This window comes from Pseudomonas sp. SDT291_1_S447 (genome assembly GCF_054070155.1).
The window spans coordinates 1-45,731 of record NZ_JBSVXS010000040.1 but is presented as its reverse complement, the minus strand read 5'-3'; the positions used below and the strand labels follow the sequence as shown (position 1 = coordinate 45,731).

Genomic DNA, 45,731 nt, shown 5'->3' with positions numbered 1-45,731 from the left:
CGTCGACATCAATGCCGAACGTCAGACCGCTATCGCGAGCAGGATCACTCCTACAAGGTTCGGTGGTGGTTTTGGAGGATTTGTCTGTAGTTGAAGGCGCTGCTTTTTGCAGGGTTTTTCATCAATGAAAGTAGGGAAAATCTGATTTTCCCGTCACCCATTCATCACCCGTTGCCCCTCATGCAGAATCGCCCGCCCTCACACTGCAGAGAGACATCGGATGTTCGCGTCTGCCAATCAACCGCGTTTCACGTTGACCCTCGAAGGCGCCCAACATGACCTCAAAGTCCTTGAGTTCACGGGCAAGGAAGCCATCAGCCAACCCTTTCGTTTCGAGCTGGAACTGGTCAGTGAACGACCGGATCTGGATCTCGAAAGCCTGCTGCACTGTCAGGCGTTTCTGAGTTTTGATGCGGGCGGTGCCGGTATTCACGGTCAGATTTATCAGGTCGGGCAGGGCGATTCGGGGAAACGTCTGACGCGCTATCACTTAAGCCTCGTGCCACGTCTGACGTATCTGGGACACCGCATCAATCAGCGGATTTTCCAGCGTCAGAGCGTGCCGCAAATTGTTGCGCAGGTGCTTAAGGATCACGCGATCCTTCGGGATGCTTTCGAGTTTCGGTTAGGCAGCGAATACCCGGTTCGTGAGTATTGCGTGCAGTACGCTGAAAGCGACTTGGCGTTCATTCAGCGGCTATGTGCCGAGGTCGGCATTCATTATCACTTTCGGCACAGTCCCGAAGGACACCTTTTGCTGTTCGGCGATGACCAGACCGTGTTCCCGCGTCTGGCCGAGCCGACGGTTTATTTGCCGGGCAGCGGCATGTCCGCAGGCACCCCGGCAGTCCAGCGATTCAATGTGCGCGTGGAAACCCGCACCAGCGTGGTCACTCGGCGCGACTACAACTTCGAAAAGCCCCGTCTGCACCTGCAAAGTCGTGTCGACGGCGAGCAGCGCCCAGTGCTGGAGGACTATCACTTCCCTGGCCAATTCAACGATCGTGAAACCGGCAAGCACCTGGCCCAGCGGGCACTTGAGCGACATGTCGCCGATTACCGTCAGGCCGAAGGCATCAGCGACGAATCTGCACTGGTTTGCGGACATTTCCTGCAACTGAGCGAGCATCCGCGCCACGACTGGAATGACCTGTGGCTGCTGACTGCCGTCGAACACCATGGCCGCCAGCCACAAGTGCTGGAGGAATCGGTGACCAGCGATGGGGACGCTTTCCAGGGTTACCGTAATAGCTTTCTCGCCACGCCGTGGGACGTGTTTTTCCGCCCGGCGCTGGGGCCGGAAAAACCACGCATGCCCGGTTACCAACCGGCGGTTGTGACCGGGCCGAAAGACACCGAAATCCACTGCGACGAGTACGGTCGGGTCAAAGTGCAACTGGCTTGGGACCGCGACGGTGAATTGAACGAGCATTCCAGTTGTTGGTTGCGCGTTGCCAGCGGTTGGGCCCATGACCGTTACGGCAGCGTGTTGATCCCGCGAGTCGGCATGGAAGTGCTGGTCGGCTTCATCGATGCCGACGCCGACAAACCTTTGGTCGTGGGCTGCCTGCCCAACGCCGCGACACCGATCCCGCTGGATCTGCCCGCGGACAAGACCCGCAGCGTTTTCCGCAGCCAGAGCAGCCCCGGCGGTGGCGGCTACAACGAACTGCGCATCGAGGATCGCAAAGGCGCCGAGGAAATCTACCTGCGCGCCCAGCGCAACTGGACGCAGCATGTGTTGAATGATCAACAGGTGCAGGTCGACAACCAGCGCAGCATTATCGTCACCGGCACCGCCCGCCATGAGTTGAAGGCTGATGAGCAGCGCATCACTCATGGTCGGCGGCAGACCGAAGTGAGGCAGGACGACCATCTGAGCGTGAGCGGCGACCGGCATATTCGCGTGAGCAATCAGGCGATCAGCGCCAGTGGGCAATTCCACGTCAGCGCCGGTCAGCAAGTGGTCATCGATGGCGGCGCGAGTGCGACGATTCAGGCCGGCGGGCAATGGATCAACATCGGCCCCGGCGGCATTTTCAGCAGCGTGCCGGTTGTTGTAGGTGGTGCGCCGATGGCGGCGATGAGTGCCGCGCCGGTTGTACCGGGATTGCCGGAGAAACTCGCCGCCGCGCCGGCTGCCATGCTCACCGCTGCACAAATCATGAGCTTCAAGGGTGATGCGCCATTCTGCGAAGAGTGTGAGCGTTGCAAGGACGGTCTCTGTGCAGCCTGATTTTCTTCTGCCTGCCGATTGGTTGGCGCGGGAGCCGTTGAAAGTTTCCGAGCAGTTGTTCGCGGTATTCAGCAATGCCAGCGAGGCGAAGCCGCTCAAGGGCTGGCCAGACATGGCGAGTCCGATCTGGGCCGAGACGATCTATGCCGAGTGGGATGCGGTGATGCCTTACGTGGGAATTGTCGCCGCCGACAGTGAGTTTCTGCATTGGGTGGCCACCACCGAGTCGCGGGATTGGGGTTGGCTGGCGGTGTCTTCGGCGAGCCTTGAAGAGGTGGTGGCGCACTTTTGCAGCCTCACCCAAGTGCTGATGCCGGGTGGCAAAACGGTGTTTTTTCGTTTTTGGGACGGGCGCTTTCTGTTGCCGATTCTTCAGGCCGATGAGGTCGATGCGGCGCAGCTGTTCCCGCTGATCGGGCGTTGTTTGATCAATGGGCAGGCGCTGGAAATTAGCGGCAGGGCGCAGGTTTCGGGAAGGGTATTTCCGTGGTGGCAGGTACCGGAGTCGGTGCTGGCGCAGCAGGGCAATGACGTTCGAACAGCCAATGCGTTGCAGTGGTTGAGCGAGGAATATCCGGCAGTCTTCGAGGCCTTTCCCGTGGCGGTTTTGCGTTGCAAGGTGAGGCGGTTTTTTCAGGTTTCAATGTCGGAAGATTCGTCGCAATCGGCGTTGCTGGCGTTTTTGCTGGCAGAGTCGGAGTGAGTTTTCGGGGCGAAGGTCTCGGACGATTCCTTCGAGTCGCGGCGGTTTTCATGAACTGGTGGGCGATGGGTTGCAGGGATAGTCTTAAAAGGTCACCGCAGATGCGGCGACAGGGTGTAGGAGCCTTGAGACTAGAAGAGTGCATAAACGTCGTTGCCTGGTTTGCGGCAGTCTACGTGCGTCCGTAAGATCATTTGCGGCGGTTATGTGCGGGCACGCTTCGGCGTGGCCGAGTTCTCTGGTCTCGGTACTCCTACCCCGCGCATGGCTGCCACCCAAACCCGTAGGAGGGCGATGGTGGAAGCTCATTTCACTACCAGAGGTTCAAAAATGAAAACGCTAACACCCGATCCACCCTACGAAAAAATCATCCCCCATCCCGACAACCGCTTCATGGCACTTACCGGCAATTGCAGCGACATGCCGACCCTGTTCATCGACACCCACGTGCCCCTCGACATCCTTATGGACGCCGCCAACCATCGCCTGCGCGCCGTGATCCAGGTGCTGGAAAACATGTGCATGCGCGGCTCGGTCGAATGCGACTCCGTCATCCTCAGCGACTTCGCCCTGCTCTGCGTGATCCCCTTGCGCGACGGCTGTGATGTGCTTGATGTCATCGGCAGGCGCCTGCGCGAGATGCCTTCCTGATGCTTAAAAGCAACATCAAAAGATGTCAATCATCAACGATGTAAGCATCCTGAGTCCGGATAAAACGGTCGAACGCTTCTGAGTTGTACACCTGTACGCAACCATGGAATATCATTTTTTTGTCCGAGTATTCTCTGTTGGCAGAGATCTGGTCAGACGCCGCAAACATATAGTTTCTGGTTTCTTTATAGGGATCGTGTAAAACCTTGTGCGTGTCTTCATTTTCCATGACGGTGTGCATGCCTTTGCCAAAATGCGAGTAGGCGCCGGCGGACATTTCGATGTCATGCTCCAGCTCAGACTTTTGATTGAATGGCTTGAGAATGCACTCGCTCAATCCATAGTTCTTCAGCGTTTGTCTGGCTTGATCGATGTGGTTTTCGTCGGCAAGTGCTAGATATGGGCTTAGCACGACGAGTAGGAAAATGAACGGGTATCGCATGAGTTTTTGACTTCCTGTCTCTGATTTTTCGCAAGTGTAACTGCGTAAAAGCAAAAACCCTCACCCTAACCCTCTCCCAGAGGGAGAGGGGACTGATCGAGTTGTCTGGGTGAGGTACGCCGACCTGCGACTTCAGCGGCGCACTTTGCTTCGCCAGGCTTGAGTTCGCGCTGATCTTTCAGGTCGACATAAGCCGCAAGATCACCACCGTCAGTCCCCTCTCCCTCCGGGAGAGGGCTAGGGTGAGGGAAAGGCTTTTGTCCGCTCGGCTGCGAACCCCTGACTTGCCGCGCGGTAAAAGGTAAACTTTGCGCCCTTCGCAGGAGCAGCCATGAATTATCGTCACGCCTTCCATGCCGGCAATCACGCCGATGTGTTCAAACACCTGACCTTGACCCGCCTCATCGCCCTGATGTCGCGCAAGGAGCAGCCGTTTGCCTATCTCGACACGCACGCCGGCATCGGTCTGTATGACTTGCAGGGCGATCAGGCCAACCGTACCGGTGAGTACCTGGAAGGCATCGCGCGCTTGTGGGAGCAGCCGGATCTGCCGGCGCTGACCGCCGACTACATGAAGGTGCTGCACGAGATGAACCCGGACGGCCAGTTGCGCTATTACCCGGGTTCGCCGGAGCTGGCGCGGCGCCTGACGCGCCCGCAGGATCGGGTGATGCTCAACGAGAAGCACCCTGAAGACGGCGTGTTGCTCAAGGACAACATGGCCGGTGATCGTCGGGTCAAAGTTCATCTCGGCGAGGGCTGGCACGTTGCACGAGCGATGTTGCCGGTGCAGGAAAAGCGCGCGGTGATGCTGATTGATCCGCCGTTCGAGCAGCTCGACGAGATGCAGCGTTGCGCAGCGTCGTTGAAAGAGGCGATTGGCCGCATGCGCCAAACCGTCGCGGCGATCTGGTATCCGGTGAAGGATCAGCGTGCGTTGCGGCGTTTCTATCAGGATCTGGCCGGCACCGGTGCGCCGAAGTTGCTGCGCGTGGAACTGCTGGTGCACCCGCTGGATACGCCGAACAGTCTGAACGGCTCGGGCATGGCGATTGCCAATCCGCCGTGGGGGCTGGAAGAGGAATTGCGTGAGCTGCTGCCGTGGTTGTCGAAGAAGCTTGGGCAGACCCAGGGTGGCTGGCAGATGGATTGGTTGATTGCCGAGAGCTGATCAACGGCAAGATCAAAAGATCGCAGCCTGCGGCAGCTCCTACACGGTTCGGCATCGTCCACCAATGTGCGGACGATCACTGATCTCCTGTAGGAGCTGCCGCAGGCTGCGATCTTTTGCTTTCAGGATTTAATTGCCTGCCAGACTCGCTGGCATGCACACGCCGGTGCCGCCAATCCCGCAATAACCCTCAGGGTTCTTCGCCAGATACTGCTGGTGATACGTCTCGGCGAAGTACACGGTCGGCGCCTGTTCGATCTCGGTGCTGATCTCGCCCAGACCCGCCTTCGACAGTTCAGCCTGATAGGTCGCCTTGCTCTTCAGCGCTGCATCCAGATGCTCAGGCGAAGTCGCGTAGATCACCGAGCGGTACTGCGTGCCGATGTCGTTGCCTTGGCGCATGCCCTGTGTCGGGTTGTGCAGTTCCCAGAACATCGCCAGCAGCTCTTCGTAGCTGACTTTAGCCTTGTCATACACCACCAGCACCACTTCCGCGTGGCCGGTCAGGCCCGAGCAGACTTCTTCGTAAGTCGGGTTCGGCGTGAAACCGCCGGCATAACCGACGACCGTGCTGACCACGCCTTCGCGCTGCCAGAAGCGGCGCTCGGCGCCCCAGAAGCAGCCCAGACCGAAGATCGCAAAGTCGACGTCCTGGAAAAACGGGCCAAGCAGCGGGGTTTCTTCGAAGACGAAGTGCTTTTCAGGCAGGGTCATCGCGGTTTCGCGGCCGGGCAGAGCTTGTTCTTTAGTCGGGAGCACGTTTTTGTTCACCAGAATTTCCGAGCGCAGAACCATGATCGTTCCTCTCAGTCAGGATGGGATGTAAAAAGTCAGACCGCCAGTGTGCCGAATGATGTCCGATTTCGCACTATTCAAATGTGGGAGCGAGCTTGCTGGCGAAAGCGTTGTAGCATTCAACGTTTGAAGTGACTGACCCACCGTTTTCGCGAGCAAGCTCGCTCCCACAGGGGGAATTCATCCATAGGGGGAGTTTGCGGTGTTTTTAGAGGCAGAGCGGGCCGCGTGGGTAGCGTTTGAGGGCCTGGATCAGTTCAGCGCCTGGAATCGGCCGGTCGAACAGGTAACCCTGGCCGACGTCGCAACGATGACGACGCAGGAACGCCAGTTGCTCGGCGGTCTCGATACCTTCGGCCACAACCTTGAGTTTCAGGTTGTGTGCCATGGCGATCACCGCAGAGGTGATTTCCATGTCGTCCTGGTTGTCGGGGATTTCGTGGATGAAGCTGCGATCGATCTTGATGATGTCGATCGGGAATTTCTTCAAATAACTCAGCGACGAGTAACCGGTGCCGAAGTCATCCATGGCCAGGGTCAGGCCCAGACGCTTGAGCTGATCGAGCTGCAAGTGCGTGTCTTCGGTGGCTTCCAGCAGCAGGCCTTCGGTCAGTTCCAGTTCGAGCAGATTGGCCGGCAGCGCTTCTTCCTTGAGGATGTTGGCGATGGACGCGACCAGATCCGGATCGGAGAACTGTTTCGGCGACAGGTTGATCGCCACTTGCAGATTGCCCATGCCCGCAGCAGTCAGCGCTTTGCTCATGCGGCAGGCCTGACGCGCAATCCACTTGCCGATCGGAATGATCAGGCCGGTTTCTTCGGCGACGCTGATGAACTGGTCCGGGCGGATCATGCCGCGCTCCGGATGGTTCCAGCGCAACAGCGCTTCCATGCCCAGCAGACGACCGCTGCGCAGGCACAGCTTGGGCTGGTAGAACACGTCCAGCTCGTTCTGGGTCAGGGCGCGGCGCAGGTTGTTCTCGACGAAGAGTTTGTAACTGGCCTCGGCATTCAGCGCTTCGGTGAAGACTTGTACCTGATGTTTGCCGTTGGCCTTGGCCTTGTGCAGCGCCAGACCGGCGTTGCGCATCAGCGTTTGCGGGTCGCGACCGTGCAGCGGCGCGCACGCCAGGCCGACCGAGCCGGTAACGCTGATCAACTGGTTGTCGACGAACATCGGCTTGTCGAGCGTCGCCAGCAATTGGTTGGCGATCTTCTGACCGGTCGCGAGGTCGGTGTCGTCGAGCAGCACGGCAAACTCGTTACTGGCGAACCGCGCGAGGCTGCCACTTGGGCTCAGGCTGTTGCGCAGACGCCGGGCCAGACTGATCAGCAGCTTGTCGCCGGTCTGGTGACCGAGGCTGTCGTTGATCCGCTTGAAATTGTCGATGTCGACCAGCAACAGGCTGATCGGCGTGTCGCTGTCGCGGGCGAAGCGTTCGTCCAGATTGCGGATAAACGCCGGCCGGTTGCCGAGGTTGGTCAGGTTGTCGGTGTAGGCCAGACGCTCGATGCGCTGTTGCGCCAGTTTGGTCTGGGTGATGTCTTCGTAGATGCCGATGTAGTGCGTCAGCTCACGGTTATCGCCATAGACCTTGGAGATCGACAACTGGCCCCAGTACGGTTCGAGGTTTTTCCGGCGACTCTTGAATTCGCCCTGCCAGCTGTTGCTCTTGGCCAGCGCCGAAGGCGCGTCGAACAACAGTTCACTGAGGTTTTCCAGCGCCGGCAGCTCGGACAGACGCTGGCCGTGGACTTCTTCGGTGGTGTACTGGGTGATCGCGGTGAAACTCGGGTTGACGTACTCGACCACACCGTCGCAATTGACCAGCAAAAAGGCGTTGGCGCTTTGCTCTACCGCACGCTGGAACAGGTGCAGGGCGCTGGTGGCGGTGCGGCGGTTGTGGTTGTTGATAACTTGTGCGAACTGATCGGCCAACTCGCCGGCAAAAGCGATTTCATCGGACTGCCAGGCGCGGGTGACGCCGGTCTGTTCCAGACACAGCACGCCGACCACTTGGCCATCGACGCGAATACTCGCATCGAGCATGGCGTTGACGTCGCGCGGGCGCAGGGCTTCGGCCATTTCCCGGGTGCGCGGATCGCGCATCGCATTGTGTGCGTCGATGGCGCGGCTGCTGTGCAGGGCTTCCATGTAGTCAGGGAAACTGCTGATGTCGATCACGTCCGGGAGGATGTATTCCTGGGTCGCGCGGTGGTACGCGGAGATCGGCACCAGTTGCTGGCCTTCGAGATTCCACAGGCTGGCGCAGTCGATTTCATAGATATCACAGGCGCAGCGGGTGATCAGTTCGGCGGCTTCCTGCAGCGAGTTGTGCGTGCTGTAGCGCTGACGGGCGAGCAGCAGAATCAAGTCCTGCTGGGCGCGCACCCGTTCCAGGTGCTGCAACTGTTCCTGCTGGGCGCGTTGATTGAGTTCAAGGGCGATTTGCAGGCGTGAATTCTGCGTTTCGAGGTCGACGGAGGGCGGCAGCGGTACTTCATCGAAAACGTGATCGACCGCCAGCAGATAGCCGCGCAGCAGATGACGGTTGTGTTGTTTGTAGGCTTCGCCCAGTTCCAGGATGTTCAGTGCACCGGCAGCCGTGTGCAGGGTGTAACGCACCAGATAATGCGGGCTGACGGTCAACTGTTGCTGGATCGCGTCGTGCAGTTGATAGCGCGCTTCGGGTTCCATCAGGCTGGCGTAGGGTGAGCCGACCAGCGCGCAGAGTTCGACGGCCGGCTGGCCGAACTGGCGTTCGCAGTTGGGATCAAGAAACAGCATGGCCCAACTGGCTTCATTCAAGCGCTCGAAACGCAGCATGCCGAGCCGCGAGGGCACAGGCAACTGCGTCACTACCTCGGCCGCCATACGGCTGGCGGCATCGGGTTGGCTCTTCATGAAGGGAACTCGCTTGGAAATATGCTGAACGCGCCGGGCTCTCGCCCTCTTTACTGTTGCCTGCGGCAAGGTTGCATCATTGCGGCACCGACTGACAAGAGACATGAAGGCCAAGTGCTATAAGAATATGTCGGCTGCGCTGAACATTTCTCCAGCGTGCGGCAGAAAGTAATGCTGTTGAATGGAAAAAACGCCGTTCCAGAGCGCTTTGTGCCCCGAAACGACGCCCCTTCAACCGGTTATTCAACGCAAGGGAATGACGATCGATTGCAGCTGTTTGCCATCGCGATCGTGGTAATTGACCTGAATCTGCCCGGCGTCGACCACCATGTGAGCGAAATTGTCTTCGCTGACCACGGTGCTGGTCAGTTCATGCCGGTAATCGCCCGCCGCCGTGCGCACCAGCGGCTGATCCAGAATGAACGTGGACGCCTTGGCGTAAGGCAGCAGTTTGCTGTTGCACAGCGGTGAGGACACCACCGTATGGACTTCAAAGTCGGGGTCTTCGCTGTGAGTCAAGCGAGCGGTCAGCGAGCCATGCACGTCCCCGGAGATGAACACGACATTCTTGATCCGTCGGGTGCGGATGGTTTCCAGCAGACGCAGACGCTGCTCGGGAAAGACTTTCCAGGCGTCATCGCCGTGGAGTTTGCGATCGGGGTAGAACATCACGCTGGTGACCACGAACTTGACCCGCGCGGTGCTGTTGCTCAGCCATTTGAGCAAGGCTTGTTCCTGTGCCTCGTCGAGGATCCGTCGATCCTCGGCGGACAAGTTGCGACGGGTGCGACTGTCGGTGACAAACCATTCGATATCGCCATCGCTGAATTGATACCAGTAATGCTCGAGTGTTGCGTGATCTATATCTCCGTTAGTTGTCAGTGGATGTACCGGGCTGTGACTGGCCTGATACAGCTCATAAGCAGCCATGGCGTTACGATATAAATCACCGTCGGACTTGCTGGCATTGGCCGGCCAGTTATCTTCGATTTCATGATCGTCAAGAATCATGTAAGTCGAAGTGCCGGACATCAAGCGTTGAATGTTCGGTTGGGAAAATGCGGCACGGTATTTATTAAGGATGTCTTTGTATTCGCGATCCGGTGCGATCAGATTCAAATCATCCACATAAATTTGATCGCCGGTCATCAATACCGCGCTGATCGGTGGCTGTATGCCTTCGATCAGCTGATTGATGGATGCAAAGATCCGGTCGCCCAGTTGCGGCAGGGAGGCGATGCCCGCCGTCATGCGCAGGTAGCGGCAAGAGCCGACGATATAGGCTCTGGGTTGCAGGGTTTTGCTGGAGCGGGTGCGCATGCGGTAGATTTCCCGCGGCCATTGCAACGGCAATTCGGCAACGCTGTCCGGGGTATGCACCGGATTCATCGGGCTGAACCAGCCGGCCTGAAATTCATATTCTGTGTCGGCACTCAAGTTGTTGAGGGCGAACACATGTGACAGGTCGCGTAATTCGCTCAGATGCGCGAAGTTACCGTTGGACCATTGTTGTGTGCCGCAAGCGCGATAACGTACTCCGGCAAATACTCTTGAACTGTTCTGCCGGTCGCCACGCATGAAGATGCGTGCATGATGAGTTGTAACGTGGCCGATAATCGGGCCGATAGTTGGTTTTAACATGTCGAATCCATTCGAATTAACTTGAATTAACAGGGTTCTACTAAGTTTTATTAGTTGAATTGGCTGTGCCTAGGTTAGTTGCGTATCGAATAAAAAAGATCAGTGTCAAGCCGACCAGAGTTGTGGCCGATATCAGCGCAACGTGTGGGAAAAGAAGAGAAGGGTGTTTTCTTCAGGCAAAAAAAAGCCCCGCCAAACTGACGGGGTTGAGGTACGAGCGTGTGGCGCTCGAAAGGGTGCAGCAATCGGCCCTCCGTTGCCGGAGGGCCGATCGAGTTACAGCAGGATCGTGCGGATGTCCGCCAGCAGGCTGCCCAGACGCTGGGTGAAGCGTGCGGCAGCGGCGCCGTTGATCACACGGTGATCGTAGGACAGCGACAGCGGCAGCATCAGTTTCGGCTGGAAGGCTTTGCCGTCCCAGACTGGCTGGATGGTTGCCTTGGAAACACCGAGGATCGCCACTTCCGGCGCGTTGACGATCGGCGTGAAGCCGGTGCCGCCAATGTGGCCGAGGCTGGAAATGGTGAAGCAGGCGCCCTGCATGTCGTCAGCGGTGAGCTTCTTGTCGCGGGCTTTGGCGGCCAGCGCAGCGGCTTCGGCTGCCAGTTGCAGCAGGCTCTTCTGGTCGACGTTCTTGATGACCGGTACCAGCAGGCCATCCGGGGTGTCGACGGCGAAGCCGATGTTTACGTATTTCTTGCGGATGATCGCCTTGCCGCTTGGCGCCAGCGAACTGTTGAAGTCCGGCAGCTCCTTGAGCATGTGCGCGCACGACTTGAGCAGCAGCGGCAGGATGGTCAGCTTGACGCCAGCCTTCTCTGCAACGGCTTTCTGCGCCACGCGGAACGCTTCCAGCTCGGTGATGTCAGCCGAATCGAACTGAGTCACGTGCGGGATGTTCAGCCAGCTGCGGTGCAGGCTCGACGCGCCGATCTGCATCAGGCGAGTCATCGGCACTTCTTCGATTTCACCGAAACGGCTGAAATCGACGACCGGAATCGGCGGGATGCCCGCGCCACCGGTTGCGCCAGCAGCAGCGGCCGGTGCTTCCTTGGCCTTCTGCATCATCGCTTTGACGTAAACCTGCACGTCTTCTTTCAAGATACGACCGTGCGGGCCGCTGGCGCCGACAGCGTTCAGCTCGACGCCGAACTCACGGGCCAGTTGACGCACAGCTGGGCCGGCGTGAACTTTCGCGCCGGGCTTGGCCGGTGCGGCGGCTGGAGCGGCAGCAGGTGCAGGTGCTGCGGCAGCCGGAGCAGCAGCGGCAGGAGCACTTGGTGCAGCAGCGGCAGCTGGCGCCGGGGCAGCAGCAGGGGCTGCGCCTTTGACTTTCAGCTTCAGAATCAGGTCGCCGGTACCGACTTCGTCATCCAGCTTGATGGAAACGCTTTCCACCACGCCAGCGGCAGGCGATGGAATTTCCATGCTCGCCTTGTCGGATTCCAGGGTGATCAGCGACTGGTCGGCTTCGACGGTGTCGCCAGCCTTGACCAACACTTCGATGATCTTGGCTTTGCCGGCCGAACCGATGTCCGGAACGTGGATGTCCTGAACGCTGTCGGCAACCGGTGCTGCTGGCGCGGCTGCCGGAGCAGGCGCAGCGGCAGCAGCCGGTGCAGCAGCCTGGGCTGGAGCGGCAGCCGCAGGGGCCGCAGCACCCGCCACTTCCAGATCCAGAATCAGGTCGCCAGTGCCGACTTCGTCGTTGAGCTTGACGCTGATGGCTTTAACCACGCCAGCGGCAGGCGACGGGATTTCCATGCTCGCCTTGTCGGATTCCAGGGTGATCAACGATTGATCAGCTTCGACGGTATCGCCGACCTTGACCTGAATCTCGATGATCTGCGCCTTGCCCGACGAACCGATGTCCGGCACGTGCACTTGCTGAACCGAAGCGGCAGCAGGGGCGGCGGCTGGTGCAGCGGCAGCAGGAGCGGCCGCCGGTTTGGCTTCAGCTTTTGCAGCCGGCGCAGCGGCAGGAGCAGGGGCCGCTTCAGCGGCGCCCTCGACTTCCAGCTCAAGCAGTTCGTCGCCTTCTTTCAGACGGTCGCCCAGCTTCACTTTCAGGCTCTTGATGACGCCGGCTTTCGGGGCCGGCACTTCCATGCTGGCCTTGTCCGATTCCAGGGTCAGGATGCTCTGGTCGGCTTCGATACGGTCGCCGACCTTCACAAACAGTTCAATTACTTCACCTTCACCGCTGCCGATGTCAGGTACGCGAATGAGTTCGCTCACAAAATGTCTCCTCAGCAGTCCAGTGGGTTGCGTTTTTCCGGGTCGATGCCGAACTTGACGATGGCCTCAGCCACCACCTTAGGTTCGATATCACCACGGTCAGCCAGTGCTTCCAGGGCTGCCAACACCACGAAATGACGGTCAACTTCGAAGAAATGACGCAGTTTCTTGCGGCTGTCGCTGCGGCCGAAACCGTCGGTGCCGAGGACTTTGAATTCCTTGGACGGTACCCACTGACGGATCTGCTCGGCGAACAGTTTCATGTAGTCGGTAGAGGCGATGACCGGACCTTTACGGCCGTTCAGGCACTCTTCGACGTAGCTCAGCTTAGGCTTCTGGCCCGGCTTCAGACGGTTGCTGCGCTCGACAGCGAGGCCGTCGCGACGCAGTTCGTTGAAGCTGGTAACGCTCCATACGTCGGCGCCAACGTTGAACTCTTCACGCAGGATCTTCGCCGCTTCACGGACTTCACGCAGAATGGTGCCGGAGCCCATCAGCTGTACGTGGTGCGCCGCATCGCGGGTGTCTTCTTCGAGCAGGTACATGCCTTTCTTGATGCCTTCTTCGGCACCGGCCGGCATGGCTGGCTGCTGGTACGACTCGTTCATCACGGTGATGTAGTAGAAGATGTCCTGTTGCTCTTCGGTCATCTTCTTCATGCCGTCCTGAATGATCACCGCCAGCTCGTAGCCGTAGGTTGGATCGTAGGTGCGGCAGTTCGGGATGGTCGCGGCCAGCAGGTGGCTGTGACCGTCTTCGTGTTGCAGACCTTCACCGTTCAGGGTGGTCCGGCCAGCGGTGCCGCCGATCAGGAAGCCACGGGTACGGCTGTCGCCAGCGGCCCAGGCCAGGTCGCCAATACGCTGGAAGCCGAACATCGAGTAGAAGATGTAGAACGGCAGCATCGGCTGGTTGTGGCTGGAGTACGAAGTACCGGCAGCGATGAACGAGCTCATGGCGCCTGCTTCGTTGATGCCTTCTTCAAGGATCTGACCTTTCTGGTCTTCCTTGTAGAACATCACCTGGTCTTTATCGACTGGCTCGTAGAGCTGGCCGACGGACGAGTAGATGCCGAGCTGACGGAACATGCCTTCCATACCGAAGGTACGGGCTTCGTCCGGGATGATCGGAACGATGCGCGGGCCGATTTCCTTGTCCTTGACCAGTTGCGCGAGGATTCGCACGAAAGCCATGGTGGTGGAAATCTCACGGTCGCCGGAACCGTCAAGGATGGCCTTGAGGGTGTCCAGGTCCGGAGTCGGCACGCTGAAGCTTTGTGCGCGGCGCTGAGGCACGAAACCGCCCAGTGCAGTGCGACGCTCGCTGAGGTAGCGGGCTTCGGCGCTGTTTGGCTCTGGCTTGAAGAACGGCAGGTTCTCCAGCTCTTCGTCCTTGACCGGGATGTCGAAACGATCGCGGAACAACTTCAGGCTGTCGACGTCGACTTTCTTGGTGTTGTGCGCAGTGTTTTTCGCTTCGCCGGCACCGGTGCCATAACCCTTGATGGTCTTGGCCAGGATAACGGTAGGTTGTTCTTTGTGGTTGACCGCTTCGTGGTAAGCCGCATAGACCTTGTACGGGTCGTGGCCGCCACGGTTGAGTTTCCAGATCTCGTCGTCGGACAGATCAGCAACCATCGCCTTGAGTTCAGGCGTGTTGAAGAAGTGCTCGCGAACGAACGCGCCGTCTTTGGCTTTGTAGTTCTGGTACTCGCCGTCGATGACTTCGTCCATACGACGCTGCAGGATACCGTCGACGTCTTTGGCCAGCAGTGGGTCCCAGAAACGGCCCCAAATGACTTTGGTCACGTTCCACTGAGCACCGCGGAACACGCCTTCGAGTTCCTGGATGATCTTGCCGTTGCCGCGAACCGGGCCGTCGAGGCGCTGCAGGTTGCAGTTGATGACGAAGATCAGGTTGTCCAGCTTCTCGCGGCCGGCCAGGGAGATCGCGCCCAGGGATTCCGGCTCGTCGCACTCGCCGTCGCCCAGGAAGCACCAGACTTTCTGTTTGCCCGGCTGGATGAAGCCACGGTGTTCCAGGTACTTCATGAAGCGTGCCTGGTAGATCGCCTGGATCGGACCCAGACCCATGGATACGGTCGGGAACTGCCAGAAGTCAGGCATCAGCCAAGGGTGCGGGTAGGACGACAGGCCCTGACCGTCGACTTCCTGGCGGAAGTTGTTCATCTGGTCTTCGGTGATGCGGCCTTCCATGAACGCACGGGCGTAAACGCCTGGCGAGGTGTGGCCCTGGAAGTAGATCAGGTCGCCGCCGTGTTCGTCGGTCGGGGCCTGGAAGAAGTAGTTGAAGCCGATGTCATACAGGGTCGCACTGGAAGCGAAGCTGGAGATGTGACCACCCAGGTCAGAATCTTTCAGGTTCGTACGCATTACCATGGCCATCGCGTTCCAGCGTACCAGCGAGCGAATGCGGCGTTCCATGAACAGGTCGCCAGGCATGCGTGCTTCGTGGGTTACCGGGATGGTGTTGCGGTAAGGCGTGGTGATGGCGTAAGGGAGCTGCGAGCCGCTGCGGGTCGCGAGTTCGCCCATACGGGTCATCAGATAGTGAGCACGGTCTTCGCCTTCTTTGTCGAGAACCGATTCCAGGGCGTCCAGCCATTCCTGGGTTTCGACGGGATCGAGGTCTTGCATGGCTTGCTCCAGGGCGGAAAGGCTTCCAGAATCGGTTGCCTGAGTTTGCGACTGGCCTTGTGGGCAGACGATTTAAAATTCTTGGATTGCCGATAGGTTGTTCCGGCGGCGTGTAGTTTTACTACAAATCTTCCGGCATTTCAGCCTTTCGAATGTATAGACGAGTAGTAAAACTACAGAAGAATGGCTTGTGGCCTCCGGCTGCGTTGTGAGAATAATCGTTAAGGTTGGTCTTTTGCCATCCGAAAAAGGTGAAACTTTGATGTTCGCTGCCAAAGAGAAAGAAATTTCAGCTATTTCTAACTTTTGTTCGACAGTCCTCCGGGTAGCGGGTTTTCACCAATCACTACAAGCGGCCATTTACACGCCGATCAAGGATAGACCATGACCCTGCCCGTGCTTGCCGAACTGCCTGCCATTCTCCTGCCGTTGGTCACTCGATCCGAGCAGTCGTTCCGTACGGCCGTCGCCGCGCTGGAAGACGATCACGGCTTGGCGAACTGGACGCCAGAGCGCTGGGCGCAGTTTGCCCGCGTCACCGCCGCCAGCGAGTTTGTCATTGAACAGAGCGTTCGTGACCCTTTGATGTTGCTCACGCTGGTGCAGTCCGGCGAACTCGACCGGGTCTTCGCGCCGGGTGAATTGTGTGCGCAGATTGCTGCGGCAGTGAACGCCGCGCAAACCGAAGATGAACTCGGCCGCGCCTTGCGCCGCCAGCGCGCTCGCCATCAAGTGCGGATCATCTGGCGCGATCTCACCCGTCAGGCCGATCTGGTGCAGACCTGCCGCGATCTCTCGGATATGGCCGACGCGACTATCGACCAGGCTTATCAATGGTTGTACAGCCGCCATTGCGAACAATTCGGTACGCCGACCGGCCGCCGCAGCGGTGAGCCGCAGCAAATGGTCATCCTCGGCATGGGTAAGCTCGGCGCCGTCGAGCTGAACCTGTCTTCAGATATCGATCTGATCTTCGCCTACCCCGAAGGCGGCGAGACCGTCGGTGTGAAACGCGCGCTGGATAATCAGGAGTTTTTCATTCGTCTCGGCCAGCGCCTGATCAAGGCGCTGGACCCGATGACCGTCGACGGTTTCGTCTTCCGCGTCGACATGCGCCTGCGCCCGTATGGTTCCTCCGGCGCGCTGGTGCTTAGCTTCAATGCGCTGGAGCAGTATTACCAGGATCAGGGCCGCGACTGGGAACGCTACGCGATGATCAAGGCGCGGGTGGTGGCCGGCGATCAGGTTGCGGGCGCGCAGTTGCTCGACATGTTGCGACCGTTCGTTTATCGGCGTTATCTGGATTTCTCGGCGATCGAAGCGCTGCGCACCATGAAGCAGTTGATCCAGCAGGAAGTGCGGCGCAAGGGCATGGCCGAGAATATCAAGCTGGGCTCCGGTGGCATCCGTGAGGTCGAGTTCATCGCTCAGGCCTTTCAGTTGATCCACGGTGGCCGCGATCTGAGCCTGCAGCAGCGTCCTCTATTAAAGGTGTTGAGCACGCTGGAGGGGCAGGGCTACCTGCCGCCGGCGGTGATCAGCGAGTTGCGCGAGGGCTACGAATTTCTGCGTTACACCGAACACGCGATTCAGGCGATCGCCGACCGTCAGACCCAGATGCTGCCGGATGGTACGCAGGATCAGGCGCGTATTGCCTTTATGCTCGGTTTTGCCGACTGGGACGCCTTTCACGAGAAGCTGATGTTCTGGCGTGGCCGTGTGGCCTGGCACTTCGCCCAGGTGATTGCCGATCCCGACGAGGATGAAGGCGCCGAAAGTGAAGTGGTGGTCGGCGGTGAATGGCTGCCGCTGTGGGAAGAGGCGCAGGACGAAGAAGCGGCGTGCCGTCAGTTGCAGGAGGGCGGTTTTGCCGATGCGAGCAAAGCCCTGAAAGCACTGGCCGGTTTGCGCGGCAGCCCGCAATTGCGTGCGATGCAGCGTCTGGGGCGTGAGCGTCTCGATGCCTTTATTCCGCGTCTGCTTGCCCAGGCGGTGGAGCACAACAATCCCGATCTGGTGCTCGAGCGGGTACTGCCGCTGGTTGAAGCGGTCGCCCGGCGTTCGGCGTATCTGGTCTTGCTGACGGAAAATCCCGGCGCCCTGCGCCGCTTGCTGACGCTGTGCGCGGCGAGCCCGTGGATTGCCGAACAGATCACGCGCTTCCCGCTGCTGCTGGATGAATTGCTTAACGAAGGTCGTTTGTTCAAGCCGCCATTGGCGCCGGAATTGGCCGCCGAGTTGCGCGAGCGGCTGACGCGGATTCCCGAAGACGATCTCGAACAACAAATGGAAGCCCTGCGCCATTTCAAACTGGCGCACCGCTTGCGTGTCGCCGCCTCGGAAATCGCCGGCAGCCTGCCGTTGATGAAAGTCAGCGATTACCTGACCTGGCTGGCCGAGGCGATTCTCGAGCAAGTGCTGGCCCTGGCCTGGCGCCAGACCGTGGCCAAGTACGGCACGCCGCTGCGCACCGACGGCACGTTGTGTGATCCCGGCTTCATCATTGTTGGTTACGGAAAAGTCGGCGGTCTCGAACTGGGACATGGTTCGGACCTGGATCTGGTGTTTATCCACGACGGCGATCCGCAGGCGGAAACCGATGGGCCGAAGTCGATTGATGGCGCGCAGTTCTTCACGCGGCTCGGGCAACGGATCATTCACCTGCTGACGGCGCAGACCAACTCCGGTCAGCTCTACGAAGTGGATATGCGCTTGCGGCCATCGGGTGCTTCGGGGTTGCTGGTCAGCTCGCTGGGGGCGTTTGCCCGCTATCAGGAAAATGAAGCCTGGACGTGGGAGCATCAGGCTTTGGTGCGGGCGCGAGTGCTGGTTGGCAGTCAAGATGTCGGTCAGGCGTTCGAGAAGGTGCGCGCACAGGTCTTGGGTAAACCGCGCGATCTGGCGAAGCTGCAACAGGAAGTCAGCGAGATGCGCGCAAAGATGCGCGACAACCTCGGCACCAAGAGCACCGCAGCCGGGACGGCAGCAAATGCCTTCGACGCCACGGCGCCGTTCGACCTCAAGCAGGACGCCGGTGGTATCGTCGATATTGAATTTATGGTGCAATACGCGGCTCTGGCGTGGTCGCAAAGCCACCCGCCACTGCTGCGCTGGACCGATAACATCCGCATTCTGGAAGAGCTGGAGCACGAAGGGCTGATGCCTGCCGAAGATGCCAGTCTGCTGCGTGAGGCCTATAAAGCCTACCGCTCCGCCGCCCACCGGCAGGCCTTGCAGAAGGACGCCGGGGTGATATCGGGCGACCAGTTTGCCGAAGAACGGCGGCAGGTTTTGCGGATATGGCGTGAGTTGGGGCTAAGCTGAGTCGCAGATGTGTGAATGAATGCAAAACCCTGTAGGAGTGAGCCTGCTCGCGATAGCGGAGTATCAGACGACAACAATGTTGAATGTAACGACCCCATCGCGAGCAGGCGAAGGCCTACAGTGGATCTGCGGTGTATGCAGATTCAAGGCAAGACGAACAAACCATGTGGGAGCGAGCCTGCTCGCGATAGCGGAGTGACAGTCGACAGTTATGTTGAAGGTAATGACCCATCGCAAGCAGCGCCGCTCCCACAGTGATTCTCGAGGCGGGGAGGCGTAAATGCCTCCCCGGTTCGTTTTTGGAAACCACATGAATATTTTGATCGTTGGGCCCAGTTGGGTCGGTGACATGGTGATGGCGCAGACACTGTTTCAGTGTCTCAAGCAGCGCCACCCGCAATGCGAAATCGACGTGCTGGCCCCCGAGTGGAGCCGGCCGATCCTTGAGCGCATGCCTGAAGTGCGCAAGGCCTTGAGCTTCCCGCTCGGCCACGGCGCGTTGGAACTGGCGACGCGTCGGCGCATCGGCAAATCCCTGCGCGGTCAGTACGACCAGGCGATCCTGCTGCCCAACTCGCTGAAGTCGGCGCTGGTGCCGTTTTTCGCTGGCATCCCGAAACGCACCGGCTGGCGCGGCGAATTCCGCTACGGCTTGCTCAATGATGTGCGCACTCTCGACAAAGAACGCTATCCGCTGATGATCGAGCGCTTCATGGCGTTGGCCTTTGAAGCGAACGCCGAACTGCCGAAGCCGTATCCGCACCCGAGCCTGCAAATTGACCCGGTGACCCGCGAAGCGGCGCTGGCCAAGTTCGGCCTGAGCCTTGATCGGCCGGTATTGGCCCTGTGCCCCGGCGCCGAATTCGGCGAGTCCAAACGCTGGCCGTCCGAGCATTACGCCAAAGTCGCCGAAGCACGTATTCGCGAAGGCTGGCAGGTGTGGCTGTTCGGTTCGAAAAACGATCACTCGGTCGGCGAAGACATCCGCGCGCGGTTGATCCCGGGCCTGCGTGAAGAATCGGTCAACCTCAGCGGCGGCACCTCGCTGGCCGAAGCCATCGACCTGCTGTCCTGCGCCGATGCGGTGGTCTCCAACGATTCCGGCCTGATGCATGTTGCCGCTGCGCTGAACCGCCCATTGGTGGCGGTCTACGGCTCGACTTCGCCGGGCTTTACCCCGCCGCTGGCTGAACACGTCGAAGTGGTCCGTCTGGGCCTCGATTGCAGCCCGTGCTTCGACCGTACCTGCCGTTTCGGCCATTACAACTGCCTGCGCCAGCTGATGCCGGACGCGGTCAACGATGCCTTGCAGAAATTGCAGGGTTCTGTGGTCGAGGTTCATTAAGTTGCGGGTATTGCTGATCAAGACTTCATCGCTGGGCGACGTGATTCATGCGTTGCCGGCGCTGACCGACGCCGCCCGGGCCATTCCCGGGATCAAATTCGACTGGGTCGTGGAAGAAGGCTTCGCCGAGATCCCGACCTGGCACCCGGCCGTTGGCAAGGTGATTCCGGTGGCGATCCGCCGCTGGCGCAAAAACATCTGGAAAACCATCACCAGCGGCGAGTGGAAGCGCTTCAAGCAAAGCGTGCGCGCCAACAAATACGATTTGGTCATCGACGCTCAGGGGCTGCTGAAAAGTGCCTGGCTGACCCGTTATGTCAAAGCGCCGGTGGCCGGACTCGACAAAGGTTCGGCCCGCGAGCCGATGGCTTCGCGTTTCTATGATCGCAAACTGGCTGTGGCCCGTGGTCAGCACGCCGTCGAGCGGGTGCGGCAGTTGTTCGCCATCGCCCTCGGTTACGACTTGCCCAAAGGCCTGGGCGATTACGGTCTGAACGTCGAGCGTCTGGTCGAGTTGCCGCGCAAAAACGCCTTTGTGGTGTTCCTCCACGGCACCACTTGGGACACCAAACACTGGCCGGAAGCCTACTGGCGCGAACTGACCGAGCGCGTCGGTTATCTCGGCGTCGGCGTCAAGCTGCCGTGGGGCAACCCGCAGGAAAAAGCCCGTGCCGAGCGCATCGCCGCCGGTTTCAAACACGCCGAAGTGCTGCCGAAACTCAATCTGGCCGGCGTCGGCAAAGTCCTCGCCGGTGCGCAAGCCTGCGTCGCGGTGGACACCGGTCTCGGCCACTTGGCGGCGGCGCTGGATGTGCCGACCATTTCGCTGTTCGGCCCGACCAACCCGGGCCTGACCGGCGCTTACGGCAAGTTGCAGATTCACCTGGCCAGCGATTTCCCGTGCGCGCCGTGCCTGCAAAAGAAATGTACCTATCAACCGACCGCGCAGGATGCCCGTCAGTTTGACCTGAAGCGTGAGCAGCCGCTGTGCTTCACGCGTCTGAACCCCGAGCGTGTCGCCAGCCGACTGAGCACGTTGTTAATGGCTGAGGAGCTGCGCTGATGCAATTGGCATTCGTCCTGTACAAATATTTCCCGTTTGGTGGTTTGCAGCGCGACTTCATGCGCATCGCCCTCGAATGCCAGAAACGCGGGCACCAGATTCGCGTCTACACACTGATCTGGGAAGGCGACGTGCCGCCCGGCTTCGAAGTGCTGGTGGCGCCGGTCAAGGCGTTCTTCAATCACCGTCGCAATGAAAAACTCAGCGCGTGGATGGAAGCGGACTTGGCCAAGCGTCCGGTGGATCGCCTGATCGGTTTCAACAAGATGCCGGGGCTGGACGTCTACTACGCCGCCGACGGCTGCTTCGAAGATAAGGCGCAGAACCTGCGCAATTCGCTGTACCGCCGCTGGGGCCGCTATCGCCACTTCGCCGAGTACGAGCGCGCGGTGTTCGCCAAAGACGCAAAGACTGAAGTGTTGATGATTTCCGAAGTGCAGCAGCCGCTGTTCATCAAGCATTACGACACGCCGCTTGAACGCTTCCACCTGCTGCCGCCGGGCATCGCTCAGGATCGTCGCCGTCCAGCGGATGCCGATGAAATCCGCGCCGGTTTCCGCGCCGAATTCAATCTGAAGGACGACGAACTGCTGCTGGTGCAGATCGGTTCGGGCTTCAAAACCAAAGGCGTTGATCGCAGCCTGAAAGCGCTGGCTGGGTTGCCCGCTGAATTGAGAAAGCGTACCCGGCTGTTTGTAATCGGCCAGGATGACCCCAAATTATTCCAGATGCAGAGCGCCACTTTGGGTCTGGGCGATAACGTCACGTTCCTGAAAGGGCGCAGCGATATCCCGCGTTTCCTGCTCGGCGCCGATCTGTTGATCCATCCGGCGTACAACGAAAATACCGGTACCGTGTTGCTTGAGGCGCTGGTCGCCGGTTTGCCGGTGCTGGTCAGTGCGGTCTGCGGTTATGCCCATTACATTGCCGAGGCCGATGCCGGGCGAGTGTTGGACGAGCCGTTCGATCAGGCGCAACTGACGCAATACCTGACTGACATGTTGAAAGACGACGCTGCACGCGCGGCCTGGAGCCGCAATGGTCTGGCCTTCGCCGAGACGGCCGACCTCTACAGCATGCCGCAGCACGCGGCCGATGTGATTCTGGCGGAGCACGCTTAATGAAGTTGATGCTGGCTGAACCGTTCAAAAGCCTTTGGGCCGGACGCGATCCGTTCGCCGAGGTCGAAGGCTTGCAGGGCGAGGTATACCGCGAGCTGGAAGCACGCCGGACACTGCGCACGGAAGTCGACGGTAACGGATTTTTCGTCAAGATCCACCGTGGCATCGGCTGGGGCGAGATCTTCAAGAACCTGCTGACCGCCAAGCTGCCGGTACTCGGCGCAGGCCAGGAGTGGAAGGCTATCCAGCGTCTGCAGGAAGTCGGCGTGCCAACCATGACCGCCGTTGCTTACGGCGAGAAGGGCAGTAATCCAGCGGATCAGCATTCGTTCATCGTCACCGAAGAACTGGCGCCGACCATCAGCCTGGAAGACTTCAGCATCGACTGGGTCAAGCAGCCGCCGGAGCCAAAACTCAAGCGTGCGCTGATCGCTGAAGTCGCGCGCATGACCGGCATGATGCACCGCGCCGGCGTCAATCACCGCGACTGCTACATCTGCCACTTCCTGTTGCACACCGATAAGCCGGTGACGCCGGAAGATTTCAAACTCTCGGTGATCGACCTGCACCGTGCCCAGACCCGCGCGAAGATCACTCAGCGCTGGCGTAACAAGGATCTGGCGGCGCTGTATTTCTCCGCGCTGGACATCGGCCTGACCCGCCGCGACAAGCTGCGCTTTCTCAAGGGCTATTTCCAGCAGCCGCTGCGCCAGATCCTGGCGGAAGAAGCGCCGCTGCTGAACTGGCTCGAAGGCAAAGCCAACAAGCTTTACGCACGCAAGCAGCGTTACGGGGATGCGCTCTGATGGCGGGTTGGACTCTTGAGCCGCAATACAGTGAGCTCGCCGAAGATTTCGGCAGCCTCGAAGCGGTATTTGCGTTGCAGGGCGAGCGCCTGACCCGTGACCCGCTGTCGGAAGTGATTCGCGTGCAGCGCAACGGCGTCAACTATTACGTCAAACGCTATGTCGGCGCCGGTAAAGGCTTGCGCCGCTACCTCGGCAAGCCGCGAGTGAAGATGGAATGGCAGAACCTCAAGCGCTTCGCCAAGTGGGGCATTCCCACTGCCGAAGTGGTGGCCTGGGGCCTGGAACGACGCGGTGCGGCCTATGATCGTGGTGCCATGATCACGCGCGAATTGCCCAACACCGAAGACCTTTCGGCGCTCGCCGAGCGCAAGGATCCGAAACTCAAGGATCGCGCCTGGGTTGACGACGTCAGCCGGCAACTGGCCGGTTATACCCGGACGATGCATGATCACCGATTTACCCATAACGATCTGAAATGGCGCAACCTGTTGATCGATGATCAGGCGCGGATATTTCTGATCGATTGCCCTAACGGCGAGTTCTGGCGCGGCTTCTGGCTCAAGTATCGGATCACCAAGGATCTGGCCTGTCTCGATAAACTCGCCAAATACCACCTGTCCAATACCCAACGCCTGCGCTTCTATAAGCAATACCGCCAGTGCGATCGGCTTGATAGCGCCGACAAGAAACGGATTCGGCACGTGGTGAGATTTTTCGAGGGACGCGAATGACTGATTTTCTCGCTGCTGAGGACCGTGCGCTGCTTGAGCGCCATGGTCTCGGCACTTTTGACGCGCTTTGGACGAAACAGCTTGAGGCTGTGGACGAACCCAATACCGCCCGTGGCGGTTGGAGCAGTGTCTTCCGTCTGGACCTGGAAGGGCAGGGTTATTACCTCAAGCGCCAGAGCAACTACCTGACGCGGACCTTGCACGCACCTTTCGGCGAGCCAAGCTTTGCCCGTGAGTTTCGCAATATCAGTCGCTATCGCAAGCTCGGTATTCCGGCGCTGCAAGCGGCGTTTTTCGGTGAGCGCAAGGTTGATGGCGAAGTCCGCGCGATCCTGCTGACCCGGGCGCTCGATGGCTGGAGCGATCTGGAATCGCTGCTGCAGCGTTGGGCGCAGCTCAGTGCTGCACAGCATTCAGCCATCCTCAAGGCCTGCGGATTGCTGGCGCGGCATCTGCACGGTGTGCGTCAGGTACACGGCTGCTTCTACCCCAAGCATATTTTTCTGCGGGCCACCGGTGACGGGTATCAGGCGCAATTGATCGACCTGGAAAAGACCCGGCCTTTGTTGTTCGGCATGCGTGACCGGATCAAGGATCTGGAGCCGCTGCAACGCCGCGCGCCGGAATGGAACGAGGCGCAACTGCGTGAATTGCTCGCGGCTTATCTCGATCAGCCCGCCGATAGCTCGCTGCTCGACAGTTGGCTTGCCCGGCTGACCGCGCGCCGCAGTCATAAGGAGACCCGCTGATGCAATTGTCCGAGCTGGCCGGTGTCGGGCGAGCCCCGCAACTGCCGCTGACCGTGACTCTGGCCGATGCCGCTGGCAGTGCGGATCTGCAATTGCTGAGCCTGCTGCGAGTCCTGCCGGGGCAGCGTTACGTTGGCGCCGGTGTCTGGCGCGGGCGTCCGGTACTGGCCAAATTGCTGGTGGGCGGCAAGGCTGCCCGGCATTTTCAGCGCGAGTTGGAAGGCGTGCGCCTGCTGGCGGCGCAAGGTATGACGACGCCGCTGCTGCTGGCCGATGGCTTGCAGAATGGCGAAGGTGGCTGGCTGCTGTTCGACTTCCTTGAGGGGGCCGAAAGCCTTGGCGATGCCTGGGCGAAAGTCGAGTCGCTGCCGGTGCTGGCCGATGAACAGTCGGCGGTGTTGGCCGAGGCGCTGGGTGCCATTGGCCAGTTGCACGGTAAAGGGCTCTGGCAGGAAGACCTCCATCTGGACAATCTGCTGCGTCACGGCGGCCAGTTGTACTTGATTGATGGTGCCGGTATTTGTGCCGAGACCGCCGGCCAGCCGCTATCGCGACAAAAAGTCCTGGAAAACCTCGGGGTGTTTTTCGCTCAGTTGCCCAAGGCGCTGGAACCGTTCACTGAAGAACTGCTGGTGTATTACCTGTTGAGCAACAGTGAGCACGCGTTGCCGCTGGAAGCCTTGCAGAAGCAGATCGACAAAGTACGTCGCTGGCGTTTGAAAGACTTCCTGATCAAGGTCGGTCGCGAGTGCACGCTGTTCAGTGTGCAGCGTGGAGCGTTCGCTCTGCGCGCGATTCGTCGTGAAGAAGAATCAGCCATGCTGCCGGTACTGGAGCAAGCCGATGCGTTGCTCGATCAGGGCCATCTGTACAAGACCGGTGGTGCGGCGAGCGTCGGCAAGGTTCAGGCCGGTGCGCGCACGCTGGTGATCAAGCGCTACAACATCAAGGGCTTTGCCCATTGGCTCAAGCGTTTCTGGCGGCCGAGTCGGGCGTGGCATTCGTGGCGCGAAGGCAATCGCCTGGCGTTCCTCGGGATCGCCACGCCCAAGCCGCTGGCGGTGCTGGAAAAGCGCTTCTTGTGGCTGCGCAGTCGTGCGTATCTGGTGACCGAGTTCCTGTCGGGGCCGGATATCATCGAGCGCTTTGCACCGTATGTTGAAAATGGCCAGGCACCGGAAGCGGAGCTGCAGGCGCTGGATCAGTTGTTCGTCAGATTGATTGACGAGCGCATCAGCCACGGCGACTTCAAGGGGCATAATCTGTTCTGGCAGCAGGATCGCTGGGCGCTGATCGATCTGGACTCGATGTGTCAGCATGGATCGGTCGGCAGTTTCGCGCCGGCCTATGCCCGTGACCGTGCGCGATTCATGCGTAACTGGCCGGAAAGCAGTGCACTGTACAAGGTCATAGATCAGCGTTTGCCCAAAGAGATCTCCAGCGCGGCCTGAGTCAAACCACTACAGCAACAGAGGACAAGATTCAGCGACTTGTCCTACAGCTTCTCCAGAAGCCATGAACTGTGCCCTGTTCAGCCCCGATGCTAATTTGCCCAACGACCTTGGAGGGCAAATATTGATCATTAAAAAAGTTGCAATGTTGGCTGCAGTTTCCTGGCTTTTAGTTGGCTGTGGCAGTGTTCTGACCGTACTGCAGGACGATGCCGATGTCGCTCGGGACATGCGCAAGCAGAAAACCTACTGCCAATCCATCCCCCATATTTACAGTGGTCTGGCCTTTGACTTCTGCGTATTGAACGCGCCCCCTGATCCCAGCGGATTTCTTGTGCCATTCGTGCTGCTGGACCTGCCATTGTCCGCTGTATTCGATACAGTAGCGCTGCCCTATACGGTTTATCGTCAGGTCACCGACGGTAATCTTGGTATTTACTGGCGCAAGGGCGGTTATTGAGTCGCAGGGCAAGGTTTCTCCAAACCATTCACCCTGGGGCAATCGCGCAGGGTAATTCCCCTCTCGTTTACGCTATAATCCCGCCCTTTAGCTGTCACTCGCCCTGTGCGAGGACGCATCAATTTTCAAGGCGCATCGCGCCTGCACGCAGACTAAAGAGGCTAGACCCCTGTGGCATTGACGATTCTTGGCCTGTCCGGCGCCCTTAGCCATGACCCTTCAGCAGCCTTGTACATCGACGGCAAGCTGGTGGCGGCGGCTGAAGAAGAGCGCTTCGTACGCGATAAGCATGCAAAGAACCGCATGCCCTACGAATCGGCGAAGTTCTGTCTTGAACAGGCCGGCATCAAGCCGTCCGACGTTGACGTGGTTGCGATTCCATTTGCTCCGATCAGCCTGTTCGGCAAGGCGCGCTGGCACTACGCCAAGCGTTACTGGTACGCGCCGGATCGCGCCCTCGATGCGATCCTGATGGGTAACCGTCGCTACAAGCGCTATCGCAACAAGATCGTCTGGTGCCTGGAACAATTGGGTTTCGATCCGAAAAAGATCAAGATCGAGCCGGTCGAGCACCACTTGGCTCACGCCTCCAGCGCCTACCACTGCTCCGGTTTCAAAGAGAAAACCGCGATCCTCGGCATCGACGGCAAGGGCGAGTACGCCACGACCTTTTTCGGCTATGGCGAAAACGGCAAGATCCACAAGATCAAGGAATTCTTCGACCCGGACTCCCTCGGCGGCCTGTACGGTGCGATCACCGAGTTCCTCGGTTTCGAGATGCTCGACGGTGAGTTCAAGGTGATGGGCATGGCGCCGTACGGCGACGCCAGCAAGTACGACTTCTCGCGTCTGGCCTCGTTCGAGAACGGTGAGTTGGTGATCAACACCGACTACGCCAACGTGATCGGCCTGCGTCGCTACAAAGAAAAGGGCAAAGGCTTCTACTTCTCGCCGAAGCTGATCGAATGGCTGGGCCCGAAACGCGAAGGCGATATCGCTGACGAACCGTACATCCACTACGCCGCGAGCATGCAAGCGCTGTTCGAGAAACTCGCGTTGCAGATGATCGACCATTACCTGGGCGATGTGCTCAAGGAAACCGGCAAGCTGGCATTCGCCGGTGGCTGTGCGTTGAACGTCAAACTGAACCAGAAAATCATCGCCCGCGACGACATCAAAGAGCTGTTCGTCCAGCCGGCGTCCGGCGATGCCGGTACTGCGGTCGGCGCCGCTGCTTACGTTTCGCACGCCCGCGGCGTGCCGGTCGAGAAGATGGAACACGTCTACCTCGGCCCGTCGTACAGCAACGAAGACGTGATCGCCGCCTGCGCGCGTCACGAGAGCAAGCCGACCTGGCGCAAGCTCGACAACATGCCTGAAGAGATCGCCAAGATCATGGTCGACGGCAATCCGGTGGCCTGGTTCCAGGGGCGCATGGAGTTCGGTCCGCGTGCCCTGGGTGGTCGTTCGATCATCGGTTGCCCGAGCGTTGCCGGTGTGGCTGACCGGATCAACCACCAGATCAAGTTCCGCGAGCGCTGGAGGCCTTTCTGCCCGTCGATGCTCGACACCGTTGCGCCGCAAATGATCAAGATCGATCACCCGGCACCGTTCATGACCTTCACCTTCGAAGTGGCTGAAGAGTGGAAGACCCGCGTGCCGGAAGTTGTCCACGAAGATGGCACCTCGCGCGCCCAGGTGCTCAAGCGCGAATACAACCCGCGCTACTACGACATGATGAAAGCGCTGGAAAATCTGACCGGTAATGGTGTATCGCTGAACACCTCGCTCAACCGTCGTGGCGAACCGATGATCTGCTCGCCGACCGACGCGCTGAACATGTTTTTCGGCTCGGATCTGGAATACCTGATCATGGAAGATATTCTGGTCGTAAAAGAGGGTGTAAAAGGATACGAACTTGACTGAAACACTGATCAGCGTCGTCATTCCGGTTTACAACTATGCGCGAACCCTGCCCCGTGCAGTGGAGTCGGTGTTGGCGCAGTTGGATGAGGCGACGGCGGATCTGCTGGTCATCGACGATGGGTCGACGGACGAGACGCCTGAGGTGGTGGAGACGCTTCTGCTCAAGCATGGCGGGCGTTTTCGTGCGTTACGTAAAAGCAATGGCGGTTTGTCTACCGTGCGCAATCGGGGGCTGGAGGAGACGACCGGGCGCTTTCTGGTTTTCCTCGATTCCGATGACGAAATGGCGCCCGGCGCGCTGGCTGCGCTTTCACAGCATATTGTCAGCAACCCGCAAAGCCGGATGGTAATTGGCGCCCACTGGTCGGTGTTTGCCGACGGCAGGCGCAGCTTGCAGTCCGTCAAGCCCTTGCCGTTGACGGCCCGGCAATGTTTGCAGGGCTACCTGTTGGACAAGACCGTGTCGATATCCAACGGCGCCTGCGCGATGCATCGGGACGTGTTCCAGCCCGGTAATTATCCTGAGCACTTGCGCAACGTCGAGGATCTGCCGGTGTTTGCCCAAGTGCTGGCGCGCTTTCCTTGCAGCGTTCTGGACAAGCCTCTGGCGCTGATCTACAAACACGCCGACAGCATGCGTCATGATTTGCGCCAGAGCCTTGCTGCGGGTGCGGAGCAGGTCGTGAGTGAGGTGTTTTCCAGTCAACGCATGCCTCAAGAGATGCACGACCTGCGTCAGGCATTTCTCGCGCAGCGCTGCCTGTCCCTTTTTCGCGACTGTTACTCCCACGGCGAATACGCTCTGGCCAAGGGCTTTTATTTTCAGGCATTGCGTGCAGACTGGCGCACGTTTTCGCGTTGGTCGTACACTCGCAAAGCTTTGCGGCTACTGTTTCGGTAGATGGTTCGTGATGAACAGGCGCGTAATTTGTAACGCGTGTCGATGAGGTGACTGGGTGAAAGGTACGGGCAGTAAAGTGGCAACTCGAGTCTCCAGAATCATCGATGAATACCCGGTCTGGCTGGCATTTTCTGGCAGTGTCCTGCTCTCGCTGATTGCGGTTCTGGGGACTGCGACAGTCGGGCGAGATGCGGCGCTGTACATTGATATCGCGCAGCAAGTTACCGAGCAAGGGCCCAATGTGGCCTGGGCAGCTTTCGATTGGCCATGGTTCTCCTTTCTGCTGGCCGGTACGCATACCGTGCTGCGGTTACCTCTGGAGCTGAGTGCCTATCTCTGGTGTGGGCTGTTCTTTGCCGGCACCAGCGCGCTGATGGTGGACTGCGTCCGCCAGCGTTCTCCCCACGTCACCCGTTGGGCTTGCCTGGTGGTGCTGGCAATGCCGGCGGTCAATGCCTTTCGCAACGACATCATTCGTGAATGCGGTTTCTGGTTTTTCTGCACGCTGACGCTGTGGCTAGCGCTACGCTGGCAGGCTCGGGGCGGCTGGCTGCGTGCGGCCTTGATTCATCTGGCAATTGTCGCGGCGGCCTTGTTCCGACTCGAGGCCTTGTTGCTGGTGCCAGCGTTGGCATTGTGGCAACTGCCCAATCTGTGGTCGTCGGCCAGGCGCGTGCAATTCTTTCAGTACTCACTGTTGCCGGTTCTGGGGCTACTGGCCGTCTCGGTGTCGGGTGTGCTCCTGTCCGCCCGCGTAATGCTTTATCTGGACATGATCGCACCTCATGGTGTGCTGTCTTCATTTCAGATGTTGTGCGACCAGTTTGCCAATTCGCTTATCAACAAGTATTCCCAGGACGAGGCCGGGCGGATCATTTTCTTCGGCATTCTGGCGACCATGACCATCAGTTTCGTGAAGTTGATGGGGCCTTTCGCCGTTCCGTTCGTTCTGCGTCGCAACTGGGGCGTGTTGGGCGTTTACTGGCGTGACTATCGCCCCTTCGCCTGGGCGGCGTTGCTGTATCTGGTGGTGCTGGTGCTGTTTTTCATCAAGCAACAGTTCATGAATACGCGCTACCTGAGCTTTTTGAATCTGCTGTTCGTACCGGTGCTGGCGATGGGGCTGGCGGCGTTTGTTCGCGAGTTTCCGCGTTTGGGCAAGTGGCTGGTGATCGTCGGCTTGCTGGTGATGCTGTCTAACGTCATTTCCTCCGGCGCCGGCAAAACCCACTACGTCGAGGCGGGTCGTTGGGTGTCCACCCATGTCGAGCCGGACGCGCCGACTTACTTCGAGGACGGGCGGATCAGCTATTACGCCGGCCGCGGCTACGTGATGCCAGTCCTGACCCAGGAAGAGGCCATGTCGGCGGCTCATGCCGGCGACTACCGCTATTTCGTCATCGAGGCGAAAGGGCAGGAACCGTGGCTGAATGAGTGGCTGGTTGCGCACCAGTTGCGCATCATCGAGCACTTCGCCAACCGTAAAGGCGCCACGGTGGTAGTCATCGGCCGCTAGGGGTCAGCCCAGCAACGGGCGCAGGCGCGAGATCAGGGGGGCCTGCCGGTTGCTCGGCAGCGCTTGCCGGTAACCTTCAATAAACGTATCGCCGGCGTCCTGGCCAAGCAACCATTGCCGGTCTTCCTTGTAGCGCAGCAAGTGGGCGAAGTTGCGCAGGCGTTTACTGTCGCTGAGTGCGCGCTTCTGGCAGCGCAGGTCGGCGATATCGATCAGGCCCAGGTGGTTGTCGGGCGTCAGCACGACGTTGCCAAAGTGCAGTGACCGGAAGTACACCCCTTTCTCGTGCAACTGAGCGAAATACGCACCCAGTTGAAATCTCAGTGAATCACTCTCTTCACTGGTGCCTTGTAACTGGCGCACGGTATTGCCCGCCAGTGGGCTGTAATACACGCCGTCGCGCTCAATGCTCGGGATACGGTACACCGCAATCACTTCGGGGCAGAGGATGCCGCGTTGTTCGAGGGCCCGGGTGTTGTCGGCAAAGCGTTGCGCATACGGGTAGAACAGTGCCGAACTGAGCAAGCGTTTGCGCCGGAACAGCTTGAGCATGCGTCCATCGGCCAATCTGAGCACCTTGTCGCCGGAGCCGTCGGCTTCCAGTACGTGTGCACCGGCGCGCAGTGCCTCGTAAGTGCTGTGATCAATCGATTGCATATCGGGCTCCCCATCATTAGCGGCGTATCTTAACCGACTTGGTCAAAGGCTGGCTTGAAGTCATGTTTATCGGGGAAAAAACGCGTGTGATATCATCCGCGCCTCACTGAATTGTGCGGATCACCATGAGCAGTCCTGAACCGAAAGCCCAGTCAACGCTGGCGATCTATTTCCGCCTTTTGGCTTACGTGCGGCCTTATGCCGGTCTCTTCCTTCTCAGCATCGTCGGGTTTCTGATCTTCGCATCGACTCAACCGATGCTCGCTTACATCCTCAAGTATTTCGTCGATGGCCTGGCCAATCCTGAGGCCAGCCTGTTCCCGGGCAACCCTTATCTGGGCAAATTGCAGCTGCTTGAAACCGTGCCGCTGATGATTGTGCTCATTGCGCTGTTACAGGGCGTGGGTTCGTACCTTGGCAACTTCTTCCTGGCTCGGGTTTCCCTGGGGCTGGTGCACGATCTGCGGGTCGTGCTGTTCAACAAGTTACTGGAGCTGCCTAACCGGTTCTTCGACAAAAACAACTCGGGTCACCTGATTTCGCGGATCACCTTCAACGTGACGATGGTCACCGGCGCGGCGACAGACGCGATCAAGGTTGTCATTCGTGAAGGCATGACCGTGATTTTCCTGTTCTGCACCCTGTTGTGGATGAACTGGAAACTCACACTGGTAATGGTGGCCATCCTTCCGGTGATCGGCATCATGGTGAACAGCACCAGCCGCAAATTCCGCAAGCAAAGCAAAAAGATCCAGGTGTCGATGGGCAATGTCACGCACGTCGCCTCCGAGACCATTCATGGTTACCGCGTCGTACGCAGCTTCGGTGGCGAGCACTATGAAAAGACGCGCTTTCGCGAGGCCAGCCAGAGCAACACTGACAAGCAACTGACGATGACCAAGACCGGTGCGGTCTACACGCCGATGCTGCAACTGGTGACCTACAGTGCCATGGCCGTGGTCATGTTCCTGGTGCTCTACCTTCGCGGCGATGCGTCTCCGGGTGATCTGGTTGCCTACATCACCATGGCCGGTTTGTTGCCAAAACCTATTCGTCAGCTCTCGGAGGTCAGCTCGACCATTCAGAAGGGTGTGGCCGGTGCCGAAAGTATTTTCGAGCAACTGGACGAGCCGGCTGAAGTGGATCAGGGCACGGTCGAGCATGATCGCCTTGAAGGCCGCCTGGAAGTGCGTAACCTCAGCTTTCAGTACCCGGACACCGACAAACAGGTGCTCGACGACATCAGTTTTGTTGTCGAACCCGGACAAATGGTTGCGCTGGTCGGACGCTCGGGCAGTGGCAAGTCGACGCTTGCCGGTCTTATTCCGCGCTTCTATCAGCATGAGCAGGGCGAGATTCTGCTCGATGGCGTCCGTGTGCAGGACTTTACCTTGCACAGCCTGCGTCGCCAGATCGCTCTGGTGACCCAGCAGGTCACGCTGTTCAACGATACGGTGACCAACAACATCGCTTACGGCGATCTGGCCGGCGCGCCGTTCGATGAGGTCAAGCGAGCCGCCAGCGAGGCCTATGCCGACGAGTTCATCGCCAAGATGCCACAAGGCTACGAAACCCTGGTCGGCGAAAACGGCGTATTGCTCTCCGGCGGTCAACGCCAGCGCATTGCTATCGCCCGGGCCCTGCTCAAGGATGCTCCGCTGCTGATTCTCGACGAGGCCACTTCGGCCCTCGATACCGAATCGGAGCGGCACATTCAGGCGGCACTGGATCATGTGGTGCAGAACCGCACGACCCTGGTGATCGCCCACCGCTTGAGCACTATCGAGAAAGCCGACCTGATTCTGGTCATGGATGAAGGCCGGATTGTCGAGCGCGGCACCCACGCGCAGCTGCTGGAGCAGAACGGCTATTACTCCCGTCTGCACGCCAAAGAGTTTGAAGAGGGGGACGAGCCTCTGCCGGCCCACGCGACCAACGTATGCTGACGGTGTTTCGCAGCTTTCGTGAACGTGGCTGGACCGAAATCGACCAGGTTGCCTATGCTCGGGCCTGGCAGCGTTTCGGTGGCAGCTTCGCAACGCATCCTGATGTGGTCGAACGACTGTCGACGTTCGTAGGTATCGAACTGCGTTATCTGGGCTGGATCGTTGGCGATGAGGTAGTGGCCGCCATTCCTTGCTGGGGACGTCATGTCGCCTTGTCCAAGGAAGTGCTCAAGCGTGAGGGCAAGCGTGGCTTGCTGGACATGGGCAATGCGGAAATCATCCTGCCGATTGCTGCCGAAGTCGTCGTCCCCGTGCGCCAGCGCATGGCTTATGTATCCCAGCTCAATGCCGAGCAGATCAGCACGTTGTCGCCACAGCCCGAAGGCTTGGCTCTGGCCCGGCTGCCGGAAGAATATTCGAAGAAGTTCCGCTACAACCAGCGTCGCGAGCAGCGTCTGCTGGAAGAGGCGGGCGGATCGCTGGTGCCGATGTCCGACTTCACGCCACAGGAACAGGCCGCCGCGTACGGCGATCTGTTTCAGCGCCGCTGGGGCTTCGAGGTGCCGGGCAAGGCCGGGCTGGTTGAGGTCTTTACCTTGCTGCGCGAGTTCATGACCGGTTCCGTGGCGATGCTCGATTCGGCACCGGTGGCCATTCAAGTGCTGTACCGCGTCGAGGCCCCGCAATGGGTTTCGCTGGAGTACATCAACGGTGGCGTCGACCCGCAGAGCCGCGAGTTCAGTCCCGGCAGTGTGCTGAGTTTCGTCAACACCCAAGAGGCCTGGGCGCACGCGCAAGCGCTGGGCAAGCCTCTGCGCTATTCATTCGGTCGTGCCGACCGTGAGTACAAGGATCGCTGGTGCCACACGGTGCCGGTCTACAAGGTCTGAATTCATGAGTGCTCGCAAGCAACAGCTGCTCAAAGCCCATCGACGCAACAAGCGTCTGTTCCTGATCGCCTTTGTGCTGGCGCTGTTGCTGATTGGCGTGCTGATTGCCTGGTGGCTGGTGCCGCTGTTGCTGGTGCTGGCCTGGGTCGCTCACGAGGCCTGGTTCGCCGACCACTTGTTCTACCGGCCTGGCGACGACTATCAATACAACTTCCCGGCGCAAACCGCGCGACAGGCCGTGAGCCTTGAGGGCGGCGTAGTGCGCCTGAGCGAGCCGCTGGCGCAGGGCGAGACGCTGGTGCTCGAGCTTGAAGTGAAGTCCACCTGGCTGGGTCGTTGGTTCGATCCCCACGTTGAGGTGGGCGATGATCGCCAGGACCTCGAGCGTGGCGTCAGGGGCCGGCGTTTCATTAATCTGTCCGGGCAGGGCAATGCGTTGATGCAAGGTGCTCTGGCACTGCGTGGTCGATATTGCACGCCGGCGGCGACGGGTGTGTTGTGGGTCATGGCCAACCCTGACTACAGCCGCCAGCGGGTGATGGTCATCGCTCCCCATGCCGACGATGCCGAACTCGCTGCCTTTGGCCTTTACAGCCGATGCGAAGAGGTCAGCATCGTCACCCTGACCCAAGGCGAGATCGAGGCTGAAGACTTGCAGCGTCTGGGCCTTGATCAAGCCGCAGCCGCGCGATTGAAGGGCCGTTTGCGCAGTTGGGACAGTCTGGTGATCCCGTTGTGGGGCGGTGTGCCTGCCGAGCGCTGCGTGCAATTGGGTTATTACTGCCTGCAACTGCCCTCGATGGCCGAAAAGCCTTCCCAGGTGTTCGGCTCCCGTGAGTCGCAGGAAAACGACGTGCGCAGTGTGCGCCGGCACAATCCGTTGACCCTGCCCGCCGACATCGATGGGCAGCCGACCTGGCAAAATCTGCTGGGCGACCTGAAGGCCCTGCTTGAGCACTTTCGTCCAGAAGTGGTGGTGACGCCCCATCCTGAGCTCGATCCTCACGGCGATCACGTAGCCTCGACCCAGGCGTTGCTTGAGGCTATCGCGCTGAGTAGCTGGAAACCGACAACCCTGCTGATGTACGCCAATCACCTGCACGACAACGATCGCTGGCCGATGGGCCCTGCCGGTGCCGGTATCGCGCTGCCGCCTGCTATCGAGCCATTGCCGGCCGACCGGTTGTGGAGCCCGCTGTTGTCGGCAGACGTGCAACTGGACAAAGCCATGGCCCTGGCGATGGAGCACGATCTGCAGGGCGAGCAAGTGTTCAAACGGCAATTGCGCCGCTGGATCCAGCAAGGCCTGGCGGGTCGTCGCTGGCCTGCAACAGGCAGTAACGAGTTTTTCCGCAAAGCGGTCCGGCGCCACGAATTGTTCTGGGTACGCGACCTTTCAGATTGAGGCGGACGGCGCTTTACCCTGTGTTAATATCGCGGCCCTGTTCATTTTGTATGTGGGTTGCTCCATGAAGTTGTCCATGCCGCGTTTCGATCAAGCCCCGGTCTTGGTAGTCGGCGATGTCATGCTCGACCGTTACTGGCATGGCGGAACCTCACGGATTTCCCCTGAGGCGCCGGTGCCGGTCGTTAAGGTCGAGCAGATCGAAGATCGTCCGGGCGGTGCCGCGAACGTTGCCTTGAACATTGCCGCGCTGGGTGCGCCGGCGTCGCTGGTCGGTGTGACCGGCGATGACGAAGCCGCCGACAGCCTGAGCAACAGTCTCAAAGGCGCGGGCGTACGTGCCCTGTTCCAGCGCATTGCGCACCAGCCAACCATCGTCAAGCTGCGGGTCATGAGCCGGCACCAGCAATTGCTGCGGATCGACTTCGAAGAACCGTTCGCCACCGACGCTCTGGCCCTCGGCTCGCAGGTCGACGACCTGCTCGAAGGCATCAAGGTGCTGGTGCTTTCCGATTACGGCAAAGGCGCCCTGAAAAACCATCAGGCGTTGATCCAGGCTGCCCGCGCGAAGAACATCCCGGTGCTGGCCGACCCGAAGGGCAAGGATTTTTCGATCTATCGTGGCGCCAGCCTGATCACGCCGAACCTCAGCGAATTCGAAGCCATCGTCGGCGGTTGCGTCGATGAGCATGAGTTAGTGAGCAAGGGCGCCGCCCTGATGCATGACCTCGAGCTTGGTGCACTGCTGGTGACACGCGGCGAACACGGCATGACTTTGCTGCGCCCTGATCAACCCGCGTTGCACCTGCCGGCCCGAGCCCGTGAAGTATTCGATGTCACCGGTGCCGGTGATACGGTGATTTCCACCCTTGCGGCAGCCATTGCTGCAGGTGAGGATCTGCCTCACGCGGTGGCGCTGGCCAACCTGGCAGCAGGCATCGTGGTTGGCAAACTCGGTACAGCCGCCATCAGTGCCCCGGAATTGCGTCGCGCCATCCAGCGTGAAGAAGGTTCCGAGCGCGGTGTTCTGGGTCTTGAACAGCTGTTGCTCGCCGTGGCCGATGCTCGTGCGCACAACGAGAAGATTGTCTTCACCAACGGCTGCTTCGACATCCTGCACGCCGGGCATGTGACCTATCTGGAGCAGGCACGGGCACAGGGCGATCGTCTGATTGTCGCGGTCAACGACGATGCTTCGGTCAGCCGCCTGAAAGGGCCGGGTCGCCCGATCAACAGCGTCGACCGGCGCATGGCGGTTCTCGCCGGCCTTGGCGCGGTGGACTGGGTGATCAGTTTCCCTGAAGGCACCCCGGAAAACCTGCTGCGCGAGGTCAAGCCGGATGTGCTGGTCAAGGGCGGCGACTACGGCATCGATCAGGTGGTCGGCGCCGATATCGTCAGCGCTTACGGCGGTACGGTTAAGGTCTTGGGACTTGTCGAAAACAGCTCGACAACTGCGATTGTCGAGAAGATTCGCAGTCGTTGATCAGATGAATTTTTACCGTTGTGTACTGCGTGTGAACGGATTTTGCCTTGGGGATCTAACCGTTTCCGTTGATGTTGGCAGGTTTGAATCCGATGCGCTTGCCTGCCTACGTCGCGTGGTCGATTAATCTATGAAAGTCATGCTCCTGGTGATGGACGAGCAGCGGGTCATTCTTGACCGGCTCTACGACATCGTGCAGCAGAACTGTGATGAATGTTTCATCTATCGGCTGAGCAAGCAGCAACAAATGAACCTGGGGCCGTTTTTGGCCTCGGTCGATTATCAAACCTTCGATCGTGTGGTGATCTTCTCTCGGGTCAAGCGCCTGGCCCCGCAATTGCGCGTGCTCAAGTGCATTCCCGGGCTGGTCTTTCTCGAACACGATGCGTACCAGAACTACATGCCTGCCAGTAAATACCGTGGCGTGTATTCACGTCTGTACAGCCGCCTGCCGAGCTGTCGGGCACTGGTGTCGGGTGCCGTGGTCGCGCGCAAGATGCTCGCGGAAGGCATCGACACAGTGTTCGTCTCCAAAGGTTATGACGAGCAGATGCTGTACGACACCGGCGTTGAGCGGGACATTCCGATCGGCTTTCTTGGCAGCCTGAAAAGCACCGAGTATGCCGAGCGCAAAGCCATGCTCGAGTCGCTCTCCAGGCGTACCGGGATGCTGGTGACCCGCACCAAGTCGGGCGTGGAATATCTGCAGACGCTCAATCGCATCAGGATTTTCGTCAGTGCCGACATCGGCATGAACGAGTTCATGATCAAGAACTACGAGGCCATGGCCTGCGGCTGTGTGCTGCTGGCCTGGAGTCAGGGCGAAGAAGACCGCTTGCTCGGCTTTGAAGACATGCACAACACCGTGTTCTATCGCAGCGAAGAAGAGGCGGTGGAAAAGATCAAGCTGCTGCAAAGCGATCCGGAACTGGCAGAGCGCATTGCCCGTAACGGTCAGGAGTTTGCGCAAAGCCGCTATTCCTTTGCCCGTGTCGGTCAGGCACTGGCCACGGAAATCCAGCGTGAGATGCGCCCGTGGCAGCCGCCCTCGGCGTTCACGCGATTCTGGGTGAAGTTGCGTTACGGGATGAAGGTGCCGGTCTGAATGAAGGACGAACACATGGCGCTGGATGCGCTGCCCGGTGGTGATCAGTCCGTACTGGGTGCTTTACCCACAGAGCTTCTCGACTGTCTGAGCCGTGCGCCTCGGGTCGTGCTGATTGCCAACAACCCAGCCATCACGGCGGCGGACTTTCAGGCGTTGAACATTGGCGTCGATGACGTCGTTGTCAGCTTCAATACCTGCATCAAGGCAGCGCTGCTCAACGAGCACAGCGTCAATGTTTTCGTGCATGGCTACAACGCGCCGGACGCGTATTTTTTTGGTCTGCCTTACGCGCAGCCGGTACAGCAGATGTTCGAACAGGCGAGCGAACGTTGTTTCAACATGCTGGTGGGCTGCGCCGCACCGATGTGTCCGTTGCCACGTGTGGCCATGTATTGGGATCGCATTCCATTGCCGCCGCTGTGGAACTACCCGGTCGACCGGCCGGGCGGCAAGCGCTACGTCGGGCCGTCCACCGGTTTCAACACGCTGGTGTTGTTCGACTGGTTGCGCGGCCATGTCGGTTATACCTATCAGCTCATGACCCTGGGGTTTTCCAACGAAGCAGGAAAACTGTGGGGCGGCCATGCCTGGGACTATGAGCGTGACTGGCTGCAAAAGTCGGACATCATCGTGGTGCCGCTGCAACCCCGTCGCTGGTGGCAAAAACTGTTTCGACAGAAGTAAGCGACATCGTCTGTCCGGTTGCCAGCAGGCCCGAACTACTTTCAAAAGGTGCTGTTGAGTGTTGAAAATTGCCGTGGCTTTTTTCGGGATCCCGAGAAATTCGCCGATCTGTTTCCCCTCCATCGAGCAGAACGTGCTGGCGCAGTTGCCTGCAGGCTGCGACATAAAGTGCTTCTACCATCTGTACAAGATTGATGAGGTGCAGAACTCGCGGTCCGGCGAGAAAGGCGAATTGACGGCGGACAACTATCAGCCATTCGAATCGATGACCGGCACGCTCACCTCGACCGAGGGCGTCCTGGAGCGCTGGGATTTCGAGCAGGTCAAAGCTCAGGGCGACACCTGGGCCGATGACTATGCCTCGTTGCGTAATCTGATCTATCAGCTCAACTCGCTGCACACCGTGACGACCATGATCGAGTCCTTCAATCCGGATTTCGTCGTGTTCGTGCGCCCGGACAATTTCTTTCACAGCGCATTGCCTGGCTATGTCTTCGCTCACCCTGAGGCTCGCAAGCACAACGCTTATATTCCGGACTGGCAGTGGTGGGGCGGCTTGAACGACCGCTTTGCGGTTTGCGGGCGCGATACCTATGTGGCGTACGGCAAACGGGTCGAGCGTATCTTCGATTTCTGCAAGGCGACAGGCCGAAAGCTGCATTCCGAGCGCTTGCTCAAATATGCGCTGCAGCAGGTCGATGCCAAAATCTGCACGCTGCCGACTCAGGCATCGCGGGTGCGCATTACCGGTGCCTTTGCCGAAGAGTCGTTCTCGCCCAAGCGCGGCATGGGCAAGCGCGAAAACCGCTATTTCCACTTATTTGCCGCGTTGCGCACGTGGTGGGATCGCCGGCGCTAAACCGCTATTTGGCGGTTTTTTTGCCCAGGCCGACCAGTCGCAGCGCCTTGATACTCAATTGCTTGAGCCCTTGGCGTGGGGCTTTTGCTGGTTGCAGGCCCTGTTGCACCAGCCAGTCCTTCCAGCGAATCCGCTCCTCGCGCACGACCCAGCCAGTTTGTGTCGCAAAGCTTTCCGCGAGGTACAGACCTCGGGTGCTGGCGGGGACGAGTTTGTCGCGCTTGAGCGTGTACAACTCGGCCAGTGGTGCACCGTCCTTGAGTGGCATCAAGTACAGGTCGGGGCGTTTGCGGTCGAGTCGGGCTACCAGTTGATCACCCTCCAGACGCTCGTCGACGTGGAACAGACTCAGGGACTTGGCTTCCTTGGGCACATCCAGGCGCAAATCGTAGATCAATTGCAGTGACGCGGTCGGCAGGTGCACATAGGCCCGTGGTCGTTCGAGCAATTGCAGATTGGCGCAACGGATCGGTCGCGCCGAGCCGGACAACGGGGTCAGGCGGAACGGCAGAGCCTCGCGATAATGCAGCGCCGCCGAGTAGGGCGCCGGCAGCCAGGTGTCGTTGAATCGTCCGCCGAGCCAGCCTTCTGGCGTCTCGAGCAAGCACTCTTCGGCAATTTCCTGAATGGCGGTGTGCAGCGGAATATTCAGTTCATGCGCCGGCACGTAACCGGAAATCAATTTGAGCACGACGTCGCCGCGATCCTGTCGGCGCTGGCGCACCAGCACCCAATAATCGCGATTCTGCCAATGCAGGGTCAGGCGTACCGAAACGCCGAGATTGGCCAGTTCCAGCGAGAAGCGCTCGGCATCGGCCACGCTCACCGGTTTGCGCCGCTGCAAGGTCTGCGTGAAGTTCAGCGGCATGCCGACGCTCTGATAGGTCAGGCCTTCGGGGGTTGCTTCGACGAACAGCGGCAGGGTCTTGAAGTTGCTCGGGTTCTTTCGGATGAGCGTGCGCGGCATATCGGCTCCTGCTTAAGGCCGCGAGGCGGCGTCAGTGACCACGAAGGATCTGGGCAACGGTCGCTACGTTGTGGGCGAGGTGCAGCGGATTGATCGTGCCGACAATAGCACTGGCCACACCAGGTTGCGCGAATAGCAGTTCGAAGCTGGCGCGCACCGGATCCACGCCCGGACTCAGGCAAACATGACCGCTGGCCAGGGCTTTTTTCACCAGAATGGCTTTGCCGTGGGCAGCAGCATAGTCAATGACAGCCTTCTCGCTTTGTTCGTTCAGATTGTAGGTGACCATCGCGCAGTCGCCTTGCTCCAGTGCTTTGAGGCCACCTTCGACGGTTTTTCCGGAGAAGCCGAAGCCGCGAATCTTGCCTTCGGCCTTGAGTGCGGCGAGTGTCGCGTAAACCTCTTGGTGCTCGAGGATCGCCATGTCGTTGCCGTCGGAATGCACCAGCACCAGGTCGATAAAATCGGTTTCAAGACGTTGCAGGCTGCGTTCCACCGACATCCGCGTGTGCGCCGCGCTGAAGTCGTGGCGCGACAGGCCATCGGCAAACTCTTCGCCGACTTTGCTGACGATTACCCAGTCTTGCCGCTGGCCGCGTAGCAACGGGCCGAGGCGTTCTTCGCTGCGACCGTAGGCCGGGGCGGTGTCGATCAGGTTGATGCCCAATTCCCGCGCCTGCCGCAGCAGCATCCGCGCTTCGTCATCACCGGGAATCTGAAAACCGTTGGGGTATTTCACCCCTTGGTCACGACCGAGTTTGACCGTGCCCAGGCCCAGTGGCGAAACCATCAGGCCGGTGCTGCCCAGCGGACGGTGGAAGTCATGCAGGCTGGCAATGGTCATGGCAGCAGTTGCTCCCAGGCAGGAACGCCCATCGGTGGCTTCGGCAGGGCCGGTAGCGCTTCGGTGGCTTGCGGCTGGATGCCGTCGCGCTCAAGGGAGGCGATGACTCGGTCAGCAAAGTCCGGCGCCAGCGCCAGTTTAGTCGGCCAGCCGACCAGCAAGCGGCCCTGTTCGGCAAGGAAGGCGTTGTCCGGGCGCGTCAGCCCGGTTTGCAGCGGCTCGGCACGGTCAACCCGCAGGGTCGCCCAGTGTGTGGTGCTGAGGTCGATCCACGGCAACAACTGCGCGATTTCTTTCTGCGCGGTGGCGATCTGCTCAGCCGGCTCGCGGTGCACGCCTTCGCTTTCGGCGATGTCGCCGCCCATGTACCAGACCCACTGACCGTCAGCGGCCGGATGCGTGGTCACGGTGATGCGCGGTTTGGTGCCGCCACCCAGGCAGTGCGCGTACAGCGGTTTGAGGCCCGGGCCTTTGGCAATGATCATATGCAGCGGGCGGCGTTGCATGGCCGGCTGGCTCAAGCCGAGGTCTTCGAGCAGTTGCGCCGTGCCGGCTCCGGCACTGAGGACAATGCGTTGCGCGCGGATCTCGCGGCCGTCGACTTTCAAACCGACCAGCACGCCCGCTTCCAGCAGCGGCTCGATGGTTTGCCCGGCGAGCAGGCCATCGCCGGCCAGATCGGCGAGACGCTGGACCAGGCTCGGCACGTCAACAACGAGTTCGGCGAGACGGTAGACCTTGCCCTTGAAGCGCTTGTCTTGCAGGGCCGGCGGCAGTTGCTCGCCCTTGACCTGATCGACCCGGCCACGCACGGCTTTACTGGCGAAAAAACTGGTGAGGTTGCCGGCGAGGGTGCCCGGTGACCACAGGTAATGGGCTTCGGAGAGCAAGCGCACGCCGGACAGATCCAGCTCGCCATTGCCGGCCAGCGCTTCACGCCAGCGCCGCGGCATGTCGGCGATGGCTTCCGAGGCTCCCGTCAGCGCACCGTGCAGCGCGTATTTTGCGCCGCCGTGGATGATGCCCTGGGACTTCACGGTCTGCCCGCCGCCGAGGCTGGCACTTTCCACCAGCACGGTCGAAAAACCCTGACGACGCAGGCGCGCATTCAGCCAGAGGCCGGCGACACCAGCGCCGACAATCAGAACGTCGGTGGAAATAACGGATGGCATGCAGCGACCTCAGTGTTCAAGACGAGGGCGCAGTATACAGACTCGGGAAAGGGGCGGATTTGTCGATGATCAACAGGTTGAACGCAGAACCAAATGTGGGAGCGAGCTTGCTCGCGAAGAGGGTGTGTCAGATAGCAATCATGCGTCTGACGAACCGCTTTCGCGAGCAAGCTCGCTCCCACAGGGATTGTGGTTGGATTTTAGTGCCCGGCAGTTTTCGAGAACAGCTGGATCACGACGACACCCAGCACGATCAGCGCCATCCCCAGCATCGCCGGGATATCCAGCTTCTGCCCATAGATAAACAGCGCCGCTACGCTGACCATCACAATGCCCATGCCGGCCCAGACCGCGTAAGCCACGCCGACCGGAACGGTGCGCACCACCAGCGTGAGCATCCAGAACGCAATCGCGTAGCCGACGATGACCAGCACTAGCGGCAGGGGTGTGCTGATGCCTTTGACGGCTTTCATCGACACAGTGGCGATCACTTCGGCGCAGATGGCAATGGCCAGGTAGGCGTAGGCGTTCATGGTTCAGATCCTCAATGTAAAGCGTTGCTTGCTGAGGCGGCATTCTAGTGATTCACCAGATGGGGTAAAGTCATTACCTATCTGTTTTTAAGATGGGTTGGTAAGTCGGTATGCAGTGGAATCTGGATCAACTTCGGGTGTTTGTCGACGTCGCTGAACACCGCTCGTTCTCCGCCGTGGCGCGCCAGCAGCGTAAAGCGCAGTCGGCGATCAGCAACGCCATTGCCATGCTTGAAGATGACCTTGGCGTGAGCCTGTTTGAGCGTAGCAGCGGTCGCCAACCCAGCCTTACTGAGGCCGGGGAAGCACTACTCGAAGAAGCACGGGAGGTGTTGCGCCAATGCGAGCGCCTCAACGGCCGGGCGATGGCGATGATGCGTGGTCAGGAAGCGCAACTGCGCGTGGCCCAGGATGAGGCGATGCCGTATCAGGCACTGGTGGAGAGTTTCGGTGAACTGGCCGAGCAGTTCCCCAGCCTTGAAGTGCAACTGACCAGCGCCGCGCAAGGCGAAGTCGCGCGAAAACTGGTCGAACGTCGCGCCGACCTCGGCCTGCTTTTCTATCACGATGAAATCCCCGAAGCCTTGGAGCGCCGCGTCCTCGGCCGCGTGGAGATGGTCACGGTCTGTGGCATCAAGCACCCGCTGGCGGCGCAGTCTTACGTGACCTGCCAACAACTGGCCCAACACCGACAATTGCTGATGTCGACGCAAACCAGTGTCTATCCCGGCAACGAACCGGCCAGCCCGCAGGTGTGGCGCGCGGACAGTTTCTACGTCATGTCCGAATGGCTGGTGCGCGATCTCGGTTGGGCCTGGTTGCCGCGTCATGTGGTGCAGTACTCGGCGTATCAGGGTTTGATGGTTGAACTGGACAGCGAATGGACGCCGCCGGCGCTGGTGGTTGAACTGGTCTGGCGCCGCGACGAACCGCTCGGTCCGGCCGCGCGTTGGCTGGCCGAACGTTTTGCCGTGCACTTGCGCGCGATCGGCGAGAAAAGTCGATAAACTCCGCCGCCATGAATAGAACTCTCTACACCGCGCTGTTTTATCTGGGGCTGCCATTGGTGGCGATTCGGCTGTGGCTGCGGGCGCGCAAGGCGCCGGCGTACGCCAAACGGATTGGCGAACGCTTCTCTTACGGGATGCCGACGCTGCAACCCGGCGGCATCTGGGTGCACGCGGTATCGGTGGGCGAAAGTATCGCCGCCGCACCGATGATTCGCGCCTTGCTGCAACGTTATCCACAGCTGCCGATCACCGTCACTTGCATGACGCCAACCGGGTCGGAGCGGATTCAAGCGCTGTTCGCCAACGAACCGCGCATCCAGCATTGCTATCTGCCTTACGACTTGCCCTGTGCGGCGGCGCGGTTTCTTGATCGCGTTCAGCCGAAGCTCGCGGTGATCATGGAAACCGAATTGTGGCCCAACCACATTCATCAGTGCGCCAAGCGCGGGATCCCGGTGGCGCTGGCCAACGGGCGGTTGTCCGAGCGTTCGGCACGCGGCTATGGCCGCTTCAGCAAGCTGACCGCGCCGATGCTCGCCGAAATGAGTCTGTTCGCCGTACAGACCGAAGCGGAAGCACAACGCTTCCGTGATCTTGGCGCGCGCCCGGAAACGGTCGAGGTCACCGGGTCGATCAAATTCGACCTGACCATCGACCCGCAACTGCTGCAACGCGCCACCGAACTGCGCGGCCAATGGCAGGCGCTGGAGCGTCCGGTGTGGATCGCCGCCAGCACCCACGAAGGCGAAGACGAAGTGGTGCTCAATGCCCATCGTCGGTTGCTGGCCAATCACCCGGATGCGTTGCTGATTCTGGTGCCGCGTCACCCGGAGCGTTTCAACTCGGTGTTCGAACTGTGCCAGCGTGAAGGCTTCGCCACGGTGCGGCGTTCGACCGGAGCCAATGTTGATGCGCAGACTTCCGTGCTGCTCGGCGACACCATGGGCGAGTTGCTGTTTCTCTACGCCCTGGCGGACAGTGCGTTTGTCGGCGGCAGTCTGGTGCCGAACGGCGGGCACAATCTGCTGGAACCGGCCGCACTGGCGAAACCGGTGATCTGCGGCCCGCACCTGTTCAACTTCCTCGACATCGCCGCGCAATTGCGTGAAGCCGGGGCGTTGGCCGAGGTCGATGATGCCGAAGGGCTGGCGGTGGAAGTGCAGCGCCTATTTGAACTGCCGCGCGATGCGCAGCGCATGGCTGACGCCGGGCTGGCAGTGATGCGCCGCAATCAGGGCGCATTGCAGCGGTTGCTGGATGGTTTGGGCCGACTGATCAAGTAAGCAAAAAGATCGCAGCCTTCGGCAGCTCCTACAGGAAACGTATTCCAATGTA

The 45,731-nt window shown here is 59.8% G+C and carries 36 protein-coding genes; 25 read left to right on the top strand and 11 right to left on the bottom strand.

The genetic code is table 11. From position 1 onward, the window contains the following. Nucleotides 1-220: 220 nt before the first annotated feature. The 3 genes from ACW9IR_RS15095 to ACW9IR_RS15085 all read left to right on the top strand — a co-directional run bounded on the left by ACW9IR_RS15095 (nucleotide 221) and on the right by ACW9IR_RS15085 (nucleotide 3,590). On the top strand, nucleotides 221-2,236 hold the full coding sequence (locus tag ACW9IR_RS15095) for a type VI secretion system Vgr family protein (protein ID WP_457463946.1): 2,016 nt from the start codon (nucleotides 221-223) through the stop codon (nucleotides 2,234-2,236). Beyond that, complete coding sequence (locus ACW9IR_RS15090; RefSeq protein WP_457463944.1) at nucleotides 2,226-2,939, top strand: DUF4123 domain-containing protein; 714 nt, start codon at nucleotides 2,226-2,228, stop codon at nucleotides 2,937-2,939. Before ACW9IR_RS15095 ends, ACW9IR_RS15090 begins: the two co-directional genes overlap by 11 nt. 330 nt (nucleotides 2,940-3,269) lie before the next feature. Next, entirely contained in the window at nucleotides 3,270-3,590 is a 321-nt protein-coding gene (locus tag ACW9IR_RS15085) for a hypothetical protein (RefSeq protein ID WP_102899485.1), read from the top strand. A 25-nt stretch (nucleotides 3,591-3,615) separates the two neighbouring features. Here the strand turns inward: ACW9IR_RS15085 and ACW9IR_RS15080 are convergent, their stop codons facing one another. Next, the gene (locus tag ACW9IR_RS15080) at nucleotides 3,616-4,032 is read right to left on the bottom strand and encodes a hypothetical protein (protein WP_095125326.1); all 417 of its coding nucleotides are present in this window, start codon (nucleotides 4,030-4,032) and stop codon (nucleotides 3,616-3,618) included. Nucleotides 4,033-4,363: 331 nt separating this feature from the next. Between ACW9IR_RS15080 and ACW9IR_RS15075 the strand changes: the two genes are divergently transcribed. Continuing rightward, nucleotides 4,364-5,203 (top strand): 23S rRNA (adenine(2030)-N(6))-methyltransferase RlmJ, encoded by an 840-nt coding sequence (locus ACW9IR_RS15075; protein WP_064117137.1) that lies wholly within the window; start codon nucleotides 4,364-4,366, stop codon nucleotides 5,201-5,203. Nucleotides 5,204-5,332: 129 nt separating this feature from the next. On the opposite strand, the gene msrA is transcribed toward ACW9IR_RS15075, so the two are convergent. From msrA to aceE, 5 genes are all read right to left on the bottom strand, one after another. Further along, complete coding sequence (gene msrA, locus ACW9IR_RS15070) at nucleotides 5,333-5,998, bottom strand: peptide-methionine (S)-S-oxide reductase MsrA (protein WP_016985652.1); 666 nt, start codon at nucleotides 5,996-5,998, stop codon at nucleotides 5,333-5,335. Between the two features lie 208 nt (nucleotides 5,999-6,206). Further along, nucleotides 6,207-8,903, bottom strand: coding sequence for a putative bifunctional diguanylate cyclase/phosphodiesterase (locus ACW9IR_RS15065; RefSeq protein ID WP_457463940.1), 2,697 nt, complete (start codon nucleotides 8,901-8,903; stop codon nucleotides 6,207-6,209). Between the two features lie 243 nt (nucleotides 8,904-9,146). Next, on the bottom strand, nucleotides 9,147-10,544 hold the full coding sequence (locus ACW9IR_RS15060) for an alkaline phosphatase D family protein (protein WP_457463938.1): 1,398 nt from the start codon (nucleotides 10,542-10,544) through the stop codon (nucleotides 9,147-9,149). A gap of 276 nt (nucleotides 10,545-10,820) precedes the next feature. Further along, nucleotides 10,821-12,782, bottom strand: a complete 1,962-nt coding sequence (aceF, locus tag ACW9IR_RS15055) for a dihydrolipoyllysine-residue acetyltransferase (RefSeq protein ID WP_457463936.1) — start codon at nucleotides 12,780-12,782, stop codon at nucleotides 10,821-10,823. A gap of 11 nt (nucleotides 12,783-12,793) precedes the next feature. Further along, complete coding sequence (aceE, locus tag ACW9IR_RS15050; protein WP_007915682.1) at nucleotides 12,794-15,439, bottom strand: pyruvate dehydrogenase (acetyl-transferring), homodimeric type; 2,646 nt, start codon at nucleotides 15,437-15,439, stop codon at nucleotides 12,794-12,796. 384 nt (nucleotides 15,440-15,823) lie between these two features. Here aceE and glnE point away from each other — a divergent pair, with 384 nt between their 5' ends. From glnE to ACW9IR_RS14990, 12 genes are all read left to right on the top strand, one after another. Next, the gene (gene glnE, locus ACW9IR_RS15045; protein ID WP_457463933.1) at nucleotides 15,824-18,763 is read left to right on the top strand and encodes a bifunctional [glutamate--ammonia ligase]-adenylyl-L-tyrosine phosphorylase/[glutamate--ammonia-ligase] adenylyltransferase; all 2,940 of its coding nucleotides are present in this window, start codon (nucleotides 15,824-15,826) and stop codon (nucleotides 18,761-18,763) included. Between the two features lie 310 nt (nucleotides 18,764-19,073). Next, nucleotides 19,074-20,108: a lipopolysaccharide heptosyltransferase II gene (gene waaF / locus ACW9IR_RS15040; protein WP_457463931.1), complete on the top strand. Its 1,035-nt coding sequence runs from the start codon at nucleotides 19,074-19,076 to the stop codon at nucleotides 20,106-20,108. 1 nt (nucleotide 20,109) lies between these two features. Next, nucleotides 20,110-21,171, top strand: a complete 1,062-nt coding sequence (gene waaC, locus ACW9IR_RS15035) for a lipopolysaccharide heptosyltransferase I (protein ID WP_123448344.1) — start codon at nucleotides 20,110-20,112, stop codon at nucleotides 21,169-21,171. Further along, a complete protein-coding gene (locus ACW9IR_RS15030) occupies nucleotides 21,171-22,292 on the top strand; it encodes a glycosyltransferase family 4 protein (RefSeq protein ID WP_457463929.1) in 1,122 nt (373 codons plus the stop codon). The genes waaC and ACW9IR_RS15030 overlap by 1 nt, the downstream gene beginning before the upstream one ends. Further along, a complete protein-coding gene (rfaP, locus tag ACW9IR_RS15025) occupies nucleotides 22,292-23,098 on the top strand; it encodes a lipopolysaccharide core heptose(I) kinase RfaP (protein WP_102899477.1) in 807 nt (268 codons plus the stop codon). The genes ACW9IR_RS15030 and rfaP overlap by 1 nt, the downstream gene beginning before the upstream one ends. Then, complete coding sequence (locus ACW9IR_RS15020) at nucleotides 23,098-23,832, top strand: lipopolysaccharide kinase InaA family protein (protein WP_102899476.1); 735 nt, start codon at nucleotides 23,098-23,100, stop codon at nucleotides 23,830-23,832. The genes rfaP and ACW9IR_RS15020 overlap by 1 nt, the downstream gene beginning before the upstream one ends. After that, nucleotides 23,829-24,581, top strand: coding sequence for a lipopolysaccharide kinase InaA family protein (locus ACW9IR_RS15015; protein WP_150707136.1), 753 nt, complete (start codon nucleotides 23,829-23,831; stop codon nucleotides 24,579-24,581). Before ACW9IR_RS15020 ends, ACW9IR_RS15015 begins: the two co-directional genes overlap by 4 nt. Continuing rightward, the gene (locus ACW9IR_RS15010; protein WP_150794085.1) at nucleotides 24,581-26,032 is read left to right on the top strand and encodes a lipopolysaccharide kinase InaA family protein; all 1,452 of its coding nucleotides are present in this window, start codon (nucleotides 24,581-24,583) and stop codon (nucleotides 26,030-26,032) included. The genes ACW9IR_RS15015 and ACW9IR_RS15010 overlap by 1 nt, the downstream gene beginning before the upstream one ends. Before the next feature lie 145 nt (nucleotides 26,033-26,177). Beyond that, nucleotides 26,178-26,492 carry a YceK/YidQ family lipoprotein gene (locus ACW9IR_RS15005; RefSeq protein ID WP_180988084.1) on the top strand — a complete coding sequence of 105 codons (315 nt, stop codon included), beginning with the start codon at nucleotides 26,178-26,180 and terminating at the stop codon, nucleotides 26,490-26,492. Between the two features lie 171 nt (nucleotides 26,493-26,663). Further along, nucleotides 26,664-28,418, top strand: a complete 1,755-nt coding sequence (locus ACW9IR_RS15000) for a carbamoyltransferase family protein (RefSeq protein ID WP_038360245.1) — start codon at nucleotides 26,664-26,666, stop codon at nucleotides 28,416-28,418. Continuing rightward, nucleotides 28,411-29,319: a glycosyltransferase family 2 protein gene (locus tag ACW9IR_RS14995; RefSeq protein ID WP_110719546.1), complete on the top strand. Its 909-nt coding sequence runs from the start codon at nucleotides 28,411-28,413 to the stop codon at nucleotides 29,317-29,319. The genes ACW9IR_RS15000 and ACW9IR_RS14995 overlap by 8 nt, the downstream gene beginning before the upstream one ends. Nucleotides 29,320-29,395: 76 nt before the next feature. Beyond that, nucleotides 29,396-30,835: a hypothetical protein gene (locus ACW9IR_RS14990; protein ID WP_258014095.1), complete on the top strand. Its 1,440-nt coding sequence runs from the start codon at nucleotides 29,396-29,398 to the stop codon at nucleotides 30,833-30,835. A gap of 3 nt (nucleotides 30,836-30,838) precedes the next feature. Here the strand turns inward: ACW9IR_RS14990 and ACW9IR_RS14985 are convergent, their stop codons facing one another. Next, nucleotides 30,839-31,492, bottom strand: a complete 654-nt coding sequence (locus ACW9IR_RS14985) for a lipopolysaccharide kinase InaA family protein (protein ID WP_016985667.1) — start codon at nucleotides 31,490-31,492, stop codon at nucleotides 30,839-30,841. Nucleotides 31,493-31,617: 125 nt separating this feature from the next. On the opposite strand from ACW9IR_RS14985, the gene msbA reads away from it, so the two are divergent. The 7 genes from msbA (at nucleotide 31,618) to ACW9IR_RS14950 (ending at nucleotide 39,870) form a co-directional block, all read left to right on the top strand. Beyond that, nucleotides 31,618-33,438, top strand: a complete 1,821-nt coding sequence (msbA, locus tag ACW9IR_RS14980; RefSeq protein WP_110719549.1) for a lipid A export permease/ATP-binding protein MsbA — start codon at nucleotides 31,618-31,620, stop codon at nucleotides 33,436-33,438. Beyond that, nucleotides 33,432-34,328: a GNAT family N-acetyltransferase gene (locus tag ACW9IR_RS14975; protein WP_150728887.1), complete on the top strand. Its 897-nt coding sequence runs from the start codon at nucleotides 33,432-33,434 to the stop codon at nucleotides 34,326-34,328. The genes msbA and ACW9IR_RS14975 overlap by 7 nt, the downstream gene beginning before the upstream one ends. A 4-nt stretch (nucleotides 34,329-34,332) precedes the next feature. Continuing rightward, complete coding sequence (locus tag ACW9IR_RS14970) at nucleotides 34,333-35,733, top strand: PIG-L deacetylase family protein (protein ID WP_110719551.1); 1,401 nt, start codon at nucleotides 34,333-34,335, stop codon at nucleotides 35,731-35,733. 64 nt (nucleotides 35,734-35,797) lie between these two features. After that, a complete protein-coding gene (gene hldE / locus ACW9IR_RS14965; protein ID WP_007915721.1) occupies nucleotides 35,798-37,219 on the top strand; it encodes a bifunctional D-glycero-beta-D-manno-heptose-7-phosphate kinase/D-glycero-beta-D-manno-heptose 1-phosphate adenylyltransferase HldE in 1,422 nt (473 codons plus the stop codon). Nucleotides 37,220-37,349: 130 nt separating this feature from the next. Then, nucleotides 37,350-38,324, top strand: coding sequence for a glycosyltransferase family protein (locus ACW9IR_RS14960; RefSeq protein ID WP_102899470.1), 975 nt, complete (start codon nucleotides 37,350-37,352; stop codon nucleotides 38,322-38,324). After that, complete coding sequence (locus ACW9IR_RS14955; RefSeq protein ID WP_102899469.1) at nucleotides 38,325-39,011, top strand: hypothetical protein; 687 nt, start codon at nucleotides 38,325-38,327, stop codon at nucleotides 39,009-39,011. 58 nt (nucleotides 39,012-39,069) lie between these two features. Further along, nucleotides 39,070-39,870, top strand: a complete 801-nt coding sequence (locus ACW9IR_RS14950) for a hypothetical protein (RefSeq protein WP_457463922.1) — start codon at nucleotides 39,070-39,072, stop codon at nucleotides 39,868-39,870. A gap of 4 nt (nucleotides 39,871-39,874) precedes the next feature. Here ACW9IR_RS14950 and ACW9IR_RS14945 read toward each other — a convergent pair whose 3' ends face one another. From ACW9IR_RS14945 to ACW9IR_RS14930, 4 genes are all read right to left on the bottom strand, one after another. Continuing rightward, nucleotides 39,875-40,837 carry a metal ABC transporter ATPase gene (locus ACW9IR_RS14945; RefSeq protein ID WP_102899467.1) on the bottom strand — a complete coding sequence of 321 codons (963 nt, stop codon included), beginning with the start codon at nucleotides 40,835-40,837 and terminating at the stop codon, nucleotides 39,875-39,877. Nucleotides 40,838-40,868: 31 nt separating this feature from the next. Next, nucleotides 40,869-41,681 (bottom strand): aldo/keto reductase, encoded by an 813-nt coding sequence (locus ACW9IR_RS14940; protein ID WP_457463920.1) that lies wholly within the window; start codon nucleotides 41,679-41,681, stop codon nucleotides 40,869-40,871. Beyond that, nucleotides 41,678-42,853 carry an NAD(P)/FAD-dependent oxidoreductase gene (locus ACW9IR_RS14935; RefSeq protein WP_110719555.1) on the bottom strand — a complete coding sequence of 392 codons (1,176 nt, stop codon included), beginning with the start codon at nucleotides 42,851-42,853 and terminating at the stop codon, nucleotides 41,678-41,680. The genes ACW9IR_RS14940 and ACW9IR_RS14935 overlap by 4 nt, the downstream gene beginning before the upstream one ends. Nucleotides 42,854-43,053: 200 nt before the next feature. Next, nucleotides 43,054-43,386: a DMT family transporter gene (locus ACW9IR_RS14930; RefSeq protein ID WP_007915730.1), complete on the bottom strand. Its 333-nt coding sequence runs from the start codon at nucleotides 43,384-43,386 to the stop codon at nucleotides 43,054-43,056. A gap of 110 nt (nucleotides 43,387-43,496) precedes the next feature. Between ACW9IR_RS14930 and ACW9IR_RS14925 the strand changes: the two genes are divergently transcribed. Beyond that, the gene (locus ACW9IR_RS14925) at nucleotides 43,497-44,393 is read left to right on the top strand and encodes a LysR family transcriptional regulator (protein WP_457463917.1); all 897 of its coding nucleotides are present in this window, start codon (nucleotides 43,497-43,499) and stop codon (nucleotides 44,391-44,393) included. Between the two features lie 11 nt (nucleotides 44,394-44,404). After that, nucleotides 44,405-45,679, top strand: a complete 1,275-nt coding sequence (waaA, locus tag ACW9IR_RS14920; protein WP_457463915.1) for a lipid IV(A) 3-deoxy-D-manno-octulosonic acid transferase — start codon at nucleotides 44,405-44,407, stop codon at nucleotides 45,677-45,679. Nucleotides 45,680-45,731: the final 52 nt, after the last annotated feature.

Coding starts and splice junctions, on each gene's coding strand:
- ACW9IR_RS14930 (WP_007915730.1), bottom strand. CDS start 43,386: ATGAACGCCTACGCCTACCTGGCCATTGCCATCTGCGCCGAAGTGATC.
- hldE (WP_007915721.1), top strand. CDS start 35,798: ATGAAGTTGTCCATGCCGCGTTTCGATCAAGCCCCGGTCTTGGTAGTC.
- waaA (WP_457463915.1), top strand. CDS start 44,405: ATGAATAGAACTCTCTACACCGCGCTGTTTTATCTGGGGCTGCCATTG.
- msbA (WP_110719549.1), top strand. CDS start 31,618: ATGAGCAGTCCTGAACCGAAAGCCCAGTCAACGCTGGCGATCTATTTC.
- ACW9IR_RS15065 (WP_457463940.1), bottom strand. CDS start 8,903: ATGAAGAGCCAACCCGATGCCGCCAGCCGTATGGCGGCCGAGGTAGTG.
- rfaP (WP_102899477.1), top strand. CDS start 22,292: ATGAAGTTGATGCTGGCTGAACCGTTCAAAAGCCTTTGGGCCGGACGC.
- ACW9IR_RS15020 (WP_102899476.1), top strand. CDS start 23,098: ATGGCGGGTTGGACTCTTGAGCCGCAATACAGTGAGCTCGCCGAAGAT.
- ACW9IR_RS15030 (WP_457463929.1), top strand. CDS start 21,171: ATGCAATTGGCATTCGTCCTGTACAAATATTTCCCGTTTGGTGGTTTG.
- ACW9IR_RS14935 (WP_110719555.1), bottom strand. CDS start 42,853: ATGCCATCCGTTATTTCCACCGACGTTCTGATTGTCGGCGCTGGTGTC.
- aceE (WP_007915682.1), bottom strand. CDS start 15,439: ATGCAAGACCTCGATCCCGTCGAAACCCAGGAATGGCTGGACGCCCTG.
- waaF (WP_457463931.1), top strand. CDS start 19,074: ATGAATATTTTGATCGTTGGGCCCAGTTGGGTCGGTGACATGGTGATG.
- ACW9IR_RS14925 (WP_457463917.1), top strand. CDS start 43,497: ATGCAGTGGAATCTGGATCAACTTCGGGTGTTTGTCGACGTCGCTGAA.
- ACW9IR_RS15085 (WP_102899485.1), top strand. CDS start 3,270: ATGAAAACGCTAACACCCGATCCACCCTACGAAAAAATCATCCCCCAT.
- msrA (WP_016985652.1), bottom strand. CDS start 5,998: ATGGTTCTGCGCTCGGAAATTCTGGTGAACAAAAACGTGCTCCCGACT.
- glnE (WP_457463933.1), top strand. CDS start 15,824: ATGACCCTGCCCGTGCTTGCCGAACTGCCTGCCATTCTCCTGCCGTTG.
- ACW9IR_RS14940 (WP_457463920.1), bottom strand. CDS start 41,681: ATGACCATTGCCAGCCTGCATGACTTCCACCGTCCGCTGGGCAGCACC.
- ACW9IR_RS14960 (WP_102899470.1), top strand. CDS start 37,350: ATGAAAGTCATGCTCCTGGTGATGGACGAGCAGCGGGTCATTCTTGAC.
- ACW9IR_RS15005 (WP_180988084.1), top strand. CDS start 26,178: ATGTTGGCTGCAGTTTCCTGGCTTTTAGTTGGCTGTGGCAGTGTTCTG.
- ACW9IR_RS14955 (WP_102899469.1), top strand. CDS start 38,325: ATGAAGGACGAACACATGGCGCTGGATGCGCTGCCCGGTGGTGATCAG.
- ACW9IR_RS15015 (WP_150707136.1), top strand. CDS start 23,829: ATGACTGATTTTCTCGCTGCTGAGGACCGTGCGCTGCTTGAGCGCCAT.
- ACW9IR_RS15095 (WP_457463946.1), top strand. CDS start 221: ATGTTCGCGTCTGCCAATCAACCGCGTTTCACGTTGACCCTCGAAGGC.
- ACW9IR_RS15060 (WP_457463938.1), bottom strand. CDS start 10,544: ATGTTAAAACCAACTATCGGCCCGATTATCGGCCACGTTACAACTCAT.
- ACW9IR_RS15075 (WP_064117137.1), top strand. CDS start 4,364: ATGAATTATCGTCACGCCTTCCATGCCGGCAATCACGCCGATGTGTTC.
- ACW9IR_RS15010 (WP_150794085.1), top strand. CDS start 24,581: ATGCAATTGTCCGAGCTGGCCGGTGTCGGGCGAGCCCCGCAACTGCCG.
- ACW9IR_RS15080 (WP_095125326.1), bottom strand. CDS start 4,032: ATGCGATACCCGTTCATTTTCCTACTCGTCGTGCTAAGCCCATATCTA.
- ACW9IR_RS14970 (WP_110719551.1), top strand. CDS start 34,333: ATGAGTGCTCGCAAGCAACAGCTGCTCAAAGCCCATCGACGCAACAAG.
- ACW9IR_RS14985 (WP_016985667.1), bottom strand. CDS start 31,492: ATGCAATCGATTGATCACAGCACTTACGAGGCACTGCGCGCCGGTGCA.
- ACW9IR_RS14975 (WP_150728887.1), top strand. CDS start 33,432: ATGCTGACGGTGTTTCGCAGCTTTCGTGAACGTGGCTGGACCGAAATC.
- ACW9IR_RS14945 (WP_102899467.1), bottom strand. CDS start 40,837: ATGCCGCGCACGCTCATCCGAAAGAACCCGAGCAACTTCAAGACCCTG.